Source organism: Bacillus sp. ISL-45, assembly GCF_018613195.1.
In the GTDB taxonomy this organism is placed as follows: domain Bacteria; phylum Bacillota; class Bacilli; order Bacillales; family Cytobacillaceae; genus Mesobacillus.
On sequence record NZ_JAGGQQ010000012.1, the window covers coordinates 1 to 56258 of the forward strand.

Annotated in this window: 57 protein-coding genes, 15 tRNA genes, 1 rRNA gene, 1 pseudogene and 1 riboswitch (1 of these 75 running past the window's edge); of the genes and pseudogenes, 50 read left to right on the top strand and 24 right to left on the bottom strand. The window is 43.3% G+C overall.

Annotation, left to right across the window (positions count from 1 at the left end; all coding sequences use genetic code 11):
* The first annotated feature begins 154 nt into the window (after positions 1-154).
* The 16 genes from rrf to J7E35_RS16690 all read left to right on the top strand — a co-directional run bounded on the left by rrf (position 155) and on the right by J7E35_RS16690 (position 2030).
* Positions 155-270 (top strand): 5S ribosomal RNA (rrf, locus tag J7E35_RS16615).
* Between the two features lie 67 nt (positions 271-337).
* A tRNA-Asn gene (locus tag J7E35_RS16620) sits at positions 338-412 on the top strand.
* A gap of 4 nt (positions 413-416) precedes the next feature.
* Positions 417-508, top strand: a tRNA-Ser gene (locus J7E35_RS16625).
* Positions 509-524: 16 nt separating this feature from the next.
* A tRNA-Glu gene (locus tag J7E35_RS16630) sits at positions 525-599 on the top strand.
* Between the two features lie 58 nt (positions 600-657).
* Positions 658-733 (top strand) — tRNA-Val (locus J7E35_RS16635).
* A 182-nt stretch (positions 734-915) separates the two neighbouring features.
* Positions 916-989, top strand: a tRNA-Met gene (locus J7E35_RS16640).
* 3 nt (positions 990-992) lie between these two features.
* Positions 993-1068 (top strand) — tRNA-Asp (locus tag J7E35_RS16645).
* A 28-nt stretch (positions 1069-1096) separates the two neighbouring features.
* Positions 1097-1172: transfer RNA gene (locus tag J7E35_RS16650), tRNA-Phe, on the top strand.
* Between the two features lie 71 nt (positions 1173-1243).
* Positions 1244-1328: transfer RNA gene (locus J7E35_RS16655), tRNA-Tyr, on the top strand.
* An 8-nt stretch (positions 1329-1336) separates the two neighbouring features.
* Positions 1337-1410, top strand: a tRNA-Trp gene (locus tag J7E35_RS16660).
* Between the two features lie 11 nt (positions 1411-1421).
* Positions 1422-1497: transfer RNA gene (locus J7E35_RS16665), tRNA-His, on the top strand.
* A gap of 40 nt (positions 1498-1537) precedes the next feature.
* Positions 1538-1612, top strand: a tRNA-Gln gene (locus J7E35_RS16670).
* Between the two features lie 6 nt (positions 1613-1618).
* Positions 1619-1693 (top strand) — tRNA-Gly (locus J7E35_RS16675).
* Between the two features lie 9 nt (positions 1694-1702).
* Positions 1703-1777: transfer RNA gene (locus tag J7E35_RS16680), tRNA-Cys, on the top strand.
* 42 nt (positions 1778-1819) lie between these two features.
* Positions 1820-1904: transfer RNA gene (locus J7E35_RS16685), tRNA-Leu, on the top strand.
* Positions 1905-1956: 52 nt separating this feature from the next.
* Positions 1957-2030, top strand: a tRNA-Gly gene (locus tag J7E35_RS16690).
* A 387-nt stretch (positions 2031-2417) separates the two neighbouring features.
* Here the strand turns inward: J7E35_RS16690 and J7E35_RS16695 are convergent.
* Entirely contained in the window at positions 2418-3086 is a 669-nt protein-coding gene (locus tag J7E35_RS16695) for a B3/B4 domain-containing protein (protein ID WP_214781593.1), read from the bottom strand.
* A 105-nt stretch (positions 3087-3191) separates the two neighbouring features.
* Between J7E35_RS16695 and queG the strand changes: the two genes are divergently transcribed.
* From queG to yhbH, 7 genes are all read left to right on the top strand, one after another.
* Positions 3192-4349 (top strand): tRNA epoxyqueuosine(34) reductase QueG, encoded by a 1158-nt coding sequence (queG, locus tag J7E35_RS16700; protein ID WP_214781595.1) that lies wholly within the window; start codon positions 3192-3194, stop codon positions 4347-4349.
* Between the two features lie 89 nt (positions 4350-4438).
* The gene (locus J7E35_RS16705; protein ID WP_214781597.1) at positions 4439-5332 is read left to right on the top strand and encodes an amidase domain-containing protein; all 894 of its coding nucleotides are present in this window, start codon (positions 4439-4441) and stop codon (positions 5330-5332) included.
* A 90-nt stretch (positions 5333-5422) separates the two neighbouring features.
* Positions 5423-5902 (top strand): tRNA (uridine(34)/cytosine(34)/5-carboxymethylaminomethyluridine(34)-2'-O)-methyltransferase TrmL, encoded by a 480-nt coding sequence (gene trmL / locus J7E35_RS16710; protein WP_214781599.1) that lies wholly within the window; start codon positions 5423-5425, stop codon positions 5900-5902.
* 131 nt (positions 5903-6033) lie between these two features.
* A complete protein-coding gene (nfsA, locus tag J7E35_RS16715; protein ID WP_214781612.1) occupies positions 6034-6783 on the top strand; it encodes an oxygen-insensitive NADPH nitroreductase in 750 nt (249 codons plus the stop codon).
* Positions 6784-7120: 337 nt separating this feature from the next.
* Complete coding sequence (locus tag J7E35_RS16720) at positions 7121-9016, top strand: PrkA family serine protein kinase (RefSeq protein ID WP_214736151.1); 1896 nt, start codon at positions 7121-7123, stop codon at positions 9014-9016.
* An 82-nt stretch (positions 9017-9098) separates the two neighbouring features.
* Positions 9099-9281 (top strand): hypothetical protein, encoded by a 183-nt coding sequence (locus tag J7E35_RS16725; protein ID WP_214781614.1) that lies wholly within the window; start codon positions 9099-9101, stop codon positions 9279-9281.
* Between the two features lie 299 nt (positions 9282-9580).
* Positions 9581-10750, top strand: a complete 1170-nt coding sequence (gene yhbH / locus J7E35_RS16730; RefSeq protein WP_214781616.1) for a sporulation protein YhbH — start codon at positions 9581-9583, stop codon at positions 10748-10750.
* 87 nt (positions 10751-10837) lie between these two features.
* On the opposite strand, the gene J7E35_RS16735 is transcribed toward yhbH, so the two are convergent.
* On the bottom strand, positions 10838-11638 hold the full coding sequence (locus J7E35_RS16735; protein ID WP_214781618.1) for a C39 family peptidase: 801 nt from the start codon (positions 11636-11638) through the stop codon (positions 10838-10840).
* Between the two features lie 348 nt (positions 11639-11986).
* Between J7E35_RS16735 and J7E35_RS16740 the strand changes: the two genes are divergently transcribed.
* From J7E35_RS16740 to J7E35_RS16770, 7 genes are all read left to right on the top strand, one after another.
* A complete protein-coding gene (locus J7E35_RS16740) occupies positions 11987-13501 on the top strand; it encodes a glycine betaine uptake BCCT transporter (protein WP_214781620.1) in 1515 nt (504 codons plus the stop codon).
* A 128-nt stretch (positions 13502-13629) separates the two neighbouring features.
* Entirely contained in the window at positions 13630-15129 is a 1500-nt protein-coding gene (locus J7E35_RS16745) for an MMPL family transporter (RefSeq protein ID WP_251041052.1), read from the top strand.
* Positions 15122-16519, top strand: a complete 1398-nt coding sequence (locus J7E35_RS16750) for an efflux RND transporter permease subunit (protein ID WP_251041055.1) — start codon at positions 15122-15124, stop codon at positions 16517-16519. Before J7E35_RS16745 ends, J7E35_RS16750 begins: the two co-directional genes overlap by 8 nt.
* Positions 16520-16529: 10 nt before the next feature.
* Positions 16530-17093 (top strand): TetR/AcrR family transcriptional regulator, encoded by a 564-nt coding sequence (locus tag J7E35_RS16755; RefSeq protein WP_214781624.1) that lies wholly within the window; start codon positions 16530-16532, stop codon positions 17091-17093.
* A gap of 208 nt (positions 17094-17301) precedes the next feature.
* Positions 17302-18240 (top strand): DNA-binding transcriptional repressor DeoR, encoded by a 939-nt coding sequence (locus J7E35_RS16760; protein WP_214781626.1) that lies wholly within the window; start codon positions 17302-17304, stop codon positions 18238-18240.
* A 268-nt stretch (positions 18241-18508) separates the two neighbouring features.
* Positions 18509-19723, top strand: coding sequence for a NupC/NupG family nucleoside CNT transporter (locus tag J7E35_RS16765; RefSeq protein ID WP_214781628.1), 1215 nt, complete (start codon positions 18509-18511; stop codon positions 19721-19723).
* Positions 19724-19810: 87 nt separating this feature from the next.
* A complete protein-coding gene (locus tag J7E35_RS16770; protein ID WP_214781630.1) occupies positions 19811-20566 on the top strand; it encodes an NRDE family protein in 756 nt (251 codons plus the stop codon).
* A gap of 41 nt (positions 20567-20607) precedes the next feature.
* Here the strand turns inward: J7E35_RS16770 and J7E35_RS16775 are convergent, their stop codons facing one another.
* Together J7E35_RS16775 and J7E35_RS16780 are read right to left on the bottom strand one after the other, a co-directional pair.
* Positions 20608-21573 (bottom strand): NAD(P)H-dependent flavin oxidoreductase, encoded by a 966-nt coding sequence (locus tag J7E35_RS16775; RefSeq protein WP_214781632.1) that lies wholly within the window; start codon positions 21571-21573, stop codon positions 20608-20610.
* Between the two features lie 356 nt (positions 21574-21929).
* Entirely contained in the window at positions 21930-22760 is an 831-nt protein-coding gene (locus J7E35_RS16780; protein ID WP_214781634.1) for an aldo/keto reductase, read from the bottom strand.
* A 147-nt stretch (positions 22761-22907) separates the two neighbouring features.
* On the opposite strand from J7E35_RS16780, the gene J7E35_RS16785 reads away from it, so the two are divergent.
* Complete coding sequence (locus J7E35_RS16785) at positions 22908-23120, top strand: hypothetical protein (protein ID WP_214781636.1); 213 nt, start codon at positions 22908-22910, stop codon at positions 23118-23120.
* Between the two features lie 223 nt (positions 23121-23343).
* Positions 23344-23571 carry a thioredoxin family protein gene (locus tag J7E35_RS16790; protein WP_214781638.1) on the top strand — a complete coding sequence of 76 codons (228 nt, stop codon included), beginning with the start codon at positions 23344-23346 and terminating at the stop codon, positions 23569-23571.
* 203 nt (positions 23572-23774) lie between these two features.
* Here J7E35_RS16790 and J7E35_RS16795 read toward each other — a convergent pair whose 3' ends face one another.
* Entirely contained in the window at positions 23775-24347 is a 573-nt protein-coding gene (locus J7E35_RS16795) for a hypothetical protein (RefSeq protein ID WP_214781640.1), read from the bottom strand.
* Positions 24348-24647: 300 nt separating this feature from the next.
* Here J7E35_RS16795 and J7E35_RS16800 point away from each other — a divergent pair, with 300 nt between their 5' ends.
* A complete protein-coding gene (locus J7E35_RS16800) occupies positions 24648-25493 on the top strand; it encodes a DegV family protein (protein ID WP_214781642.1) in 846 nt (281 codons plus the stop codon).
* Positions 25494-25590: 97 nt separating this feature from the next.
* The gene (locus J7E35_RS16805; RefSeq protein ID WP_251041057.1) at positions 25591-26499 is read left to right on the top strand and encodes a Gfo/Idh/MocA family protein; all 909 of its coding nucleotides are present in this window, start codon (positions 25591-25593) and stop codon (positions 26497-26499) included.
* A gap of 44 nt (positions 26500-26543) precedes the next feature.
* Here the strand turns inward: J7E35_RS16805 and J7E35_RS16810 are convergent, their stop codons facing one another.
* The 9 genes from J7E35_RS16810 to J7E35_RS16845 all read right to left on the bottom strand — a co-directional run bounded on the left by J7E35_RS16810 (position 26544) and on the right by J7E35_RS16845 (position 35129).
* A complete protein-coding gene (locus J7E35_RS16810) occupies positions 26544-27830 on the bottom strand; it encodes a rhodanese-like domain-containing protein (RefSeq protein WP_214781644.1) in 1287 nt (428 codons plus the stop codon).
* Positions 27808-28431 (bottom strand): molecular chaperone TorD family protein, encoded by a 624-nt coding sequence (locus J7E35_RS16815; RefSeq protein ID WP_251041063.1) that lies wholly within the window; start codon positions 28429-28431, stop codon positions 27808-27810. The genes J7E35_RS16810 and J7E35_RS16815 overlap by 23 nt, the downstream gene beginning before the upstream one ends.
* Before the next feature lie 60 nt (positions 28432-28491).
* Complete coding sequence (gene nrfD, locus J7E35_RS16820) at positions 28492-29355, bottom strand: NrfD/PsrC family molybdoenzyme membrane anchor subunit (RefSeq protein WP_214781647.1); 864 nt, start codon at positions 29353-29355, stop codon at positions 28492-28494.
* Positions 29333-29641 carry an NrfD/PsrC family molybdoenzyme membrane anchor subunit gene (nrfD, locus tag J7E35_RS16825; protein WP_214781649.1) on the bottom strand — a complete coding sequence of 103 codons (309 nt, stop codon included), beginning with the start codon at positions 29639-29641 and terminating at the stop codon, positions 29333-29335. The genes nrfD (J7E35_RS16820) and nrfD (J7E35_RS16825) overlap by 23 nt, the downstream gene beginning before the upstream one ends.
* 5 nt (positions 29642-29646) lie before the next feature.
* Positions 29647-30195, bottom strand: coding sequence for a 4Fe-4S dicluster domain-containing protein (locus tag J7E35_RS16830; RefSeq protein ID WP_214781651.1), 549 nt, complete (start codon positions 30193-30195; stop codon positions 29647-29649).
* A gap of 1 nt (position 30196) precedes the next feature.
* The gene (locus J7E35_RS16835) at positions 30197-31822 is read right to left on the bottom strand and encodes a molybdopterin-containing oxidoreductase family protein (protein ID WP_285290803.1); all 1626 of its coding nucleotides are present in this window, start codon (positions 31820-31822) and stop codon (positions 30197-30199) included.
* Positions 31819-32406: a molybdopterin-dependent oxidoreductase gene (locus J7E35_RS23545; RefSeq protein WP_285290804.1), complete on the bottom strand. Its 588-nt coding sequence runs from the start codon at positions 32404-32406 to the stop codon at positions 31819-31821. Before J7E35_RS23545 ends, J7E35_RS16835 begins: the two co-directional genes overlap by 4 nt.
* A gap of 29 nt (positions 32407-32435) precedes the next feature.
* The gene (locus tag J7E35_RS16840) at positions 32436-33488 is read right to left on the bottom strand and encodes a rhodanese-like domain-containing protein (RefSeq protein WP_214781653.1); all 1053 of its coding nucleotides are present in this window, start codon (positions 33486-33488) and stop codon (positions 32436-32438) included.
* A 348-nt stretch (positions 33489-33836) separates the two neighbouring features.
* Entirely contained in the window at positions 33837-35129 is a 1293-nt protein-coding gene (locus tag J7E35_RS16845; RefSeq protein ID WP_214781655.1) for an NCS2 family permease, read from the bottom strand.
* A 292-nt stretch (positions 35130-35421) separates the two neighbouring features.
* Positions 35422-35523, bottom strand: a riboswitch (purine riboswitch).
* Between the two features lie 457 nt (positions 35524-35980).
* On the opposite strand from J7E35_RS16845, the gene J7E35_RS16850 reads away from it, so the two are divergent.
* The 6 genes from J7E35_RS16850 (at position 35981) to J7E35_RS16875 (ending at position 39764) form a co-directional block, all read left to right on the top strand.
* Complete coding sequence (locus J7E35_RS16850; protein WP_192473513.1) at positions 35981-36301, top strand: hypothetical protein; 321 nt, start codon at positions 35981-35983, stop codon at positions 36299-36301.
* Positions 36302-36460: 159 nt separating this feature from the next.
* A complete protein-coding gene (locus J7E35_RS16855) occupies positions 36461-37138 on the top strand; it encodes a nucleotide-binding protein (protein WP_214781657.1) in 678 nt (225 codons plus the stop codon).
* A 14-nt stretch (positions 37139-37152) separates the two neighbouring features.
* Positions 37153-37383, top strand: coding sequence for a 4Fe-4S binding protein (locus J7E35_RS16860; protein ID WP_353050052.1), 231 nt, complete (start codon positions 37153-37155; stop codon positions 37381-37383).
* A 16-nt stretch (positions 37384-37399) separates the two neighbouring features.
* Positions 37400-38464, top strand: a complete 1065-nt coding sequence (locus J7E35_RS16865) for a 3-methyl-2-oxobutanoate dehydrogenase subunit VorB (RefSeq protein ID WP_214781661.1) — start codon at positions 37400-37402, stop codon at positions 38462-38464.
* Entirely contained in the window at positions 38461-39219 is a 759-nt protein-coding gene (locus tag J7E35_RS16870; protein WP_251009786.1) for a thiamine pyrophosphate-dependent enzyme, read from the top strand. The genes J7E35_RS16865 and J7E35_RS16870 overlap by 4 nt, the downstream gene beginning before the upstream one ends.
* A complete protein-coding gene (locus tag J7E35_RS16875; RefSeq protein ID WP_214781663.1) occupies positions 39216-39764 on the top strand; it encodes a 2-oxoacid:ferredoxin oxidoreductase subunit gamma family protein in 549 nt (182 codons plus the stop codon). Before J7E35_RS16870 ends, J7E35_RS16875 begins: the two co-directional genes overlap by 4 nt.
* Before the next feature lie 211 nt (positions 39765-39975).
* Here J7E35_RS16875 and J7E35_RS16880 read toward each other — a convergent pair whose 3' ends face one another.
* On the bottom strand, positions 39976-40503 hold the full coding sequence (locus J7E35_RS16880) for a D-glycero-alpha-D-manno-heptose-1,7-bisphosphate 7-phosphatase (RefSeq protein WP_214781665.1): 528 nt from the start codon (positions 40501-40503) through the stop codon (positions 39976-39978).
* Positions 40500-41144, bottom strand: a complete 645-nt coding sequence (locus tag J7E35_RS16885) for a DNA-3-methyladenine glycosylase (RefSeq protein WP_251009787.1) — start codon at positions 41142-41144, stop codon at positions 40500-40502. Before J7E35_RS16885 ends, J7E35_RS16880 begins: the two co-directional genes overlap by 4 nt.
* Before the next feature lie 355 nt (positions 41145-41499).
* Between J7E35_RS16885 and ytvI the strand changes: the two genes are divergently transcribed.
* Positions 41500-42531, top strand: coding sequence for a sporulation integral membrane protein YtvI (ytvI, locus tag J7E35_RS16890; RefSeq protein ID WP_214781667.1), 1032 nt, complete (start codon positions 41500-41502; stop codon positions 42529-42531).
* Between the two features lie 78 nt (positions 42532-42609).
* Entirely contained in the window at positions 42610-42789 is a 180-nt protein-coding gene (locus J7E35_RS16895; RefSeq protein WP_214781669.1) for an H-type small acid-soluble spore protein, read from the top strand.
* A 15-nt stretch (positions 42790-42804) separates the two neighbouring features.
* Here the strand turns inward: J7E35_RS16895 and J7E35_RS16900 are convergent, their stop codons facing one another.
* Positions 42805-44079, bottom strand: a complete 1275-nt coding sequence (locus J7E35_RS16900) for a sensor histidine kinase (RefSeq protein WP_214781670.1) — start codon at positions 44077-44079, stop codon at positions 42805-42807.
* 419 nt (positions 44080-44498) lie between these two features.
* Here J7E35_RS16900 and J7E35_RS23750 point away from each other — a divergent pair.
* Positions 44499-44723, top strand: a pseudogene (locus tag J7E35_RS23750) (glutaredoxin family protein); the annotation flags it as partial.
* A 238-nt stretch (positions 44724-44961) separates the two neighbouring features.
* Entirely contained in the window at positions 44962-46314 is a 1353-nt protein-coding gene (locus J7E35_RS16910) for an L-cystine transporter (protein ID WP_251009793.1), read from the top strand.
* A gap of 139 nt (positions 46315-46453) precedes the next feature.
* Here the strand turns inward: J7E35_RS16910 and J7E35_RS16915 are convergent, their stop codons facing one another.
* From J7E35_RS16915 to J7E35_RS16925, 3 genes are all read right to left on the bottom strand, one after another.
* The gene (locus J7E35_RS16915) at positions 46454-47029 is read right to left on the bottom strand and encodes a YitT family protein (protein ID WP_214781674.1); all 576 of its coding nucleotides are present in this window, start codon (positions 47027-47029) and stop codon (positions 46454-46456) included.
* A gap of 171 nt (positions 47030-47200) precedes the next feature.
* Positions 47201-48502, bottom strand: coding sequence for an NCS2 family permease (locus tag J7E35_RS16920; RefSeq protein WP_214781676.1), 1302 nt, complete (start codon positions 48500-48502; stop codon positions 47201-47203).
* A gap of 374 nt (positions 48503-48876) precedes the next feature.
* On the bottom strand, positions 48877-50697 hold the full coding sequence (locus tag J7E35_RS16925; RefSeq protein WP_214781678.1) for a dihydroorotate dehydrogenase: 1821 nt from the start codon (positions 50695-50697) through the stop codon (positions 48877-48879).
* Between the two features lie 149 nt (positions 50698-50846).
* On the opposite strand from J7E35_RS16925, the gene J7E35_RS16930 reads away from it, so the two are divergent.
* From J7E35_RS16930 to J7E35_RS16950, 5 genes are all read left to right on the top strand, one after another.
* Positions 50847-51029, top strand: a complete 183-nt coding sequence (locus J7E35_RS16930; RefSeq protein WP_214735779.1) for an H-type small acid-soluble spore protein — start codon at positions 50847-50849, stop codon at positions 51027-51029.
* Positions 51030-51184: 155 nt separating this feature from the next.
* Positions 51185-51568, top strand: a complete 384-nt coding sequence (locus tag J7E35_RS16935) for a DUF302 domain-containing protein (RefSeq protein ID WP_214781680.1) — start codon at positions 51185-51187, stop codon at positions 51566-51568.
* A gap of 80 nt (positions 51569-51648) precedes the next feature.
* Complete coding sequence (locus J7E35_RS16940) at positions 51649-51816, top strand: hypothetical protein (protein WP_214781682.1); 168 nt, start codon at positions 51649-51651, stop codon at positions 51814-51816.
* A gap of 40 nt (positions 51817-51856) precedes the next feature.
* Positions 51857-52684, top strand: a complete 828-nt coding sequence (locus J7E35_RS16945; protein WP_483297227.1) for an aldo/keto reductase — start codon at positions 51857-51859, stop codon at positions 52682-52684.
* A gap of 459 nt (positions 52685-53143) precedes the next feature.
* Entirely contained in the window at positions 53144-53401 is a 258-nt protein-coding gene (locus J7E35_RS16950; RefSeq protein WP_251009788.1) for a GlsB/YeaQ/YmgE family stress response membrane protein, read from the top strand.
* Between the two features lie 167 nt (positions 53402-53568).
* Here J7E35_RS16950 and J7E35_RS16955 read toward each other — a convergent pair whose 3' ends face one another.
* Together J7E35_RS16955 and J7E35_RS16960 are read right to left on the bottom strand one after the other, a co-directional pair.
* On the bottom strand, positions 53569-53775 hold the full coding sequence (locus J7E35_RS16955; RefSeq protein WP_214781684.1) for a hypothetical protein: 207 nt from the start codon (positions 53773-53775) through the stop codon (positions 53569-53571).
* 138 nt (positions 53776-53913) lie between these two features.
* Complete coding sequence (locus tag J7E35_RS16960) at positions 53914-54834, bottom strand: RluA family pseudouridine synthase (protein ID WP_214781686.1); 921 nt, start codon at positions 54832-54834, stop codon at positions 53914-53916.
* Between the two features lie 187 nt (positions 54835-55021).
* Here J7E35_RS16960 and J7E35_RS16965 point away from each other — a divergent pair, with 187 nt between their 5' ends.
* Positions 55022-55420, top strand: coding sequence for a YhcU family protein (locus J7E35_RS16965; RefSeq protein ID WP_214781688.1), 399 nt, complete (start codon positions 55022-55024; stop codon positions 55418-55420).
* 65 nt (positions 55421-55485) lie between these two features.
* On the opposite strand, the gene J7E35_RS16970 is transcribed toward J7E35_RS16965, so the two are convergent.
* Together J7E35_RS16970 and J7E35_RS16975 are read right to left on the bottom strand one after the other, a co-directional pair.
* Positions 55486-55956 (bottom strand): thioredoxin family protein, encoded by a 471-nt coding sequence (locus J7E35_RS16970; protein ID WP_214781690.1) that lies wholly within the window; start codon positions 55954-55956, stop codon positions 55486-55488.
* Between the two features lies 1 nt (position 55957).
* Positions 55958-56258, bottom strand: partial view of a disulfide oxidoreductase gene (locus tag J7E35_RS16975; RefSeq protein WP_214781692.1) — the 3' portion only. Its footprint extends 137 nt past the window's final position; the window shows 301 of its 438 coding nt (coding positions 138-438); its start codon lies off the right edge, out of view; it ends in the stop codon at positions 55958-55960.

Below are 56258 nucleotides of genomic sequence, written 5' to 3' on the forward strand. Positions count from 1 at the left end.
AACCAAAATAGATTACTCGTTTCTCTTGAATTCTTCTTACACATTATCTAGTTTTGAGGGAATAAAAGCTTTTCATTAAGTGAAAAACTTTCTTAAATTTTCTCTTGCAAAATGCATAAAAGACAGTATAATAGATATTGTCTTTAAAAAAATGTCTGGTGGCGATGGCGAGAAGGTCACACCCGTTCCCATACCGAACACGGAAGTTAAGCTTCTCAGCGCCGATGGTAGTTGGGGGTTTCCCCCTGTGAGAGTAGGACGCCGCCAGGCAGGATGCATTTTCATCCAATCTTCAAAGATGTGGATCGCGTATCCAAGTCGGAGAAATAATCATTATTCCGCAGTAGCTCAGTGGTAGAGCACTCGGCTGTTAACCGAGCGGTCGTAGGTTCGAATCCTACCTGCGGAGCCAATTTGGAGAGCTGTCCGAGAGGTCGAAGGAGCACGATTGGAAATCGTGTAGACGGTCAACGCTGTCTCAAGGGTTCGAATCCCTTGCTCTCCGCCATAGAAACTTTATATCTGGCCCCTTGGTCAAGCGGTTAAGACACCGCCCTTTCACGGCGGTAACACGGGTTCGAATCCCGTAGGGGTCACCAGAATTTTTTCGCCTAAGCGAAAAAATTATCCTTTGAAAAGTATCAGCGAACATATTACGGAGGATTAGCTCAGCTGGGAGAGCATCTGCCTTACAAGCAGAGGGTCGGCGGTTCGATCCCGTCATCCTCCACCATGATTTTTTACGAAGTAAAAATAATCTTCAATTATTACCGTCGCGGGGTGGAGCAACAAGCGTTACTTCACTGTATGAACTGCGAGTTGTACCGATCGAGCAGCAGCTTGAATAGGCTTCCTGAGATCGGGACAGTCATTGCTCTCAAGGAGCATGAACAAAATGATATTCTTTATTACCGTCGCGGGGTGGAGCAGTCCGGTAGCTCGTCGGGCTCATAACCCGAAGGTCGCAGGTTCAAATCCTGCCCCCGCAATCTGGTCCCGTGGTGTAGCGGTTAACATGCCTGCCTGTCACGCAGGAGATCGCCGGTTCGATCCCGGTCGGGACCGCCATTTTTATTAAAAGTGGCAAAGTTATAGTGGCTCAGTAGCTCAGTCGGTAGAGCAAAGGACTGAAAATCCTTGTGTCGGCGGTTCGATTCCGTCCTGAGCCACCATATATACAATACCTGGCTATTCAGGGAATTTGATAAAATGGGTTTTTTAACATCAAAAAAGATGTTATAGTGGAGGGGTAGCGAAGTGGCTAAACGCGGCGGACTGTAAATCCGCTCCCTCAGGGTTCGGCGGTTCGAATCCGTCCCCCTCCACCACTTAATATAGGGGTATAGTTTAAAGGTAGAACGAAGGTCTCCAAAACCTTTGGTGTGGGTTCGATTCCTACTACCCCTGCCAATTTTATAATGGCGATTGTGGCGAAGTGGTTAACGCACCTGATTGTGGTTCAGGCATTCGTGGGTTCGATTCCCATCAGTCGCCCCATTATAATTCACAAATGTAATAATAAGAGCATACAATATATTGGGCTATAGCCAAGCGGTAAGGCATCGCACTTTGACTGCGACATGCGTTGGTTCGAATCCAGCTAGCCCAGCCATTTTTTGCGGAAGTAGTTCAGTGGTAGAATACAACCTTGCCAAGGTTGGGGTCGCGGGTTCGAATCCCGTCTTCCGCTCCAAAAATATATGGCGGCATAGCCAAGTGGTAAGGCAAAGGTCTGCAAAACCTTTATTCACCGGTTCAAATCCGGTTGCCGCCTCCACTAACTCATTAGTGGCAGCAAGAAAGCAAGACATTTTAATATGCCGGTGTGGCGGAATTGGCAGACGCGCACGACTCAAAATCGTGTTCCTTCTGGAGTGTCGGTTCGACCCCGACCACCGGTACCACTTTTATTATAAACAGGATTTCCTGTTTTCTTTATTTCATAAAGATATGTATGCGGGTGTAGTTTAGTGGTAAAACCTCAGCCTTCCAAGCTGATGATGAGGGTTCGATTCCCTTCACCCGCTCCATACATACGTGACTAACGCAGTATGTCGTTTCCAGAAAACGATATACTGCGTTTTTTCTTTTCTTTGTCTTTGTTAAAAACTGAAAGTTGGTTTCACAGTGTTTGAAAAATAAACGGAAAATATCCGCTTAAATTGGAAATGACCCTTATTTTCTTAAAAATAAGAGGAACTTTTCCGTTTATTTCATCCAAATCGTTGTATTTTGTCTTATTTATAGCAGTTAACCGGAATACCTCCGCTTATTCCGCTTCATAAGCTTTCGCCATATACAATAGCCGGAATTTCTCCGCTTAAGAATGCTCATACCTACTTGAAAATTACAAGAAATGATAGCAAAGCCTTTTCTTTTCATTTCTTTAAATCTTCCGCGAGAAGAAAAAGGATGCCTTAGCATCCCGAAATTTTATATGTGCCAGCTCCGCCATGGATTTGGGTAAACATGTTCATAAGTGACTCGGTCATTTTTTGCTTCCCTTCAGGTGAAGATGATGGCCTTAGATAAACAATCTGCAGTGCATTAGTAGTTTTTTCTGTTACGGCAGTCCTTTCTGAATCGACAAATGGGCTGCCGAATGGTCCTTGTTCATCAGCAGAGATAATTAGGTTTGCCAGGTTATTGGCTCTGCCATTTAAACCAGTGTACTCTTCGTTTTCTTCTCCAATTTTAATGGTTACATCCCCCACTAGCTTATCACTGTCATAAACGCCAATTGGGATTTGATATTCAAGCGAGAAGAAATTATTTAAATCTATCGCACTATGTATGGGTTGAAGGTAATTCTGCTTTGCGATCCGGCGGTAGAGAGCTTCTGCTGAGTGTCTGTACCGGTTTGGGTCCTTCCCTGTAGTTTTGAATATTGACCGCCACTCTTTTATGCCTTCAAGATCCGTTACGTTTTTTTCCAGAAGGTCGAAGTAAATTGACTCCTGGAAAAGCTGCAATCTGCCTTTTAACATTTGCGGAGACTCGCCTACCTGTATTTCTTTATACTCGATAATCCCGACTGAGAATCCGGGAATAAGATCACATAATGCACTGGAAACTTGAATTTCCATTGATTCCACCTCCAAATTGGCTTTAAAATAGTTTATCATAAAAGTAATTTGCTTTTAAATTTAGGAATTCAATATAGATAACAAAATTGAAAGGAGGAAACATCAATGGATACAGCTAGCCTGAAAAAAGATATTATTGAATACAGCAAAACGATTGGCATCGATAAAATTGGTTTTGCAGCTCCTTCAGCTTTTGAAGAGATGAAGGTCAGGTTATACAGGCAGCAGGAATTACAATATCAATCCGGGTTCGAGGAAAAGGATATTGAGAAGAGAACTGAGCCTTCCCTGATTTTTGACCGTCCTAAGACAATCATCTCGATTGCACTAGCTTATCCTTCAAAGATGAAGACGAAAGTTGTCAGCAAGAAGGGAGAGCGGCGTGGAGTCTTCTGCCGTGCATCCTGGGGGACGGATTACCACGTGGTCCTAAGGGACAGGCTGAAAAAACTGGAGGAATACATTGTATCGAGGGTACCTGATGCGAGGTTTAAGTCGATGGTCGATACGGGCGAACTTGTGGACAGGGCTGTTGCCGAACGGGCGGGGATAGGCTGGAGTGGAAAGAACTGTTCCATCATCACACCAGAGTTTGGATCATATGTTTATTTGGGTGAGATGATCACAAATCTTCCATTTGAACCCGATACGCCGATGGAGGATCGTTGTGGCAGCTGCAATAAATGTGTGGAAATCTGTCCGACAGGAGCTCTCGTGCAGGGCGGCCAGTTAGATGCGCAAAAATGCATTGCCTTCGTGACTCAGACTAAGGGCTTTTTGGCAGACGAGTTCCGTGAAAAGCTTGGTAACCGCTTATATGGCTGTGATACTTGCCAGACAGTTTGTCCCGAGAATAAAGGGAAGGATTTTCACTTTCATCAAGAAATGGAACCTGATCCTGAGATTGCGAAGCCGCTCCTGAAACCTCTACTGACCATGAGCAACCGTGATTTTAAAGAAAAGTTCGGGCATGTATCCGGTTCGTGGAGGGGCAAGAAGCCTATTCAGCGCAATGCGATCATTGCTCTTGCGCATTATAAGGATGATACTGCAATACCAGAGCTGATTATGGTGTTGAAGGATGACCCTAGGCCTGTGCTCAGGGGAACAGCAGCATGGGCCCTTGGCAAAATCGGCGGCCGTGATGCTTTGGACGCATTGAAACATGCTTCTGTTGTAGAGAAGGATGAGGAAGTATTAAATGAGATCAGCAAGGGAATGGAATTTTTCAAGGGCAACTCAGAGTCGAATATAACTTTGTGAGAAGGATGGATTTTTAGAAAATCCATCTTTTTTTATGCGTGAAATCCTGGAACACTTCATAAATATGAATGGTGAAGGGAGAGATGAACATGCGTGAGCAACTGCAGGAACTGTTGGAACAGCGTGTCCTTCAATGTGTTTCCATGCCGAGAAATCAATTGCACGAGTGCCCCAGTATAGAGCAGAAAAAGCAGAGTTTTGCCAGCAGATCTGCTGAAATTGTAAAAGCAAAGGCAAATGGCAGGGTTGAAGAGAAATTTGAAAATAAGGAGAATGCCTCGATTTTATATGAGGTTCATTTTCAGTATTTGATTAAGCAGCGGGGTCTATTTTACATGGAGGAGGAAGTGGAGAAGAGGCAGGCGGAATTTTACAAGGGTGTTCTGGTAAAGGATGAAAAGCTAAATGAGATCAGGGAGTCTAACGGCAGCGATGAAGCGTTGCCTGCTTTTGCGCAGCAGGAGGGAGACCAGGAGAGGAAGGGCTTCAGATACGACAGGCTGAAGGCCGTCCAGTATGCAGAAAGATGGTGGAATGACTACAACCCTGCATATAAGAAGTTCGAGGTTGATTGTACCAACTATATCTCACAATGCCTGCATCAGGGCGGAGGACCGATGCGCGGGTATCCAAACCGCAGCAATGGCTGGTGGATGCAGAATGATAATTGGAGCTTCAGCTGGTCGGTAGCCAATGCGATGCGCTGGTACATCCCAGGGTCCAAGCTGGGCTTAAGGGGGAGAGAAGTAAACAGTGCTGAAAAACTAAAGCTTGGTGATGTCATCTGCTATGATTTTGAGGGAGATGGACGTTTCGACCATACTACAATTGTTACGGGACACGATGCGGATGGCATGCCGCTAGTCAATGCTCATACGTATAACAGCAGGATGCGATATTGGGCTTATGAGGATTCGACCGCTTATACCCCGAATATTAAATACAAGTTTTTTACGATTACGGATGATTACGACGATATTTGATGGCTTAATGACAATAGTACGGCGCCATTTCTTTTGCTGAGAAGGAGTGAAGTGGTATAATAGCTTTAGTTTTTAACAGAGGTGAAAGTCATGGCATTGCATGTAGTATTATACCAGCCGCTCATACCAGCAAACACTGGCAATATTGCTCGCACATGTGCTGGTACCGATACCGAGCTTCACTTAATCAGGCCGTTGGGATTTTCAACGGATGACAAGATGTTGAAGAGGGCGGGTTTGGATTACTGGGAGCATGTGAAGATTCACTATTATGATTCGCTTGAGGATTTTTATCAACAGAACGAGGGCGGAGAATTCTTTTATGTGACCAAATTTGGCAAAAAGGCGCATTCCGATTTTGATTATAGTGCAGCCGAAAAGGATTTCTTTTTTATTTTTGGCAGAGAGACGACAGGACTTCCTAAAGATGTGATCGAAAACAATATGGAGACATGCCTGAGGCTGCCTATGAATGAAAATATCCGTTCATTAAATCTGTCTAACACAGCCGCTATTTTGATTTATGAAGCGCTTAGGCAGCAGGATTATCGAGACTTGCGTAAATACTAGGAGGCCTGACCAGGTCTCCTTTTTGGCATGCCTAAGTGCCAGCTGGGATTTTGAAGACGACTGGTACTTTGCAGTGAATTAAAATGTTACTTATCCAGGCTATATATATTCCAGAAGGAGTTGTTATTTAAATGAACCAGGTAATCGAGACTCTCTTACAGCATCGTTCGATCAGGCGTTTTACGGATACACCGCTGGATCGAGAACAAATTGAAGCAATCGTGAAAAGTGCTCAGGCAGCATCAACTTCGAGCTTTATACAGGCGTATTCAATAATCGGTATAACAGATCAGGATAAAAAGACCAAGCTTGCAGAGTTGGCTGGTAATCAGGCTTATGTGGCGAATAGTGGCCATTTTTTTGTATTTTGTGCAGATCTTCATCGACATAAGGTCATATCAGAGATGGAAGAGTCAGATCTTGATGATTCGATTGAGAGTACAGAGAAATTCATGGTTGCCTTGATCGATGCGGCTCTGGCAGCCCAGAATGCCGCCATTGCGGCCGAATCCATGGGACTGGGGATTTGCTATATAGGAGGAATACGGAACGATCTCGAGGCAGTAAAGGAGGTTCTGAAGACACCAGAACATGTTATCCCGCTGTTTGGCATGGCAGTAGGATATCCTGACCAGGACACGGACGTAAAGCCGCGTCTGCCTCTCGAGCATGTGTATATGGAAAATGAGTACCAACAGGACAGGGGTGTGTTTGAAAAGCAGCTCCGCGACTATAATACCACTACTTCAGAATACTACCGGGAAAGAACCGGAGGAAAACGTGAGGACACCTGGACGGAACAGATGGCAAAAATGCTTGGGCGAAAATCAAGGATGTACATGAAGGAGTTTGTGGAAAAACAGAATTTGAATAAAAAATAATCATAGAAAAGTAAAAAAGCTGCCAATCGGCAGCTTTTTATTTTTTGTTGACTCCCGGCTTATCATCGTAACCGCCTGTGAAAATAGCAGCTAGAAATGCAATACTTACGCCTATAATTAGGATTAGTTTCATGTATGTAAGCCTCCCTTTTTATCGTTTTGTTCATATAGAAATCATTATATCCTATTATGCTGCAACTGTGAAGGATGGGCTTATTTTTTCCTTTAGGAGGTAAAAAAGGACAATCCTCCTTGCAGAACGTTTACGCATGTTCAAATTGTTTGCTGCATAGAATTTATTAATCGTCTCTTGATAACGCTAGATGGGGAGGTCCATATGGATATTTTAAAAAAGATTGAGATGTATCGCCAGGGTGAAGAGAAGCTTAAATGGGAAGGGACGTTCAGGGAGTATCTTGAAATTGTTAAGGAACAGCCGTGGGTAGCTCAATCGGCACATTCGCGTGTATATAATATGATCAAGGATGCAGGAATTGAAAAAGAGAAAGGCAAGAAGCGCTATTCCTTCTTCAATTCACAGTTATTCGGCCTTGAAGAGGCGCTGGAAAGGCTTGTCGAGGAGTATTTTCATCCGGCTGCGAAAAGGCTTGATGTCAGAAAGAGGATTTTACTGTTGATGGGACCTGTAAGTGGAGGTAAATCAACACTCGTCACCATGCTGAAAAGGGGGCTTGAGGCGTATTCGCATACAGACAGGGGAGCAATATATGCAATCAAAGGCTGCCCTATGCATGAAGACCCGCTGCATATGATTCCGCATCATTTGCGCAAGGATTTTTATGATGAGTATGGCATCAGAATTGAAGGCAATCTCTCACCGCTTAATATGATGAGGCTTGAACAAGAGTATGGCGGCAGGATTGAAGATGTCATCGTAGAGCGAATCTTCTTCTCCGAGGATAAGCGGACGGGAATCGGCACATTCAGTCCATCTGATCCCAAATCCCAGGATATTGCGGATTTGACTGGCAGCATTGACTTCTCGACCATCGCGGAATATGGATCTGAGTCCGATCCGCGAGCCTACCGTTTTGATGGGGAATTAAATAAGGCGAACCGCGGGATGATGGAGTTCCAGGAAATGCTTAAGTGTGATGAGAAATTCCTCTGGCACTTGCTGAGCCTGACGCAGGAAGGCAATTTTAAAGCGGGAAGATTCGCATTGATTAGCGCGGATGAATTGATTGTCGCGCATACGAATGAAACGGAATACCGTTCTTTCATTTCCAACAAGAAGAATGAAGCCTTGCATTCACGTATCATTGTGATGCCGATTCCATATAACTTAAAAGTGACCGAAGAAGAGAAGATCTATGACAAGATGATCAGAGAAAGTGATGTAAATGATGTCCATATCGCGCCGCATACTCTGAGGGTGGCTGCGATGTTCACGATTCTTACGCGCCTTAAGGATCCAAAAAAGGGCGACATCGACCTGATCAAGAAGATGAGGCTTTATGATGGAGAAAGTGTCGAAGGGTACAACAGAGCTGATGTTGAGGAATTGAAAAAAGAGCATCAGGATGAGGGAATGAGCGGAATTGACCCTCGTTATGTCATCAACCGTATTTCTTCTACAATCATCAGGAAAGAAGTCAAAACAATTAATGCTTTAGACGTCCTGAGATCACTTAAGGAAGGTCTTGACCAGCATCCATCGATTACGGCTGAAACAAGGGAGCGCTACCTGAACTATATATCTCTTGCCCGGAAGGAGTATGACGATATCGCCAAGAAAGAAGTACAAAAGGCATTCGTTTACTCTTATGAAGAGTCAGCTAAAACCCTTATGGATAATTACCTTGATAATGTTGAAGCTTATTGTAATAAGGCGAAGATGCGTGATCAGCTGACTGGTGAGGAAATCAATCCTGATGAGAAGCTGATGCGCTCTATCGAAGAACAGATCGGCATTTCCGAAAACGCCAAGAAAGCCTTCCGCGAAGAGATTTTAATCAGGATTTCTGCCTACGCGAGAAAAGGCAAGAGGTTTGATTACAATTCGCATGACCGCTTGCGTGAAGCAATCCAGAAAAAGCTGTTTGCTGATTTGAAGGATGTCGTCAAGATTACGACTTCAACAAAGACTCCTGATGAGACGCAGCTGAAGAAAATCAATAATGTCGTCGCAAGATTGATCGATGAGCATGGATACAACTCTACCTCAGCGAATGAATTGCTGCGGTATGTCGGAAGCCTGTTGAATAGATAGATTGTGAGGGCCTGCAGATTGCGGGTCCTTTTAGTTTATAAAATCCTGATAGCGGGAATAGTACAGGCAAGAGGTGATCAACATGAGTAAAAAAGAATTGCCAAAAGACTATGTCCCTAAAAATAGTTCCATGGCTCGAAATGAGGAAGAAATCGAAAATCTTGGAAAGCAAATGGAACACCGCCGTACAGGCGAAGTATTGAAAGAAGAGTATGATAAAGTACCGGATCCAATCCAATTTGATAAAGAGAATGAAAAGGAATAACCTTTGCTGACCATGCAGAGGTTATTTTTTTGTGCACTTCTTTTAAGGGTTATATCCCTTATGGCAATGCGTGATTCGGCATCTTAAATCCTGAAGTTAAGCCGTTGCTTCTTTAAAATGGGCTTGTCCACCCGTAGGAGAAAAGGTTAATTGTCAAAATTATTTGTAAATTATTTTGTCTTCTTGCATAAGATAGAGTAATTACAATTCTCATAAGGGAAAAGTCCATCGGGATATTGTATGAAGGTATGCTGAATTGTGTTACTGTCAAAATGAAAATTTCAAAGGAGGGGTTGAAAATGACCGATGAAAGCAGTCACCAGTTTGTGATTTCCCAGGAAGATTGGTCCCTCCACCGCAAAGGACATGATGACCAACAGCGCCATCAGGAAAAGGTGCAGGAAGCAATTAAGAGCAATTTGCCTGATTTGATTACTGAAGAGAATATTATCATGTCCAACGGCAGGGATGTCGTAAAGATTCCTATAAGGTCACTGGATGAGTACAAAATCCGTTATAACTATGATAAAAATAAGCATGTCGGCCAGGGGGATGGAGACAGTAAAGTAGGTGATGTCGTCGCGCGTGATGGCTCCGGGCAGCAGCAAGGTCCGGGGAAAGGGCAAGGCGCAGGAGACCAGGCCGGTGAAGACTATTACGAAGCAGAAGTATCAATGATGGAAATAGAAGAAGCGTTATTTAAAGAGCTGGAGCTTCCGAACCTCAAAAAGAAGGAAGAACAGGAGCATCTTGTTGAAAATATTGAATTCAACGATATCAGGAAGACTGGATTGATGGGTAACATTGACAAAAAGCGGACCATGATGTCAGCTTACAAACGGAATGCCATGACAGGCAAACCATCCTTCCACCCAATCTACAAGGAAGATCTTAAATTCAAGACGTGGAATGAGGTCATGAAGCCCGATTCAAAGGCTGTTGTTCTTGCCATGATGGATACGAGCGGCAGTATGGGACTGTGGGAAAAATATATGGCGAGGAGCTTCTTCTTCTGGATGACGCGCTTCCTTCGCTCCAAGTATGAAACAGTCGAAATCGAATTTATTGCTCATCATACAGAAGCAAAGGTAGTCTCCGAGGAAGATTTTTTCTCAAAAGGAGAAAGCGGAGGTACCATTTGTTCATCCGCTTACCGGAAAGCACTGGAACTTATTGATCTGAAATACAATCCAAGCAAGTTTAACATCTACCCATTCCATTTTTCAGATGGTGATAACCTGACCTCCGACAATGCCCGCTGTGTAAAATTAGTAGAAGAGCTGATGAAGGTCTCCAATATGTTTGGTTATGGAGAAGTCAATCAGTATAATCGCCACTCGACCCTAATGTCCGCGTATAAAAACATTAAAGACGATAACTTCCGTTACTATATCCTCAAGCAGAAAGCTGATGTATTCCATGCGATGAAAAGTTTTTTCAAACAGGAAGAAAACAAGATGTATGCTTAATAAAAAGTCGGCAGGATAGAGCTCCTGCCGATTTTTCTATTTTTTCATCGTCTCACGCTGGATAGAAACTCCTATATTAACAATCTATTATTTTTCAATTCCGATCGCCTGGCTGCCCATCTGGACCCAGGCATTCTCGAATGGTGTCCGTGGGACGGCCTTATAACCCTCGCTGGCAAGGGGGTCGTTTATGTAAATGTACTCCTCGTCATAGCCGACAATCAAAACACTGTGTTCTTTGTAAGTAATCTTCACATTTCCGGTATTTGTCTCCCAAACAGTAAATTCCGATTCGGGAAGCGGCGCAAAGCTTGAATTCGTAATGACCCACACTGGCGATCCAGTGTCAATCAGTTCATAAACTGAATTTACGGATTGGCCAGTAATGTCCTTGACTTTTCCAGGCAGGTAATTCTCTGCAAGTTTTGCTACAGGACGGTGGTAAACGCCATATCCCGACTTGCTGAAGGTATAGATATCGCCTACGAAGCCATCATAAGGATTGCTGCGAACATAACTTGTGTCGCGGAAAGGTATTTTATGTATCTGTTCAGCCAGGTTCATTTTATCGGCTGCGATTCCTTCATACTGCAAAAGCATCGTTAAGCTGGTTACTTCACAGCCTCGTTGTAATTCGGGGAGCTGACTGATGTGCGGAACCCCTTCAATCATTTCTTTCTCCTCTGTACTGAAGAAATCCCCAAAAATTTTTTTATCTTCAATGGTCTTTGTTATGGAATGAGCTTCAGTTCGGGTGATTTTTGGTGCAACTGCAGCTTGTGTTTCTGCCGTTGGATTTTTAATCGATCGTAAATTTTCCGCTCCCAGGTAGGTCGCCAGGAAAATGCCTCCAATGGATAGTGTTCTAATAAGCAACTTTTTATTCAAAATATCGTCTCCTAACATTTCTCCTTCAGGCTGGGCATCTCTTACAATTTTAACCAAAGTTCGACAATGATTCAATAGACTAATAGAATAATATTGGAAATCGACTGGTAATAAGGTAACGATTATGCAGTGTTGATATTACAGTCGAAAAACTTGAGTCTTTGGGAAGAATATTGAGGAATTTAGTAGTTGAACATGAAAGTGAGTTCCAGTAAAAAAAGGATTTTAGACATTCATTTTTTTTGACAAATTCGGTAATACTATCTCTGTTATGAGTACAATCTTTTAAAAAAACACTAATTTGTGTTAGGGTATTAAGGTGCAAAGTTTAACGAAGGGAGTTTTTTGATGAAAAAGGATTCATCTGTTTTTTTCATATCGACAGGAATTTTGTTACTAATGGTTCTTTTCGGTGTGTTTGTTCCAGATAAACTTGAATCAGTTACAGCCAATATCCAGGGATTCATTACTGATTCTTTTGGCTGGTATTATTTAATTCTTGTATCTGCAATTGTAATTGTTTGTCTGTATTTCTTGATCAGTCCTCTGGGAAAGATCAGGCTTGGCCGGCAGGATGACCGTCCAGAGTTTACTACCCTGACTTGGTATGCGATGCTTTTTAGCGCCGGTATGGGGATTGGGCTGGTATTCTGGGGCACTGCTGAACCAATAAGCCATTATATGGTCTCAACACCAACCGGAGTGGAGGCTGGATCTGACCAGGCTATCCGTGATTCAATGAGGTTCACGTTTTTCCACTGGGGTATCCATGCCTGGGCCATTTATGGAATTGTTGCATTAGTTCTTGCTTATTTCAATTTCCGGCATGGAAAGCCAGGGTTGATTAGTGCTACTCTCAGCCCGATTTTAGGCGACAAGACGAATGGAGCAGCAGGAAAAGTAATTGACGTGATTTCGGTTGTCGCGACTGTAGTCGGTGTGGCAACAACTTTGGGATTTGGAGCTGTACAAATTAACGGTGGGCTTTCTTACCTATTTGGAATACCTACTGGTTTCGTAACTCAATTGTTTATTGTTCTGATCGTAACAGTATTGTTCATGATCTCTGCCTGGACAGGACTTGGAAAAGGTATCAAGATTTTAAGTAATGTAAACATGATACTTGCTGCGGTATTGCTCGCGGCTATGCTGTTTTTGGGACCTACCCAATTTATCCTGAACCTTTTTACCAACACAATTGGTACATACCTTCAAAGTTTGCCGGCAATGAGTTTCAGGATTGCTCCTTTAAATGAAGAAGTCCGTTCGTGGATCAACGGCTGGACCATTTTCTATTGGGCATGGTGGATTGCCTGGGCACCATTTGTAGGGATTTTTATAGCTCGAGTTTCTAAAGGCCGTACGATCAGAGAGTTTGTATTTGGTGTACTGCTAGTACCTTCTTTAATTGGCTTCCTATGGTTTTCTGCTTTTGGAGGTTCAGCAATCATGCTTGAGCACGAAGGGGTTGCGAATATTTCTGAACTCGCGACCGAAGAAGCGCTCTTTGGCGTGTTTGCCAATTATCCATTAAGTTCATTATTGTCCATCCTGGCAATGATTCTTATCGGTACATTCTTTATCACTTCAGCAGACTCTGGCACATTTGTTTTAGGGATGATGACCACCAATGGATCGCTGACACCAGGAAACAGGATTAAATTCACATGGGGAATCATGTTGGCGGCAATTTCTTTAGTATTGCTGTACTCTGGCGGGCTGCAGGCATTGCAAAATACAATGATCGTAGCCGCATTGCCATTCTCCATCATTATGGCATTAATGGGATTAAGTCTAATTAAAGCCTTGAATCAAGAAGCGAAAGAACTGGGAATTGGAAAAATTCCTAAACGCAAGCTTTAATAATTATGTGGGGGGTCATTCCAATATGGGATGGCTCCTTTTTAAATTTATTCTTTACATAATGGGGGAGGCAGATTATACTTTATGTTAGTAATTACTTACAATCATTATTTCAGGGAGGAAGGAATATGCTGAATATACTTGGTTCATTGATGTCAAAACACCCAGTTAAAATAATGTTATTAACGATAATGTCTGCTGTGCTTTTAGCTGCAGGGGCAAGTAATGTTCAAATGGCTACTGGGAATGAGACACTGGTAAGCACTGAATCAGTGGTTTATAAAAGTAACCAACAGCTTGAGGAAGAGTTCGGAGGAGAATCCATCATCATCGTATATGAAGCAACAGATGATCATAACGTGCTTACTGTCGAAAGGCTGGAGCATTTGAAAAGGCTTGAGACGCTCCTTAATACACATGAAGAAGTTTATAGTGTCATGAGTCCTGTTGTATTGGTGGAAGAAATGTCGTCCAAGCAAGCTATTAAATATAAAGAGGGTATAGCGGGAATATCAGATGGACTGAATGAAATGGGAGGGAAATTAGTAGAGGTTGGGGAACAGATGCAAGCCAATACTTCCGGAGATAGTCAGCTGCCAAATATTGAAGGGCAAATGGCGGAACTTAGTCAGGGAGTAAGCAAAATGATTGATGGCCAGAAGAAGCTAAAGGAAGGAACAACCAACCTCGTTGATGGTTATTCCCAGTTTGGAACTTATACAAAGGAAGCTGGATTGAAACTAGGAGCATTAGCCTCAAAATACGATACAAACGATCCCCATGAGAAACAGCAGGCAGAACAGATAAATGAAATGAGCACCCAGCTGATCCAGCTTTCTGAAAAAATGCTGCAGGGAGCCGAGAAATCAGCAGTTTTGCCGAATGTTTCAGATCAGGCAATCAAGGGGCTAAAAGGGATGGAAAGTGGATTATTAAAAAAGCAAGGACAGTTAGAAAGCTTGCAAAAAGAAAAGACAGAGCAATCTGAGGAATTGGGGGAGCTCAGCAAAGGTCTGATTGAAATGGGCACAAACCTGGTTGAAATCAGCGGGAATTTAACCAGTATGAATGATTACTCTGATACATTGCATCCTGGATTGCCAGGTAAGCAGGAAACACTTGAATACATGATTTATGATGATCAAGGCAAAAGGCGAGATATTTTTAATGAAGTCGTCATAGATGACCATACTATGATCATGATCGTGAAATTTAATGGACATGTTTCCGACGATGCAAAAAGTGAAGTCTCAAAAACGGTAAAATCATATCTAAATGAAAATAAAATAGAATCAACAGCCACTATGGTTTCGGGCAAACCAGTTTTGGATGATGCAATCCGCTCATCGATGAAGGAAAGTATGCAGAAAATGATGATGCTATCTATTTTGTTCATGGTCATCATCTTATTTTTCACCTTTAATGTAAGTTGGCGCTTACTTCCCTTAGGCATCATTTTAATAGCAGTCATTGGTACGGTAGGCTTGATGGGGTGGATTCAGATTCCAATTACAATGGTCTCTATGGCTGTGTTCCCGATTCTCATAGGTCTTGGCATTGATTATGCGATTCAGTTCCAAAACAGGTATTCAGAGGAAATGGCAGAAGGGGAGAATGACCATGAATAACCAACCAAAGAAGGCCCTACATCAAACATTAATGAAAATGGTGCCTGCAGTTTTGACAGCCTTAATTGCTACAGGGCTAGGCTTTATTGCTTTATACACATCTCCTGTACCAATGATCCAGGACTTTGGCAAGATGCTGACAGTAGGAATGATCATCAGTTTTATAGCAGGAGTTTTTATATTGATTCCGATTTTATTCTCTAGAGATCATTCCTTCAAAAAAGAAAGGAATAAAAAGAAACAAGTAAAATTAAAAAATACGAAGGGAGACAGGCTCTTTAATGGGTTTACAAATAAACTGATTTCACTGAAGTGGTTCATTGTTTTAATTGCCTTCATAACAGCTGGTTTTGGTATTTGGGCTGATTTGCAAGCTGGGGTCGAAACGGATGTTGAAAAGTTCATGCCGCAGGATACACAGGAGTTAAAGGATATTCATAAGTTAAGAGAGATTCTCGGCAGTACCGATCAAATTTCGGTTGTTTATGAAGCTGACGATGTGTCATCCGCTGAGATATTGGAGTGGGTAGATGGGATCACCGGAACAGTTAAAAGTGAATTTCCAGAAACCGTTATTGATACACGTTCAGTCACAACTGCACTTCGACAGATGAATGAAGGGAAATTTCCTGGGAATCAAGAGATAGAGAAATATTTGGCTGAGATGCCAGAAGCCCAGAAAAAGCTGTTAATTAATGAAGAGAGAACAAAAGGTGTCATCACCCTGAGTATAGAGCACCTAGAGGCAGAGGAGCTTAAGGGGTTCATTGATGACTTAAACGATTATTTTAAGGCGGAAGAATCAAAAGGAGTTGATACAACGGTTACCGGAAAAGCAGTGCTGGATGTTGAGATGGTTTCCGCATTGACTACTGGCAGGTATAAAATGACATTGCTCGGGATGGGGCTTGTATTCTTTGGCTTGCTGTTAGTATACCGCCATCCTGTCAAAGCATTTATACCATTGCTGCCAATCGCCCTGATAGTCGGATGGTCAGGCGGAGCCATGTATTTACTTGATATCAAATATACCCCGTTGACTGCCACACTGGGAGCATTGATCATCGGAATTGGCACAGAGTTCACCATCCTGATCATGGAGCGTTTTTATGAAGAACGGAAAAAAGGCAGAAACAGCATGGAAGCCATCATGGTCACGAATCGGAAAACAGGGAAGGCCATCCTCGCATCTGCCTTTACCACAATCGGCGGGTTCAGCGCGCTGCTGATTTCCGATTTTGTCATCTTGAGCAACTTCGGCATGATGACATTAATAAATATATCCCTGGCACTGTTCAGTACAATTGTAGTTATGCCTGCCATCTTGATTATTCTAGATCGTTTTGTGAAAATAAGACATGTAGGGGAGAATGAATTACCAGAAAACTAGGGGTGGCAGTATGAGGGACAAAACGGAACAAATCTTGAATGCAGCAATGAAGGTTTTTGTGAAAAAAGGACTGCAGGCTACAACACAAGAGATTGCAAAGGAAGCAGAAGTGGCTGAAGTAACATTGTTCCGGAAATTCACCAATAAGCAAAACCTGTTTGTAACAGTCATCAAGAATATTCTGGAAAGACAATTTGATTCGCATATTAACAGAATGGCACAAACTGAGGATACTGAAGCTTTTTTGATAAAAATTATTGAAAATAGATTAGGTACTTTGTCCAGAAATGCACCTCTGGTCAAAATGCTTATATCAGAAAGCTTGATGGGGAATTTGGATGAAGAAGTCGATTTGCCTAATATGATTTTTTCGAGTCTTGAGAAGGGTCTGGCACTGCATTTCGAGAATAAGGGCCAAGTAGTTGATGCAGGTCTTGTTGCAAGGCACCTTGGGGGAATTTTCGTCAGCCAGGTTGTCTTCAAGAATGATCGTCCTTTTCATTTATTAAACGAAGAAGAAAAGATTTCACTGGCTAGGAAATACGCTCAATCAGTGATAGCAATTATTAAATAATCTTTCTGGAAGGGATTGGGTTAGCGCCAATCCTTTTCCTCTTTCTCCGTTCTAAATGAGCTTCTAAGTGTTCTAACGAAGATGAACATATGTAAACCTTTGGTTATTTATGAACATTTTGTTCTTTTTTAAAATGTAAATGTTTTCATTCGGTTTTTTTGCTAGAATAAGGGTATTGAGTTTAAGTCATTTCCAAGGGTGATCACGAATGGAAAAAGAAAAATTATTAAAAATAATTGAGGCAGCAAAGCTTTATTATTTACTTGATTATAACCAGAATGATATTGCCAGGGAGTTGGGAGTTTCTAGGCCTACAGTATCAAGGTTCCTGCAGATCGCAAAGCAGGAGGGTATCGTCGATATCAGAATCATGGACCCTACTGAGGATGTAGAAAATTTGTCAGCACAGCTTGAACAAAAGTTTGGGTTAAAAAAGGCAATCGTCACTCATATTCCACAATATGAAGACAGTGTGATCAAAACATATCTCGGGGAGAAAGCTGCAGCTTTTTTGAATGAAGTGGTTGATCATGATGATATTATCGGTGTCACCTGGGGAACGACGCTTTATCATGTTGCCTTGGAATTGAAGCAGAAACCGTGCAAGAATGTAAAGGTCGTCCAGTTGAAGGGAGGAGTCAGTCACTCCGAAACAAATACGTATGCGAATGAAATATTGTATTTATTCGGCAAGGCCTTCAACAGCGCACCGCATCATCTCCCGCTTCCGGCCATCGTAGACCATGTCGTGGTCAAACAGGCAATGGAGGCTGACAGGCATATAAAAAAGATCCTGGAAATGGGGAAACAATCGAACATAGCGGTCTATACAATTGGTCCGATCAAGTCTGAATCTTTATTGTTCCAGTTAGGATACTTTACCGAAGAAGATTTGCAAGTCATTTATTCAAAAGCTGTCGGGGATATTTGTTCACGATTTTTTGATAAAGATGGAAAGGTTTGCAACGAGAACCTTGATGCGAGAACTTTAGGCATTGAACTTGAAGAGTTAAAGAAGAAGAAGTATTCAATATTAGTTGCAGGCGGAGCTCATAAAATCGAGGGTATTTATGGGGCTTTAAAAGGGAAGTATACAAATGTGCTTGTAACGGACCAATTTACTGCCAAATTTTTATTGGATAAGTAAGAGTTAAGGGAATAGGGAAGCCATAAGGTAAAAACAAATACCCGGTAGGTTCGGCGCCTTGCGGGTATTTTTGTCGAAAAGATGAAAAGGGATAAATTTCATTTTACATTTGTTCAAAAATTTATTTACAAAAGTTCTTAACTTCTGATATATTTGCTATAGAAAGTAATGAATAAACAAATGTAAACGTTTTATTGAAATTTTTTTCATAGCATTTGTAAACGTTAACAACATTTCCGCAAATATCACAACAAGAGGTGGGTCAACAATGAATATCTTATGGGGTTTGATGGGGATTGCAGTCGTTTTGGGAATAGCATTTATTTTCTCGAATAACAAAAAATCAATCAATTTTAGGACAATCCTTGGCGGGTTGGCAATCCAATTCATTTTCGCGTTCTTAGTATTGAAATGGGAAACAGGTAAACTCTTATTGAAAAAGCTTTCACTTGGTGTCAATGAAATCGTCAACTATACGGACGCTGGTGTGCAATTCCTGTTCGGAGGATTGTTCCAGGCCGAAAATATTGGCTTCGTATTCGCATTTCAAGTATTAACAGTTGTTATTTTCTTCTCATCATTGATTTCAGTTCTTTACTACCTGGGAGTCATGCAAGTAATCATCAAGATCCTGGGTGGAGCGCTTTCTAAATTGCTGGGAACGAGCAAGGCTGAATCACTATCAGCTGCAGCTAACATTTTCGTAGGCCAGACAGAAGCACCACTTGTTGTTAAGCCTTACATCGCGAAAATGACTCAGTCAGAGCTTTTTGCTATCATGGTTGGGGGCCTGGCTTCTGTTGCAGGTTCCGTATTGATTGGTTATTCCTTATTGGGTGTTCCGTTAGAATACTTGCTTGCAGCAAGCTTCATGGCTGCTCCGGCAGGTTTGATCATGGCTAAAATCATGATTCCGGAAACAGAAAAATCTGAGACATCTGATGAACTGAAGATGGAAAAAGATACAGATTCAGTTAACGTGATTGATGCTGCTGCTAAGGGAGCAAGCACGGGTCTACAATTAGCCTTGAATATCGGTGCAATGTTGCTTGCTTTCATCGCATTGATTGCCTTGATCAATGGAATACTAGGATTCTTCGGAGGATTCTTCGGAGCAGAAAACTTAACGCTTGAAGCAATTCTAGGCTTTGTATTCGCACCACTTGCTTTCGCAATCGGCGTACCTTGGGATGAGGCTGTCAAAGCCGGCGGGTTCATTGGCCAAAAGTTAATCTTGAATGAATTTGTAGCTTACTCTTCATTTGCACCTCAAATTGATCAATTATCTGCAAAAACAGTTGCAATCATCAGCTTTGCTCTATGTGGATTCGCAAACGTATCTTCAATGGGAATCTTGCTTGGCGGTCTTGGAAGCCTTGCTCCAAATCGTCGCGGAGACATCGCTCGCATGGGTGTACGAGCTGTTATAGCAGGTATGCTTGCATCATTATTGAGTGCCGCAATGGCAGGTATGCTTTTATAAAAATGAGGAAAAGAGGGGGACATGGTCCTTCTCTTTTTTTGCTTTAGGTTATAATAGAGTAAATTGAAAGGAAAGCTGTGATGATGAATGTGTTTGGTTTTATTTGCCTATAAAGCACATCCAGAGTATAAGCTGATTGTTGCTGCCAATAGAGATGAAGCATATGCCCGGGAAACTGCGCCGGCTTATTTTTGGGATGATGCGACCGAAGTGCTCGCCGGCCGGGATCTTGAAAAAATGGGAACCTGGATGGGGGTTACGACATCAGGCAGGTTTGCAGCTCTCACTAATTATCGAGACCCAAGTGAAACCACCGTCGGGAAAAGAACAAGAGGTGAACTTGTTGCTGATTTTCTGAAAGGGACAATCAATACCCAATCTTATTTACAGGAGTTGGCCAATCGCCGTCAAGAATATCCTGGTTATAATTTTCTGGCAGGGGATTTGGATGAGCTCTATTACTTTTCCAATCGTGGAGGCCCGCTGCAAAAAGTGGAAGCTGGCGTCCATGGGGTCAGCAACCACTTGCTTAATACGGACTGGCCAAAGGTGAAATGGGGGAAGGCGGGACTTGCCAGCATTATTTCAGAAGGGCATCCTGACTTGGTTGACCGGTTATTTGCCCATTTGGAAAATGCCGATCCCGCTCCGGACCATCTGTTGCCATCTACCGGGGTTTCCCTGGAGTGGGAGCGCTTGTTATCACCCATCTTCATTAAAAGTGAAGGGTACGGGACGAGAAGTTCGACTGTCATTTTAATGAATGAAAAAGAAATCCAGTTTTATGAACGGGTGCATACAAAAGATCAGCGGTCGGACCAGGAGTTTTTAATAAGGCTGTGAAGAAAACCAGACAACCGTGGGTTAGGTTGTCTGGTTTTTATTTAAGCCAAGTTTTGAGCTGCTGCGTTGTATTCCATTCTTAAGTTTTCAATGATTGTCCGGACTGGTAATATGTCTTTAATTTCACTTACCCTGGCGCCAGCGAATACCAGGCCATTTTCTACATCGCCGGAAACGGAGGTGAGCAGGGAGTCCAGTGTGCAAAAACGGTAGGAGCAATTTTTCAGGCAATCACGGCATTTTTTGATCCTGAGTTTATCTGAGGTGGTGATGAGCTTGGTGAAATGATTGGCAATGGCGCGCCCGTGCAGTCCAACTGTTGTTTTCACAAGCAGTGTGTCTTTTTCGGTGGCTGAAACGTATTTTTCCTTGAAACTTTGCGGAGCGTCACATTCATCACTGGCCACAAACCTTGTGCCTATTTGGACGCCAGAAGCTCCAAGGGAAAAAGCCTTCGCGATATCAGCACCAGTCAGGATTCCTCCAGCAGCGATTACCGGGATGGACACAGACTCAACAATATCAGGAAGTATCTCAAAAAGAGGCTTGTCAGTTCCAAGATGTCCTCCTGCCTCATATCCTTCAACTACCACAGCAGCAGCACCCAGGCGTTCCGAGATTTTAGCTAACTTTGCAGAGGATACAATTGAAATGACCGGAATGCCCGCTTGCTTGCCCCAAGAATACATATCTCTTGATATTCCTGCTCCAGAAATAATGAAATCAACTTTTTCATCCAACGCGGCTTTCATTTTCTCAGCAAAATCGTTCATGGCAAACAAAACGTTTACACCAATGTACCCATTGCCCTGAGTCAGCTCCCTGGCTTTTCTGATATGCTGTACCATTTCTTCTACCGGAATCCCTGTTCCAGATATGATGCCAATACCTCCAGCGTTTGCAACCGCCGAGGCCAATCCGCTTAGCGAGATACCTACCCCCATTCCACCCTGCATAATCGGAACACTTGGAGCCATATGGCCAATTTTAAGCTTTGGGAAATCCATGCTAAAAACCCCTTTCTGAATTTATTCTTTTGCAGTTTAACATGGACAATTATAAAAAGATGTGATTTTTAGCACCTGATACTATATTTAGGTATAAATATTTGGTGTTAGTTTTTTGAGCAAAAAAAGACGCAGAATCATCTGCGCCTAATGAGTTATCTTAATTAAAGGACCTTTTCTCAAACTTTGTTGCTATTGATCCCAAAATAAGATTGATTGACCTATTTTTTTTTCGTAAAGTAGACTCTTTTGTGAGAAAAGAGCACGCAAACTTAATACCGATCCTAAAAATGGCTTTATATTACGTTCAACTCGGCTTAAGGATTTTAACAACAATCTTTACGAAAACAGCCTGATTAAAAATTGAAATTATCCGGATCCGGGCCGACACGCTCATTCTTATTTAAGCTATTCAGGCGGTCCATATCTTCGGCTGAAAGCTCAAAATCAAAGATATCTGCATTTTCGATAATACGATGTTCCTTGACCGATTTCGGTATTGTGACCACTTCGTTTTGTAAATCCCAGCGCAGGATCAATTGGGCTGGTGATTTCTTATGCTTTTCGGCGATTTCAACAATTGTTGGTTCTGATAAAAGCTCTCCCTGCTTCAAAGGAGACCAAGCTTCCATCTGGATACCCTCGGCTTTACAGAACTCATGCAGCTCCGTCTGCGCTAAGTGTGGATGGTATTCAACCTGGTTGACCATTGGTTTGATTTCAGAATCAGCCATCAAATCTTTTAGGTGGTGAACGTGGAAATTGCTCACGCCGATTGCTCGGACTTTTCCATCTTTATAAAGCTTTTCGAGTGCCTTCCATGTTTCTTTGTATTTGCCGGCAACTGGCCAGTGGATCAGATAAAGGTCGAGGTAATCGAGCCCAAGCTTTTCCATGCTTGTCTCAAATGCCTGGAGCGTGGATTCATAACCCTGGTCAGAATTCCAGACCTTCGTCGTGATAAACAGTTCCTCACGTGGAACACCAGCTTCCTTGACAGCCTGTCCAACGCCTTCCTCATTCCTGTATACTGCTGCAGTGTCGATGCTCTTGTAACCATTTCTAAGCGCCGCTTTAACAGACTCTACAACTTCAGATCCTTCCTGGACCTTGAACACACCAAGGCCAAACCATGGCATCTTCACACCATTATGTAATGTTGTTGTATCTTGGAGATTTTGTGGCATATCATGCGCCTCCTTTTTAATTCAATTGCATTGTTATTTTCTCATATTTTTTTATTGGTAAAAAGTTATTGGCTTCCCGAGGAAATAGTTTTTTAAAAGACAGCTGTTGTCATGCATTTAATGTGTTGTCTTAAAAACAAAGGAATCATGACAGGTTTGGCTCAATCACCAGAAAAGCTGTCAGAAAAACGAAGGAATCATGACAACTTTAGTCCATTCCACCAGAGAAGCTGTCAGAAAAACGATGGAATCATGACAGCTTTAGACCAATCACCAGAGAAGCTGTCAGAAAAACAAAGGAATCATGACAGCTTTAGACCATTCACCAGAAAAGCTGTCAGAAAAACGAAGGAATCGTGACAGGTTTGGCTCATTCACCAAAAGAGCTGTCAGAAAAACAAAGGAATCATGACAGCTTTGAGTCCACTACCTTCAAACTTGTCTAAAGTAAGCAGGAATTCCAGCTATGTCGGTAGTCCTAATCAATTGTGAGTAAAAAAGCCATACGAAAAATGACTTTTATTTTCAAAATGGGGGTACATTCAAGATATAAGGGTGCAAAATGTGAAAGGAGAATGAGGAAATGATCATCAAAGTGTTAGGTCCTGGATGCGATAAGTGCAAAAGTCTTGTGGATAGTATCAATGTTGCTGTAAATGAAGCTGGGGTTGCTGCTGTAGTTGAAAGGGTGGAAGACAATAAGGAAATCGAAAAGTATAAGGTGAAAGGTATTCCGGCTTTGGTCATTGATGAAAAAGTTGTTTCTGCGGGAAAGCAGTTATCAGCACAGGAAGTGAAGGGTTTATTTTAAAGGCTCTTTTCCCAAACTTTGTTGCTATTGGCTCTAAAATAGGATTGAATGACCTATTTTTATTCTAAAAGTAGGCTCTTTTGTGAGAAAAGTTCATGCAAACTTAATACAGGCCTGCAAAATGGCTTATATTACGTTAAAATCGGCTTTAGGATTTTAACAACAATCTTTACGAAAACAGCCATTTTAATACAGATCAGGCCTTATCTTATGGCCTGGTCTGAATTTTTTTCAAGAAAAGCTTTAGTTGCCCATAATGATATCAATAAAATTAGTTCGAATCCGTTCGTGGCCGCATCACTCTCAATTGGAATCTTCACAGCACTGCCTATACCCATCAAAATGACACCGGCAGCCATCCATTTCCACTTCTGCTTTTTCCAAAGGGCAATCCCTGCAAACAGTAACGCAATGGTAACACCAATAATCATAATTGGGGGGCCATGTGCTCCGGTGGATTCATAGCTTAGTACTCCATAATTCCTGGCGGGCTCAAGATTAAGTCCGATGGTATTTTGGACAAGATCTGCAATAATCATGGCCAGAGTAAAGATACCTGCCAGGATAAGTCCTGTGCGTCCCTTAAGCCAGCGGATCCCTGTCTCCCTGATAGCTTCCCAGGAAAATAAAATCAACAATGGGGTAAAGAATGCGTGAAACCAATAGCGCATAACATTCAAGCCTTCTAAAAAGGGGCCTTTTCCAATTATGTTCCCCATTGCAAGCACGAGGTTGTCATACACCAGGCCGAATGTTACGAGCAAAAGAACATTCATCAGTGAAAAAAATCCATACTTTATGGACAATTTTAATCCCCATAGGAATAAAAACAAGTATACGAGGGAATATAAACCGTAGATATAAGGGTCCATGAGTCACTTTCCTCCCGTCAGGTTTGTTATCATTGTTCCCTCAAATCTGGATGAAAAACATGTGTCCATGTTATTAACTTTTTCATTGTTTTTAACAAATAAATCGTATTCTTAAAAATTACTAATAGTCTTATAAGGCTTCTTCATATATCATGGGAAATGTAAGCATATTCATCGATATTTTTGACAAGAACAGGAGAAATCATGACTACATTAAATGACATTGCATGGGTAACCGACAGTACATCAGGACTTACTGAAGAATTCATAAAAAATAACCATATATACGTTGTGCCTTTAAGTATTATTTTTGGTGAGGAATCTTATTTGGAAGGGGTAGATATCACTGCCGAGGATTTCTATCCAAAGCTGGCGGCCTCAAAGGTCCTCCCGAAAACATCGCAGCCTGCGATCGGGGAATTTGTGGAACTGTACCAGAAGCTAAAGGAGCAGTATAAGCATGCGATTGCGATTCACGCTTCGAGTGCTCTGACAGGAACTTTCCAATCGTCTGTCGCAGCTTCAAGCATGGTAGATTTCAAAGTCGATGTCATTGACTCTAAAATAGGTTCCTACCCATTAGGGCGCATGGTTGAAAAAGGCGTTGAACTTCAAAAGCAAGGAAAGTCGTATTCGGAGATTGTTTCCTATTTAAGAACGCTTCCTGACAAGGCCAATTTATATATGGCACCAGGAAGCCTTGAGCAGCTTCACAAAGGTGGCCGTCTATCTACGACACAGGTGATTATCGGCAGTTTGATAAAATTAAAGCTGATTGTCAGGTTCGATGATGGCAAGGTAGTCCTTTTTGATAAAATCAGGACGGAAAAAAAGGTTAAAGAACGACTGTTTCAAATTCTTGAAGAAGCTTCAGGCAACATTAAGGAAGCCAGTGTCATTCATGGGAATGTGAAGGAATTGGCTGAGACTTGGCGTGCAGAACTTCAACAACGTTTCCCGGAAATATCATTTACAACAACCACTTTCAGTCCAGTGGCTGGTACCCATACAGGGCAGGGAACAATCGGGCTTGCCTGGATTAATGAATAGTAAGTAAAAAGGAATCAGCCTGCGCGAAGGCTGATTTCTTTTTTATGGCCAGGTTCCTGTGTACACTGGAAATAACAAACCTACAGGGGGAATACATATGTTGAAGGTTGGCGTCATTGGTTTAGGGGATATCGCGCAAAAAGCCTATCTGCCTGTTTTTGCGGAGAAGGGAGATATTGAGTTCCATCTATTCACGCGTGATCGTGACAAACTGAATAGCCTCGCTGCAAAGTTCAGATTTCCCCATATTCATTTTAGTCTGAATGAGCTGATAGAAGGTGGGATTAAAGGTGCTTTTGTACATAGTGCAACCGAATCACATTATGACATTGTAAAACAACTGCTCCAGGCCGGTATCCATGTGTATGTGGACAAGCCAATTTCCTATCAATATGAAAAAGCCAGGGAATTAACAGAGCTAGCTGAGGAAAAAGGTTTGATATTGATGACTGGCTTTAACAGAAGATATGCTCCGGTATATAAACAGCTGGCAGAGTTGAAGGAACCGAATATGGTGATCATGCAGAAAAACAGAAAGGGTCTGCCTGGAGAAATCCGCCATTTCATTCTGGATGACTTCATCCATGTTGTTGATACACTGAGATCCTTATTCCCATACCCTATCAAGCAAGTCAACGTGACTGGAAAGAAAAATGGTGCGTTTTTGCATCTTGTTGTTATTCAGCTGCATGCGGAAGAGGGAATCGCAATCGGGATCATGAATCGGGACAGCGGAGTTGTTGAGGAAAAAGTGGAGATATTTCAATCAAATGAGAAACGGACAGCCTTGAATGTGTCTGATTTATACGTTCAGGAAACCAGGACTGAAACAAAGCTTGGGGGTAGTGACTGGGACCCGACGCTACACAAGCGCGGCTTCGAGCAGATTGTTTTTGATTTCCTGCAGGCAGTCGGCGGAAATGCATTACCTTTAATTTCATCGAAGGATTCCCTGGAAACGCATCGGATCTGCGAGGAAATTGTGAAAGAATTAGAGGCAATTTAACGCTAAAGACCCCGGGGTATGAATTTCACCGGGGTCTTGCCTTTTTAAAAGGACGCTTTACTGTCTGCAGAAATCTGTATGGCGTTATTCAAATAGAAGGTATTGGCATATCCCAGATCAGCAATTTTATTTACAACACCAGCTGCCCTGGCGCCAGATGCACAGTGAACGACGATGACAGCATTCTTATCTTTTGGAAGCTGGCTTACGATAGCGGCGGGGTCGGCCAGAATCACACTGTCAGGGATATTCAGAGATCCCTTGAGAACACCGGCCCTGGTTTCATCCTTCGAACGGACGTCAAGGATGAAGGCCCCGGCACTGATTTTGTTCATGAATTCCTCTGGGTTGATTCCTCGGTTAACCTGGCCTTCGGCTACATCGAAGCTTCCGCCAGAATTGGCAGTGCCGAATGTTGGCAAGGATTGGGCAGACCAGTCAGGAAGTCCACCAGAATAGACTTTGACATTCGAATAGCCATTTTTCAGAAGTTCTTCCGCGACAGCATGGCTTTTATGGCAGCCGAATCCGCCGCAATAGACGATCACTTCAGTTGTTTTATCTGCAGGTGCTGTTCCCTGGTACTTTTGCGCGAACAGTGTATCATCTGCAAAGACCGCATTGGGGATATGTGACTCAAAATACACCTTATACGGTCTGGCGTCAAGGATGACGAAAGGCGGCTTATCATCCCTTGATACATTGGCATCCATGATCAGCCCCTTAATATACGGAGCGGTAACAGCCAGGTAATTGCCTGCTTTTTTCCATTCTGGCAGTCCTTCCTGGTAAACTTTAATATTTTTATAGCCTAGCTTCATTGCTTTTTCAGCTGAACTGCTGCTCAATTCACAGGTGACTCCACCGCAGTAAAATATAAGAAGCTTGTTTTTATCCTCTGGAAGCAGGGAAGCGAACTGGTCGAACTGTGAATCGGGAATATTGATTGCTCCATTGATATGTCCTTCATGGAAAACGGCTTCAGGACTGGAATCGACGATGACAAAGTCCCATTCCGATGGATATTGCTCGTAAGCTTTCCTCGTGGTACTTACCTCTCCAGCGGAAGTTTTTAATCTCATCATATATTCAGTTCCAACGTAAGATAGGTTCTCTTTCAGTGGCACGGCTTTTTTCTCGGGTTCAGCTTCATCGCCAGCCTTATAGATTGAAAGGTCTGCCTTCTGGTTAAAATCTGCAGCTGCATTCGAGAACGTTTTGGCTGAATCTCCGCCAGTACCGCAACCGGCAAGGGCTATTCCAACGGTAAATATCAAACCTGCCAGCATAGTTTTCTTAACCATGAAACTATTCACTCCTTTCTTTACCAAGCTGTTCACTCCTGTAGCCAAGTGCAGGGGAGTGGACAAGCTGGTTCACTATTTGTGTAATAGATATATAGAACAAGCTTGTATCCGACTTTTTCAATTCAAGGATGAAATCGTCAAGCCAATCGAAATGGTCAGAGATAAATGATTGAATCTGGTCCGATGTCCCATGTTCGAGCAAGAAAGCGAGAAACTCAAGCAGCAGGGTCAAATGGTCCGGCATTGCCCGATATTCTTCAGGAAACTCAAGCTTGAATTGCCGGAACAGGTATTGGATATGCAGTGCAGGGTCTCCGTAGAAAAATCCTGTCTGTCTTGCAAATGAAACAGCTGCAGTGGGATCATCGGTCCATTGTTTGTAGAGTGATTCAATCGGCGGTGCGAAAGGCTCGGAAGGACCGAGAAAACAATGAATATAGGTCTGCTTCATATTTTCAAAGGAAGAAAAAGCATTTTCATAGGTTTCTTCCATTTTTACAAATGGTCTCAGCTCTTCAAAAGCTATTCCACTTTTCAAAGCCTGATAGAGTTCAGTGGTCGGCGGCTTATAAAATTCAGCCAGCAGCAAAAGTGCATTGGACAGTCGCCGCTTTTCTTCTGTCATGGTGAACAAGTGATCAGCCCCTTTCCGTTTGTCCAGCTCCAGCGCTGGAGCTTTTCTATTCTACGAGGTTATATCCCCATGCCTTTTCAGCTCTGTTGCTGGTTTGTGGTTGATGATCCGCTCCAATAATTCACGCTGCAGATACAGCAATGCCATGATGCCGACTCCGCCCACTATAAGGGCCCATTCAGACCAAGTTATACTGAAAAGATTGAAGGCGGTTCCTTCAGCTGGATTTTTGACGACTTTCAATGGAATAATCTGGCCGGCTATTACCATATTGAAACGCATGAAGAAAATTCCTGTCAGGGACAGCAGACCGGCAAGCCCGAGTTTTATGGATGAAACCTTTTGGGCTGACACGATCAGCACAAAAGGTATGACAATGGCCAGCGATATTTCCAGTACCCAATAGTTAAAACTTAAAGGTCCTGTCAGCAAAGCGAGCAGTGATTCATATTTTCCCGGCACCTGTCCGTAGAGCCCGACGAAGGTCTTGCCGATGTAGATGATGACCATGACTCCCATCATTGACAAGCTAAGTGTCCTGAGGAACTTAACTGTTTCAAGGTTCTCACTCTTTTTCTGTCTTTCATGGAGATAGGCGATGATTGAAGCCATAGCGATTCCTGAAAAAACGGAAGTCAAAATGAAATAAAGCGGTGATATCGGGCCGTTCCAGTACGGACGTGCAATGATGAACCCAAACAGAAACCCGATACAAACCAGAGCGACTAAGGCAGAACCAGCGGTCATGATGGCAAAAGGCCTGATCAAAGACCGATTGCCGCGAACGACAAACACTGTCAAGGAAACCAGCAGCATTAAATAAATTCCGTATAAGGGTGCCATCCACCAGATTGGCGATGTAAAGTTCGGTGTCCGGAAATAATGGATGAAGTTAAGCGGATTGCCTAACTCCACCAATAAAATCGCAAAACCACTGACCAGGAAAAAAAATGGCAAACATCAGCGATGATTTGCCGATTGGGATAATAGCTTTCATGTGAAATACATAGCCTAATGCTGCAACCAGCAGCAGTCCCGTACTGATCCCGACAAAGTATTCATATCCGGCTATCAGAATTCCCCATGGAATCTTATTTGTGGTTCCCATGGCATGTTCACCATGGATAAAAATATTGGCTGCTCCTGCCAGGCCGAAGAGAATGAAGGATGCTGACAGAATACTCCATTTATTGATTTTCACGAGATTCACCTCCGGTTATTTTTTACATAGAAGATACTTGGCTTCGTGCCTTTAGCTTCAAGCAATTGATAGACATCATGTTTTGCCAGCTCCTGATTCAGCTGGCTGTTTGGATCCTCCAGGTCTCCGAACAGCCTGACCTCGTTCATGCAGGTCGCCGAGCAGGCAGGCTGTTCGCCTTTTTCAAGCATCTCAGGACACCATCTGCATTTTTCAGGCACGCGATTTTCATTCAGCTGTCTTGCTTCATAAGGGCAGGCAGCCATGCAATATTTGCAGCCGATACATTTGTCAGCGTCAATTTCGACGATTCCATCCTCTCGTTTGTAAGTTGCCTGGGTTGGGCAGACAGAAACACATGGAGCGTTGTCGCAATGCTGGCACTGTACTGGTATAATTTCCATTTTTACATTCGGGTAAGTTCCAGTCTCCAAAAATTCAAGTCGGCTATAGGAAACATCCATACTGAGCTGATTATGCGATGCACAGGCAATGTTGCACGCGTTGCAGCCCGTACAGCGTTCCGGAAATACCAAAAGGCCGTATTTTGCCATCCTAGTTGCCCTCCTTTGACACGGTCACGACAACCTCTTGGGCCATTGTCGAGCCTGATAGAGGGTCTACCATGATTGGGATAAAATCATTAAAATTCACGCCGACTCCGTTCGCCGTCCTGTTCTTAGGTGAGAATCCGCCATAAGTGGAAGGGAGCCAGGCTGCTTCCGGGTGAAGAAGCTCCGTTACTTTTACCTGCACCTTTTTCTTGGCGATTTTGGATTGGAGTGTCACAGTATCTCCGGTCTTGATGCCAAGCTTCCTGGCTCTTGAAGCGTTGAGCCACATATAGGTTCCCTGATACTTCTCGGTAAGCTTCATCAGCTGCTCGATATTTGTTGTCATGGCATGGGAATGCCATGGCTGCTTTCCGTGAATCAAGCGGAATTCATGGTCTTTGTTTGGATCCGGCTCAACAAGCGGAGGGACCCAGACGGGAATTCCAAGTTTTCCGTCAATCTTGAACAGGTCCGCAGAAAATTGGATCTTACCGGTTAGCGTAGGCAGTGCTGGTTTGCCTTTTTTTATCGGAAATCCAGGCTTGACGGTTGCCGGGAATTCCAATGTCCCTGCTTTTTTCAGCTGGTCGAATGTGATGCCGAGCGGAGCAATTGCTGCTTCTACTTCTTCTTCAATTGTAAAAGGATACAAATCCTTATGTCCCATTGCATCGGCAATCCCCTTCAGCATATCAAGCGTGTTTCTCGTGTCATACATCGGCTTGACAACAGGCTGGCGAAGGGCAAGCTGGGGACTGTCGTGCGAAATATGGCCGGATACAGCCTGAGGATGCTCCAATCTTTCCAGATAATAATGCTCAGGCAGGATGTAATCAGCCGCATAGTAGCTTGTTTCATTCCAGTCGATGTTAATGGAAACCACCAGCTCTGCATCCTTGATTTTTTTTTGCTCCTCTGGGTCCGGTGCAGTCCTGAGAGGGTTATAGTTACAAATGAATACGGCTTTTGCAAGCCCTTGTTGTACAAGCTGTGGCGTAATATGAGCGATTCCCCTGGATGGTTCCACTGTTCGGTACTTTCCGGTCACTCCAGCTCCGTCGATACGAGGGCCTTTTTCAGGCATATTTTCGATTGCTGGCAAGTAGAGATGCCCAAGCTGAAGGCTGGCAGATGGCATTAAACCGCCTTTTTCGTAGAGGTTGCCGACAAGTGCATTGAGGATGATCCCCATTTGAGCCGTTTGTGTGCTGTTTACATAATGGGAATGAAGCCCGTGCCAGCCTGGTTCAATAAAGGCCTGCGGTGCATTTTTAGCAAAGTCTCTGGCAATTTCCCTTATTTTATCGGCTCTGATCCCCGTAATCGGTTCAGCCCATTCCGGTGTATATTCCTTGTTCATCCGTTTGAATTCGCTGAAGCCATCCACGAATTTTTGGACAAAGCTCTTATTGTATAGATTTTCTGAGATTAATATATTGGCCATTGCCAGCCTGAAAGCAAGATCCGTTCCAGGCCGGATCGGAATCCATTCATCTGCGATTTTCGCAATCTCTGAATACCTTGGATCGATGACGATCAATTTGGCACCCTTTTCCTTTGCATGGGTGATGTGGTTCATGCCATTCGGGATGATTCCGCCGGCGAAGTTTCTTCCTTCAAATATCATGTATTTAGCATTTTTATGTCACCGTTAAGGGAGGTACCGGTCATTTGCAGCCATGCATTTGTTTTAGCGTTGAAGCAAGTGGAATACTGTGTCGTGAAGTTAGGCGAGCCGATGGTGTCAAATAAGCGGTCGACATATGATTTCCGATGGGTGCCGTGCTCAAGCCATAACACAGAGTTACCGGTATACTGTTTAACGATGCTGTCGAGCTTTTCGCCGATTTCCTTGAATGCCTGGTTCCAGCTAATTGGTTCGAATTTTCCTTCACCAACCCGCTTCATTGGGCCAGTCACCCTGTCCTTAGAGTAAAGATAAGCTGCCATTCCATGTCCGCGGGCGCAGATCCTGCCGCTTGACTTCAAGTGGATAGGGTGTCCTTCGACCTTCCAGACCCGTTCGTTCTTAACATGGGCAATGATTCCGCAGTAACTTGTGCAGCCATGGCAGAAGGTTGGGATCTTCTTCACGCTTTCTTCGGTTGCAGCTTTCTTGAACTCGCTGAAGCTGAAATAAGCAGGTAAGGATCCTGCAGCGACTACGGTTGCAGAAGCTTTTAAAAAGGTACGGCGCGATAAATTTGTCATCTCTTCATACTCCTTTCTCTCACAAGCTGTTAACCGCAGCTGGCGGCACCAGTTTCTGTCTCGAGTTTTGTATTCAGCTGTTTTACTGGATAATTCTTAGCCTTATTGTTGGAAATCGGCATAATACCATTGATCTCTGCATTGGATGTCCATACTCTCATGCCATCTTTCATGGCATAGGCTTCATATCCAAGCATGTTGAGAATCCTTGCTGCTTTACTGGACATAGTGCCATCATGGTCAATGAGGACGATCTTATTTTCTGTAGACAATTTCTTTAACTGTTCAAGTTCTGCCAGTGATTCAAAGGCTATATTGATGGCCCCAGGTAAATGGCCTGCTGAATACTCCTTGGCTGGCCTCAGGTCAACCAGCATGAATCCAGTCGACGTATTCTTAATGGATTCCTGGATATCCGAGGGTTTCATGATCGGTGGAATGCCTGCTTTCAGATAGTCATCAGCACTTCCTAAAATAGCTGCGGTTTCATCAGTGTATTGTTTGCTTGCTGAAGCTGGGAGATCATAGTTCCCGGCTATTGTTTCTGTTGTTTCCACTGGGAAATCAAATGGTTTCTGCGGAAGCGGTGTCCCCAAATTCGCGTCGCTAGTCCAGCCTCCCATTCCATTTACCATTGAGATTGCATCATAGCCAAGCATATTCCATAGTGCTGCTGTCTGGCTTGCAGTATGGCCGCTGTAACAAATGACAAGGATCTTTTTGTCCTTTGGCAGATTAGCGATTTGGTTTGGATTAGCTGTCATATTATAAGGAATATTAACAGAACCTTCGATATGTCCGGCAGCAAATGCAGCGGTATCGCGGACATCGACAATGAAGTAAGACGGGTCGTAATTCAAAATCATTTTTTCGAAAATTTCATCTGCAGCCATAGACTCTGCAGGTTTTTTCAGATAAGCATCAGCAGCTTGCTGTACGACTGAAAAAACATTCAACTGCTCACTTTGCCCATTTACTTTTGGCTGGGGTGCAGTTGAACCTTCCTGAATACCGCAGCCACCAGTGAAAGCCAGCACTGCGCCGGCAAACATGATTAATGCTTTTTTTCCAAATAGCTTCAAAGCTCTCACCTCTCTGCTGGCGGATATACCGCCAAAATATTGATTTGGAATAGAAAAAAACTGAAAGAATGTACACCTCCATCCATGTTAGTGCCAATACTCCTATGGGTTTTTAGTGTTGCAAAAAAAAATTAAGTGCTTAAGTATTTTTACCATCTGGGGTAAGTCTATTGCTGTGGAAATTCAGTTACTATTTACGAGAATGAAAGAAGAAGTGAGGGGAATCACCTATGATTATTTTGAATTTTTTGCACATTTCACACTTAAAACACAATAGTGAATTTTGCGTGGAGGATATTACAAAGAAATAAAAAAAGTCCGCAACAGAAACTGCGGACTAGAAGCTTTTTAAATATAAATAAAATACCCTATAAACAAGAAACCAAGTACATACATAATCGGATGGACTTCTCTCAGCTTACCCATGCCAGCCATCATCAATGGGTAAAGAATGAAGCCGAGGGCAATCCCTGTTGCAACGCTGGAGGTGAGCGGCATCATGATGATAGTCACGAAAGACGGGATAATCACAGCAAGGTTATTCCAGTTGATTTTACTGATTTCAGTTGCCATCAATGCACCGACGATGATGAGTGCCGGAGCCGTAACTTCCGGTGTGATAACAGACAGGATCGGAGAGAAGAGCATTGCCACGCCGAAGCACGCCGCAATGATCACGGAAGTGAAACCTGTCCGTCCGCCGACTGCGATGCCTGCCGATGACTCAACGAACGACGCTGTTGTGGATGTCCCCAGTACTGCACCGGCAACTGCAGAACCTGCGTCTGCAAGAAGTGCACGACCTGCATTGGGAATTTTATTATCCTTCATCAGACCAGCCTGGCTGGCGACCGCAATAAGTGCTCCAGCAGTATCAAAGAAAGCAACAAACAAGAACGTGAAAATGACGGCAAGAACATCAGGAGAGAAAATATCTCCCAGATGGTTGAAGACGACACCAAAGGTGGGTGAAATGTCAGGTACCGACCCGACGATTGCTTCTGGCTTCTCAATCAAGCCAGTGAATATGCCAATGATCGTAGCAATCACCATTCCGTAAAAGATGCCGCCGCTGATGCCTCGCACCATCATGATCACGCTGACGATGAAGCCGAACAGGGCAAGCAGGACAGGCCCAGATGTCAGGTCGCCGATTGAGACAAAGGTCGCTTCGCTGCCAACGACGATCCCCGCATTTTTCAAACCGATGAAGGCGACGAAGAAGCCGATGCCCGCAGCGATTGCATGCTTGAGATCCTGGGGGATAACATTGATGATTTTTTCGCGAATCTTTAAAAGGCTGAGGATGACGAACAGGACACCTGCGATGAAGACACCAGTAAGCGCGACTTCCCATTGGACGCCCATGCCAATGCTGACGGTGAAAGTGAAAAATGAATTCAAGCCCATGCTTGGCGCGATTCCAATCGGGAAATTAGCCAGCAGGCCGATCAGCAGTGAGCCGATAATCGCTGAGAGTGCTGTAGCTGTAAAAACAGCTCCTTTATCCATGCCTGCCTGGCTAAGGATTAAAGGATTGACCACAAGAATGTAGGCCATCGACAAGAACGTCGTAATTCCGGCCAGTGTTTCTTGCCTATAATTTGTATTTCGTTCTGCGAACTGGAAAAAGTTTTTCATTTATGCTGTCCTCCTGATTGTTTAGTTAAGAAAATGGCTCTGTTAAAGCCCAATATTGTTTTTTACTCCTGTTGATTGCAGTGGAAGGCGCGAAGACTCCTGCGGGCTTAGCTGGTCAGGTGAGACCCCGCAGGAGCAAAGCGACGAGGAGGCTCAGCGCCAGCCCCGCGGAAAGCGAAGCGCCTGGAACGAAAATCAACAGCCTTGTAAAACAGAGCCTAGAAAACAAAAAAACTCCGGCAGTTCATGCTGCCGGAGTACCACAAAGGACAAATAGTTGCTAGAAAAAATAGCAAATATCAAAGCCCCTTGTAGTCACGCCTTTTACGGTAGCATGGTAGAAACGTCCGAGCCATATTCTCGAACATATACAAGGAAAGATTATAGATTTAAATAATACTAGAGATAGTATCATGCGATTCATGGCAAGGTCAATTGCAATTCCTAAAGTTTATCTATTTGTTTTTTTCTGATTATTAGGGTACTGGAAGTTAGTTGGTATATATGTTTGCGATTTTCCAAGTCGCGGAATTATGGCGGAAATTTGCGGAATTCACCACGCTAGAATACACAGGAAACTGGAAGCAGTAATGTTAACTGGCAATGGCAAAGACTGCGATCGGCCAGTAGGATCATCACACCTTAGGATTTGGCTGAAATCGCCGCGTTAAACTAAAAAAATCCTGAAATGGATAAATCCGTGTATGGGTATAGAGAATCCCTTTGTTAAGGAGTTTTTGACAAATTTTTGACGAGAATATGTGAATAATAAATGAACTAAATGGCAAAACACCCCTGTTTGGATGTTAACTTACTATAATGATAGTGTAATCCAAATGGAGGTGCCAATAATGAACGTAACAACGATTATTGAATTGGAAAATCGTGAAGTTGAGAAGATGGCTGGCGCAAAATTAGTTTTTATACAGGAACAGATTGATGCGAATATCGTGGAAACATGCGTTGATTGTTTTAAATATGAAGGTTCTGAAGATTGTCTGGACACAGATGACGCAATGCAAAAAGTTTTTAATGCGCTGAAAGCAGATGGACTGATCCCTGAAGCAGTGGAAGATTTTTCGTATGAAATGCCTTCTTGCGAGAGATTGAGAAAAGATGTTTATGAAGAACAGGACATGCCGCAGAAAGTGATCCTTAGCTTCGCTATATAATACTTGAAAAGGAGTTCTTTCTTGGAACTCCTTTTTTAAGTTGATTTCAAACACTTTTTTACTAAAAACGTGACTTTTATCAAAGAGAAGCTTAGCGGAAATTTATATAATGAAGATGGCATAAAATGAAAACGCTTTCAATAAGGGAGGTGGGGACCGGTGAAGAAAGGTGCGGATATCACCATCATTACCGGCCATTTTGGCAGCGGTAAAACAGAGATATCAATTAACCTTGCTCTGGAGGCAAGGAAAACAATGGCCAGGACGGCAGTTGCTGATCTGGACATTGTTAATCCATATTACCGTGCGAGGGACGCTCGAGCTATTTTTGACCAACATGGAATTGAACTTATCGCCCCAGCTGAAAGGCTTGCAGCTGCTGATTTGCCGATTGTTCCTGGCGATATGGGCAGGGTGATATACGACACTGCATATAAGCTGATCGTCGATGCTGGGGGAGACAAAGATGGGGCGACGGCATTAGGGCAATTTTACAACGATTGGAATGAAATGGAGCCTGAAGTGCTGTTTATTTTAAATGCAAACCGTCCATATGTCAGTACTCTTGAGGGGGCGGTTGAGACCTTGCGTAAAATCGAAAGTGCCTCCCGGCTGAAGATCACAGGAATCATCAATAACTCAAATGTAGGATCTGAGACGACACTTCAGGATGTGGAAAGAGGATTGACATTAAGTAAGAAGCTATCCGATACACTGGGAATTCCTTTGCTGTACACGATATTACCGCAGCATTTAACAGCTGAAAGTGCTGGAATTGAAACGGAGTCCCAAGTAAAAGTGATATCGAGGTATTTAAAATTGCCATGGGAAATGTAAAGGAGGCAAAAGCGGTGGAGCAGAGAGTTGTTTTTAATGAAGAGACTTGTAAATCATGCAAGCTTTGCGTGGATGCTTGTCCGACAAATGTGATTTATCTTGCTGATTACTTGAATGAAAAAGGCTACCGGCCAGCGGTTGTGACAGACCAGGAAAATTGCATCAGCTGCGGCAAGTGCGCGCAAATGTGTCCGGATTCGGTAATCACTGTCTATAAGCCAGAAAAGGTAAGGAAATCTGTATAGCAAAGGAGATTTGACAATGGGGAAAGTACTTATGAAGGGTAACGAGGTTATCGCGGAAGCTGCTGTCCATGCGGGCTGCAAGTATTTTTTCGGCTATCCGATCACGCCGCAGAGTGAGCTCGTTGCCTATATGGCCAGAAGGCTGCCCGAGGTTGGCGGGTTATTTTTACAGGCGGAAAGTGAAGTAGCAGCAATCAATATGGTGTATGGAGCGGCCGGAACCGGTGTGCGTGTAATGACATCGTCATCAAGTCCCGGATTCAGTTTGAAGCAGGAAGGAATCTCATACCTGGTTGGGGCAGAACTGCCGGCACTGATTGTGAATGTCGTACGCGGAGGGCCGGGACTTGGCAATATCCAGCCGGCGCAGTCGGACTATTTCCAGGTGACAAAAGGGGGAGGACATGGTGATTACCATACACCTGTCCTTGCTCCGTCAACGCTGCAGGAAATCATTGACCTTACAGAAGCGGCATTTGATATTGCCGACCGCTATCGGACGCCAGTCATCCTGCTTGGGGACGGCATGCTCGGACAGATGATGGAACCGGTTGAGTTCAAGGAGCTGAATGCAAGGGAGCCGGAACAAAAGGAATGGGCTACGACCGGTACCCGCGGAGATGGCAAACCTAGAATTATTTCCTCGCTTGAATTGAATGCCGATGCGCTTGAAAAGCGGAATGAACTTTTACAGAAAAAGTTTGCCATGATTAAAAAAAATGAAGTCAGTTACGAAACGTTTGAGATTGAAGATGCCGATTATATCGTAACTGCTTACGGAACAGCAGCAAGGATTGCCATGAATGCAATTAATAAAGCGCGGAAAGACGGCTTGAAAATCGGGATGATTCGGCCGATTACGCTCTGGCCATTCCCAGAGCAGCCATTCATTGAAACCCGTGACAGGGTGAAGGGTTATCTATCTGTAGAAATGAGCGCAGGGCAGATGATTGAGGACGTCAGACTTGCCATCGAGGGCCGGGCTCCGGTTTCATTTTTTGGCCGTACTGGCGGGGTAGTCCCTACGCAGGAAGAAATTTACGATCAAATCATACAGCTGGCAGGGGGTGTCGAGGTATGACAATGAAAACCGTGTTCGAGAAAACAACTGGATTGACTGGTAACCAGACCCATTATTGTCCCGGCTGTACGCACGGAATCATCCACAGGATGGTAGGCGAAGTGCTTGAAGAAATGGGGATTCTGGAGGATACAGTAGGAGTCGCTTCGGTCGGATGCTCTGTGCTGTCCTATGAATATTTCAATTGTGATATGACCCAGGCAGCCCATGGGCGGGCCCCGGCTGTCGCAACAGGAATCAAGCGAGTACTTCCTGACCGATTTGTTTTTACCTACCAGGGAGATGGAGACCTTGCTTCGATTGGGATTGCCGAGGCTGTCCATGCCGCAGCAAGAGGTGAAAACATTACCGTCATTTTTGTTAATAATGCGATTTATGGCATGACAGGCGGGCAAATGGCACCTACTACATTGGTTGGCCAGAAAACGGCGACGACTCCATTCGGGCGCGATGGAAGCATCCAGGGATTGCCGATCCGAGTGAGCGAAATGCTGTCAACACTGGATGGAACAGCCTATATTGAACGGGTATCTACGCATGATGTGCCAAATATCATCAAAGCAAAGAAAGCGATTCGCAAAGCATTTGAAACACAGAAACAGGGAATGGGTTTTTCTATGGTCGAGGTCCTCTCCAGCTGTCCGACGAACTGGGGCCTGGATCCAAATGAATCGCTAAATTGGATCAAGGAGAACATGGTGCCTGCCTATCCTCTAGGTGTGTATAAGGATGTACCGAAGGGAGCTGACAGATGATGGAAGAAATTTTGATAGCCGGCTTTGGCGGCCAGGGAGTCATGTCAATGGGCCAGTTGATTGCCTATGCCGGGATGAATGAAGGAAAGTTTGTATCATGGCTGCCTTCTTACGGTCCTGAGCAGCGGGGCGGCACAGCCAACTGTGCTGTGGTGGTCAGCGAGGAACAGGTAGGCTCACCACTAGTTTCAAGACCGACAACAGCGATTGTGCTGAATAACCCTTCATATGAAAAATTTGAACCTATGGTCAGGGCCGGGGGATTATTAGTTGTGAATTCATCATTGATTTCAAAACTATCAGCCAGGACCGATATAAGAGTTTTAAATATCAATGCAACCGACAAGGGGAACGAGCTCGGCAATCCAAAGGTCGCCAACATGATCCTGCTTGGAGCTTTCATTGCGGAAACGGGTATACTGTCCGATGACTCCATATTGGGTGCTTTGAAAAAGGTGCTTTCCCCGGAAAAACATTCTCTATTGGATATCAATCGCCGGGCATTACAGCTGGGGCGATCATTGACTAACAGTATGGTTACGTAGAAAAGCACATCGCCACTTGCCGTGATCCCAAGAAGGAGCAACATCTGCCCGAAATGGGGGGAAACGGAGAATTTCGGTAACAAGCTGGAGCAACTTCTGCCCGAAATGGAGGAGAACGGAAGATTTGGGTCACACAATGTTAATGTCTGCCTTCAAGGTCCGAAAACGCTGCAGTTCATACGCAGCGTTTTCGTTTTAACAATTGTAAGCCCTATTCCAAAAGATCTAAAATTAACGGAACGGCTGCCTGTAGCGAAGGTGCCTTCTCATCTGCAGCTGTTTCTTCGGTCCCAATGAAGACCGTTTTGCATCCTGCCTTTTTGCCGGCTTCAATATCGCGCTCGTGATCCCCGACCATTACACTTCCTGTCAATTCGATATCATGCCTGTTTGCAAGGTCAATAAGCATTCCGGCATTTGGTTTGCGGCATTCGCAGCCTGACTTTGGTTTATGCGGGCAGTAGGCCACCTCCTTGATGTGCCCGCCATGTTCCTTGATCATCTTTACCATATGGTCATGGATTTCTTGGAGGCGCTTTTCCTTCAGGAAACCAAGGCCTACGCCGCCTTGATTGGTGACAACAAAAATCTCATAGCCGGCTTTGCTTAATTCTGCGACAGCTTCAGCTGCCCCTTCAAGCAAGTAAAGGTCTTCCGGCCGGTTGACGAACTTTACCCGGTGGGACAGTACTTCATTAAGAACCCCGTCCCTGTCCAGAAATATGGCTTTTTTCTTCATTTCGATCCCCCTTTGTTCACGATGATTTTTTCAGCATTCTGATGCCGGGAAACATAGCGGTTGCCGGTGATCCAGAAACGCCATGGGTAGTCTTTCGCTTCCCCGGAATTATCGATGCCGATTCTTTTGCCTGATGAAATGCTGTCTGGCACAATTCCTTGTGTGAGGAAAAGTGGTTTCTTCGTTAAGGGATGCCCATAATCCGACATCTTTATGCCCAACGCTTTTGTCAGCTTCCCGGGACCATTGGTAAGATTGGTGGATTCCGGCATGCCTCGCCGCCTGACCATTAGATCCAGGCCTTCCAGGGGTTCCACTGCCCGAATCAGCACAGCTTCTGGATTCCCTTCTTCTCCACTGACAACATTGAAAAGTGTATGGGTATGCATGACATAAGTATAAGCAAGACCTGCCTGGTGGAACATGACCTCCGTCCTTTTTGTCCTGCGGTTATTGTAGCTGTGTGCCGCCTGATCCATCGGTCCAATATAGGCTTCCGTCTCCACTATTATTCCTGCAGCTGTTCCTTCTTCAGATTCTTTCACTAAAGTGCATCCAAGCAGCGAAACAGCCAATTCAAGGGTGGGCTGTTGAAAAAATTCATTGTCAAGTGCCTGGAATTTCACCATATGATCTGTCATAGAACCTCCTATTAACTGTTTTTAACCTCTATACCCTGCAGATGAAAAAGTCATCCATTATTTTTGCCCAAGGCTGTTTTCGTAAAAATTGTTGTTAAAATTTTAAAACCGATTTTAACGTAATAGAACATCACTTTGCTGGTCGGTATTGAGTTTGCATGCTCTTTTCTCACAAAAGAGTCAACTTGGCGAAGAAAATAGGTAATCAATCCTATTTGTAATCAATAGTAACAAAGTTTGAGAATAGAGCTTTGCCCAAAAGACCTAATGAAAAAAATAGCGGAGAGCCTAAAGATGGTATATAGTATTTTTAAAGCTCTGTTGTTTTAATTTCCTTAGAGGGAGTATCAATATTATGTGGAAAAAATGGCTATCGATTGCAGTGATTGCTGTAATTATTTTTTTCCTTGTACCTTATAGCCTTCCGCTCATTTTTGCTATGTTAACAGCAGTCATGCTCGAAGGAATGGTTCAATGGATTATCAAAAGATTTACATTTAAGCGTCTTCAGGCTGTGATTGGTGTATTTATCGGTTATGTGGTCTTCCTCGGAGTGATAGGTTATAACCTCGTCTCGATGATTGCCCATCAGGCGGTATCCTTATCTGAGCGAACTCCTACATTCGTCAGGGATATTTACAGAACGGCAATACTTCCAATGATGGGCAAGTGGGAATTTTATTCGAAAAACTTCCCGGATGAAGTCACTGGCCAGATCGAGACGACGATTGAAACAAATATTAATACACTTGATTCTTTTTTGCAGCAATTCATTGCCGGAACAATCAATTTGCTGACGGCCATACCAGGCTTCATGATTGAATTTCTGGTTTATCTAATTGCGTTATTCTTGTTCAGTCTTGAACTTCCTAATCTTAAAATGAAGCTGGAGTCTCATTTGAGGGAAGAGACCCGGCAGAAGGTTTTCCTTGTAGGAAGCCAGTTAAACAAGGCGGGTATTGGCTTTTTAAAAGCCCAGGTGATCCTAAGTGCCGTCACCTTTATCATGGCCATGGCTGGGCTTAGCATTCTTGGGGTTAAATATACAGGACTGCTGTCATTATTGATTGTCATCGTCGATATCCTGCCGATCCTTGGAACAGGGTCTGTTCTTGTGCCCTGGGCTGTCATTGCCATTTTGCAGGATAATCATTTTTTGGGAATCGGATTAATCATACTGTTCCTGGTCATCACTGTTGTCCGCAGGGTGATCGAGCCAAAGATTTACTCAACAAACCTTGGCATATCGCCGCTTGCCTCCCTGGTCAGCATGTATATCGGACTTAAGCTGCTCGGGCTTGCCGGGATTTTTATCGGTCCAATCTTCGTGATTATCTATGATACTTTAAGAAAAGCAAATGTTATCCGGCTCAATTTCAAGATTTAATATTTAGGCCACTTTTTTGGATAGCAGAACATGATTAAGCATAAATTATGTTTGTTACCAAGAAGGAGGAACTCAGGAATGAATGTAGGCCGAGCAAAAGAAATCGTTGAGTCAGCAGATATGATCCATGTGACGTATGATGGGACGCCAGTCATTATCCAGCATGTTGATGAGAAAAGCAAAATGGCGAGGATTTATTCTAAATCAGAACCGGAAGTTGAAAGGGACGTACCAGTTTTGAATTTAATAGAGGAATGAAAAAACGGGAGAATTTTACGTCTCCCGTTTTTCTATATCATAAAGCGGCAAGGTGATCTTAAATTTAGTGCCCTTGTTCAGTTTGCTTTTTACCCCCACTGTGCCGCCCATTTCCTGAATGATTTTATTGACGACCATCATCCCGAGACCTGTGCCTTTTTCAGCCTTGGTTGAAAAATAAGGCTCGCCGATTTTTGCTAATTGCTGTGGAGACATGCCGCATCCCGTATCTTCGATGGTTATGGATACATGGTTATTTGCCATTTCACGGCAGCTGATCACAAGGTCGCCGCCATTTGGCATAGCTTCAATGCCATTCTTGATTATATTGAGGATACATTGATGGAATTTGGCAGCTTCACCTGAGACATCCATTCCTGCCATCAAATCCTTTTTTATATTTACAGAAAAGTGATTGGCATAAGGCAGGATTAATTCAAGAGCTTTTTCGATTTCTTCTTTCACACAGATGGATGATGCCATATTCGATTGTGGTTTTGCGAAATTCAGGTAATCCTTGATAATTGTTTCTGCACGGTCGAGTTCATCAATTGCTGTATTCAAGTAATAAAGCCTCTTTTTCTCATCTATGCTTGGATCTTTCAACATTTGTAAAAAACCACGTGTGACTGTAAGCGGATTACGGACCTCATGACTGACACTGGCAGCTAATTGTGACACGACTTCTATCTTATCAGATTTGATTACTGCTTTATGTAAAAGCTGGTTTTGCATCATGATTTCAATAAAATAAGTGACGGTAAATATCCCTCCGGATAGGGTCAGGCCGTAAAAGAACATGAATTGAAGATCGGACGGATGTTTAAACACTGTCGCCTTCATCAGGAAAATGAGGACCGTATAGGTTAGAGCGACCGTCACAACAGTATATAATTTCCTGGTAAGCGGGAAAGCCCTGAACTTGCTGGATAGATATACGGTTAAAATGGTGATTGTGAGCATGTTGAAAAAATTGATCCATACCCCGTTGCCTCCAAAAGGGATCCTTGCCAGTACAACGGTTATGAAAAGCATGACGCTTACGGCCGGACCGCCATACAAGCCCCCGATGACGACAGGGATCAATCGGAGGTCGAAGATGAAATCAGTACTGCCAATCACCGTAAAATACATACAAAACAGGATTTGAATTCCACCCAGTATTACGATGAGGATCTTGGCGTATTTCCTATATAAATTAGGGAATTTGTTGACGATAATGTATTGGAACACAAATGTAGTAAACAGGATGAAGATCAGATTCAATACAAGAACTGTTAATTGATCCATAGTCTAAATCTCCAGTCGACAAGGAGCCACCTGCTCCAATCAAATGATAATTTAACGAAAAAGATAAATTATTCAAATATATTACTTTTACTTTAACACAAAATGAATTATAGTTGCTTTTTTTTTACCTTAAAGTGGATGTCTAGTGGCAACTGAAAGAGTTCACTGTTGCCATACTATTTTTCAAGTGTTGGGCGGTATAATCTAAAGTTTTCCCATGAAAATTCAAGGTTTATGTACAAAATAGTGTCAAGGCATTAATACATTCTTCGGCTAAAACCAGACAGCTAAAAGCGGATAATTGGCTACGCCTCATGGCTTGGCGTTATACTAATTTTACAAAATACTTAAGGAGGTAAAAAATGACCAAAAGCTCATTAACTGTATTCACTCGGCCAATGTGAACAGACTGCCGGGACGCGAAGGAGTTTCTTTCGCAGAATCATATACCTTATGAAGAAATCAATGTCCAGGGTGACCCTGAACAGGAGAAGAAACTTAAAGAGCAGACGGGTACTGCGATTGTACCAGCTTTTATTTTTACAAGCACGAAGCTCTTTTTTATGAAGGATAAAAAGGTTTTGATCGGATTTGAAAATAACAGGAGCGAAATAGAAAAACTGGTTGAAAATTTGAAGCAGTAGAAAGACAGGGGAGGGTTCCGATGATGCATCGGAACCCTCTTTTTCTATCGAGACAAAATTTCTCTGACATGGAACTATTCAGACCAACATAAATTATAATATATAAACCTATGAGAAGGAGGATCACAATTTAAATCCGAGTTGACTTATAAGAATACATGAATTATATTATTCGAGAAAGATAAATTAGGGGGGAAAGACAGTGACCACTGGACTTGTTATTTTAAATATTGCAGTTATGCTAGGCATTATTGCTTTTCTATTTTACATGCAAAAGAAACATGTCTCTTTTTCTAAAAGAGTATTTATTGCGCTCGGAATCGGGATCATCTTCGGTTTCGCACTGCAATTCATTTACGGAGCGGGTTCCGAAATTATTACAAAAAGTACTGACTGGTTCTCGATTATCGGAAGCGGTTATGTAAAGTTCCTGCAAATGATTGTTATGCCGCTAGTATTCATATCCATTTTGGCAGCTTTCACAAAGCTGAAGCTGACGAATAACATCGGTAAAATCAGTACATTGATTCTGGGCCTGCTGGTTGGCACAACGGCTGTAGCGGCTGCTGTAGGGATTGCCACTGCCGTCGGTTTCGACCTTGAAGCGGTACAAATCACGCAGGGTGAGGCAGAACAGGCACGTGCAGAAAAGCTCGAGGAAACATATGGAGGAATCGAGGGGCGTACGATGCCGCAGCAAATTCTGGACCTCCTGCCAGCTAACCCATTCCTGGACTTCACAGGAGCAAGACCAACTTCGACGATTTCAGTTGTAATTTTCGCTGCGTTCCTAGGAATCGCTTACCTTGGTGTCAGGAGAAAGTCCCCGGATCAGGCAGAGCTTTTTGCGAAGATCGTTGATGCTTTCTACGCGGTCATCATGAGGGTGGTCACGCTGATCCTGCGCCTGACTCCATATGGAGTTCTTGCCATCATGACAAAGACGGTTGCCTTAAGTGATTTTGACGCAATTTTAAAACTAGGTAAATTCGTAGCAGCTTCTTATGTTGCGCTTGCAATCATGTTCATCATCCATTTGTTATTACTGACGATTGCTGGTTTAAATCCAGTCACGTATGTTAAAAAAGCATTTCCTGTTCTCGCGTTTGCTTTCACTTCAAGAACGAGTGCCGGGGCATTGCCGTTAAATATCAAAACTCAGCGCTCTCTAGGAGTACCTGAAGGGATTGCGAACTTTGCCGGTTCCTTCGGCTTATCGATCGGGCAAAACGGATGCGCCGGGATTTATCCTGCGATGCTGGCAGTCATGATTGCACCGTCGGTTGGTGTTGACCCATTGACGCCTTCATTCATCGCAACCGTGATCGCGATCGTAGCCATCAGCTCATTCGGAGTTGCCGGAGTCGGTGGTGGCGCGACATTTGCGGCGCTACTAGTTCTTTCAGCGTTGAACCTGCCGGTTGCTCTTGCTGGGTTGCTGATTTCCATCGAACCATTGATTGATATGGGGCGTACCGCTGTAAATGTGAGCGGCTCGATGACTTCGGGTATCCTCACAAGCAGAATCACTAAAGAAATTGATTCATCTACCTATACAGATATGAATCAAAAAATTGAAGCAGAAGCTTGAGGAGAAAAAGTCAGCGCCTTGGTCAGCCTCGACAAGCGCTAGAGCTAGAAAGTAAGCAAAGTACAAAAGGTGATTATTAAGAAAGCCAGCCAAGGAAACCTTGGCTGGCTTTCTGCATTAATTTTGACTCGAAAAATAATTAATGAACAATACCCCTTTTAATCACACACAATGAGGTCATTACTCCCACACAGGTAATCGTAAGCAACGAAAAAATGAATTTTTCCATTCCAATTATCTTCAACCCTGATAAAACTACAATTCCATCTATTAGGAAAATCAAGATTCCGACATTAACCGGAAAAAATTTATGCAGCAATTGCGCTAATAAATCCGTCCCGCCAGTGCTCGTTTCGTAGCGGAGCATCAAGCCGATTCCGCATCCGACCAATACTCCTCCCAGGATTGCGCTTGAGAAGATGCCCATGTGAATACCTTTTTCAACAGGAGCGAATAGATCGATGAAAAAGCTTGATACCAATAAACCATTCAAGCTATGAAAAAAGTATTTCCGTTCCAATATCCAAGCCAATACGTATAGAGGGATACTCAGGAGGATCATCGTAAGGCCCGTGGGAAACCCATAAAAATAGTGAATGATCAACCCAATGCCAATCATGCCGCCGTCCAGGAGATGGTGTGGGACGAGAAAACCATTCACCCCAACTCCAAGCAATATGCTTCCGACAAGTACAGCAAGAACTTTTCCTGTCATCCTAAATCACCAGCCTTGTCCTTCTCCCATTATTTCTATGTAAAAAGACAAGCATTAGAACTCAGAGCAAAACGTAATATTCACATTAAATGGAACTGATCTACAAGTATTATTTTTGCAGAAAAAATAAACAGAACCTGCCATAGGCAAGTTCTGTCTGGTTTCAATATGTTAGTGAGGCAGGAATGCGAGCTGGTAAAAGAACAGCACTGCAAAAACGTAAAGCAGCGGGTGAACATCACGCCATTGTCCTTTTACAACTTTCAGTAAAGGATAGGAAATGAATCCAAGGGCGATTCCGGTTGCGATGCTTGATGTAAGCGGCATGCTCAGGATGATCAGGAAAGCAGGGAAGGCTTCATCAAGTTCATCCCAGCTTATTTGAGAGATGCTTCCCATCATCAGGCTTCCGACAATGATCAATGCCGGAGCAGTAATTGCTGACAATCCGGAAACCGCGCTTACCAGCGGCCCGAAGAAAGCAGCGGCGATGAACAGTCCTGCCACCGTTAGCGAGGTAAGACCAGTACGTCCTCCTGCAGCAACCCCTGAAGATGATTCAATGTAAGCCGTCGTCGGGCTTGTTCCGAACATGGCACCCGCAGCAGTGGCGATCGAGTCAGAAAGCAGGGCTTCTCTTGCGCGCGGCATCGTATTTCCTTTCATCAATCCAGCCTGGTGGGCTACACCGATCATTGTTCCGGTAGTATCAAAGATTGTCACCAGGATAAAAGAGAAGACGACAGCGTATAAGCTGTTCTGTATAACATCCATCAATGCTGTCCACGGATTCAAGACAATCATGCCTTCAGGAAGGGATGGCATCGACATAAAACCTTCCTTGAAATCCAATTGGCCTGTGAGGAAGGCGATCAATGCAGTAACGACCATTCCCAGGAAAAGAGCGCCGTTAACCTTTAGTACCATTAAGACAAGCGTGATGGCCAGGCCCATTAAAGCAAGCAGCGCAGATGGTGAATGCAGGTCACCTAGTCCAACAAGATTTGACGGGTGGTCGGTGATGATCCCTGTCAGGCGCAAGCCGATAAAAGCAATGAACAGGCCAATGCCTGCTGTGATACCATGCTTTAAGTTGGCCGGGATGGCTTCAATTAATTTTTCGCGGAAAGGAGTCAAAGACAAGATAACAAATATTAAACCCGCGATGAAAACAGCAGCGAACGCAGTCTCATATGAAATGTTCTGGTTATTGCCGACAACAGAATAGGCAAAGTAAGCATTCAGCCCCATACCCGGAGCGATTGCGATTGGATAATTAGCAAATAAGGCCATCCAAAGCGTACCAATCACCGCAGCGATGATTGTCGCTGTGAAAACTTGTTCAAAGGGAACACCGGCATCAGCGAGAATAATAGGATTGACCACGACGATATAAACCATAGTGAAAAAAGTCGTTAAGCCGGCCATCATTTCTGTTTTTATATTCGTGTTGTTCTCTTTTAATTTAAACATGAGTTCCTCCAAAATACGAACGATTTTTAAACACAATAAATATAATATTCGTTTTTAAGGAGTTTTACAAGGGGGAATTTAAAGAAAATCAAATAATTAAGGTTAGAGGAGTTATTTTCATAGGGTGACGATCATGAGCTTATTGTACCCTTATGCGAGAGGGTTTATTACAAAGGGTACCTATTAAGCTGAAAGATACCCTTATGCAATGGAATGCTTCACTATGAGGGTACCGATCAAGCTGAAAGATACCCTTATGCAATGGAATGCTTCCCTATAAGGGTACCGTTCTTACCCGAAGAATCAGCTTACAGTGGATGAAAAAAGACTGTCGACAAGGAACCAATTAAAGGTTTTGTCTGCAGTCTCTAAAGTCACCTTTTTTTAAAATAATCTCTCGTCAGCAACAAGCCTCCAATGTAAAGCGCTAGTGCGAAGTAAGCAGGCAGCAGGTGGATAAAATTAATATAACCAATATAGAAATGTGTGAAAAGCCCGGCTGCAAACGCTGGAATTCCTCCAAACAGGAATGTCCTCCATACCCAGGCAGAACCTTCATGGAAACCCCACAGCGAGAGCGTTAAAACCAGAAGGCCAACACTGAATAGTGCGCTGCCAAAGCCTGCACGGTCATGGGCGATGACAGGGATCAGTTTCTTGTTCAATTCATTCATTTGGTCTGGTGTCATGCAAATATATTTCAGGTCGGTATCGACAAAGACAGATGTCGCTCCAATTGTAGATATCACAATTCCGCCGAGCACAAAAGAGAAACCAAGGATGACAAGCAGAAGCTGGCCATACACTGCTTTTTTCCAGGAAGAATTGTTAGTGCGATTTTTTGAAGCAGGAGACTGATTGGCTGAGCGTGTCTTTATAAAGCCTGCGATATAAAAAGGGAGCAGGATGAGCCAGAAGAATCCGTGCAGCCAGTCAAAATAACCAAATCCCAGGAACAGCAAGATTCCAAGGAATCCGGTAATGGCCCCGATATTGAAAGCTTTTCGTGTCCAGTGGATGCCGTATTTGACGCCATGCCTGGCCAGCTGCATATAGATGTAACCGCCTGAAATCATCGTTCCGGCCAGGGTCATCCGGTCATGTGACATGAATTTATAAAGATTTGGGTTATAGGCCATCAATTCAAGCCTGGTCATTTGCATGAATGCTTCATCATAGAAGAGGATCACCTTTGTGAAACTGAAGAATAAGACCGCCGCTCCTCCTATCAGGATGAATAGTCCAAACAGCCAATACCAAATCCAGCCTGGAAGGACTTTTTGCCCGCTTCCCAGTTCGTCCATGAGCGCCTCGTTGATTCTTTTTGGCAAACCGGGTCCTGAGGCGACATAGCCTCCGGTTAGGAAGACTAGCTCTGCTCCGGCTTCAAACAGGGCGAGCGCATCGGCAGGCTGTGCAACTCCTCCGGAAGTGATAACAGGTAAATCAATTTCATTTTTTATAAGGTTCAGAGCATGTTTTATTCCAGCTGTTTGCTGAAGTGGCAAGACCTGTTTGCCGTCCCTTAGAATACGGTCTTCTTCAATCATAAATCCGTCCGTAAATTGGCTTGCTGATTTAAGCTGCAAAATATTGTCAGCTACCATCGAATGCCTGATCGCTAAAAGGACAGGTTTGTTTCCAAGAACCATTTTTATATGTGTGAGAGCATCGAAGCTTTCAATTGAATCAAACTCAATTATGAAGACATCGCCAACATCTTTTAAATGCTCAGCAATGATTAACGATTGCTCGAGCCGAATCAGGATAGGCACTGTCCGTGCATTTGTTAATTTTTCTTTCGCTGCATTAAGACCTATCGTTTCGGCATGTTCAGGCAGGATCAAGGCATCTTGTGTTTTTGAAAGATATGCTGCTGAGTTTCGCTCTCTCATAAATTCGGTAATCGGACCAACTTCAATTGAACCAAAGCCAAGATTTGGGAAAGCTTTGATCCCTGACAATCTCGGGTCTATCTTCCCGCTTAACCCAACCGGGCTATCGAAATGAAGTCCAAAAAGATTTCGCGACAATTTTTGCGAGGGAGACATATGCCCAAGAAATTCGATGAATGGCCTGCCACCGGGTAGCTGTGAAAGGAGGGACATCCCGCGATGAATGAATTCCCGTCCTGTGTTCCCTGGCAAAATAGGCAGCCATGGTTTAAATAATGGGTGATAGGACCAATCAGGCATAATGACCTCCAGATTTTATGGCTTTATCTTTATTCTATCGTACTTTATCATTTCCGGGACAGATAGCCCATTTAATTCTCATGTGCGAATAAAAAGAAATACTTCAAGCTAAAATAGGGGAGAAAAAAATGATTGCGGAGGTAACAAACATGGATTTGAATCGTGTAAAACAAATACTCTCATCATCAGCGGAAATAGATGTCACTTATAACGGTGCATCTGTGTGGATTGATCATTTAAATGAAGATGGACGCACCGCGACTGTCCACCTGCGCGGGCCGCTGGAAGAAAGGACAACTGTCGAAATTACCGAGCTTCACGAGAGATCTTAAGCACCGTCCCTCTATAAAGACTATATGGACGCAGACCGCCGGAATGCAAAATAGTGTACGGCGGTTTTTCTCTATGGCACAATACTTATAATACCAATAGTGGTTTATCTGCTATAAAAGAGAGGTATTTTTTAAAATCGAAAGGAGAGATGAAAATGTTCCATCATACAATTGAAGTGGACAAGTCAATGAATGAAGCAGTATCTGCCCTTGAGACAAGCTTGAAAGAAGAGAAATTTGGTGTCCTTTGGTCCCTGAATATGAAGGAGACACTCGCGGGTAAAGGTGTGGAACTTGACGGTGACTATATCATCCTTGAAGTATGCAATCCGCATGAAGCAAAAAGGGTACTTGAAAAGAATCCTATCGTAAGCTATTTTCTCCCTTGTAAAATTGTAGTATATAAAGAGAACGATACGACCAAGGTCGGCCTGCCAAAACCAACTGAATTGATTAAATTTGTGGAAAATGATGACCTGCAAGCTATTGCTGCAGACATTGAAAAAAGGTTGATCGGAGCAATTGATAATATTAAGTAAGGCACTTTTCTCAAACTTTGTTGCTATTGAGTTCAATAATTTCAAACTACTGAAGTCCGGGAGTCTTTCCCGGGCTTTTTATGCGTCCTGAAAAAGGAGATAAGCCCATTTTAAAAAAAGTATTGTCCGGCTGTTTAGGACAAATTTTTGCCGGGAACTTAAACACTAATTCAAAAAAATTTCGGCTGTTGAGCCGTTTATATAGATTTGGCGGCTGTCAGCTTGGCAGCCGTTTTGATTTGTCTTAAACTTTGCCGAGGGATAAAATGGACTAAAAGGAGGCTGATTATTGTGAGCATTTTTGATACTCATACATTACATAATGGTGTGAAAATACCGGCTTTTGGCCTCGGTGTTTATAAGGTCGAGGGAGGAGAACAAATCGAGGAAACAATCCAGACAGCGCTGGATCTCGGATATCGGCTGATAGATACAGCTTCTTTTTACCAGAATGAAGAAGGTGTAGGAAGAGCTATCCGCAACAGCAGTATACCGAGGGAAGATTTATTTATCACAACGAAGGTCTGGAATTCTGAACAGGGTTATGACAATACGCTTAAAGCCTTTAATGAAAGCATGGATCGGTTAGGGCTGGATTATCTAGATTTATATCTCGTCCACTGGCCTGTTAAAGGCAAATACCTGGACACATGGCGTGCTCTCGAGCAACTGTATCGGGAAGGCAGGGTGAAGGCAATTGGTGTCAGCAATTTTAAAATACACCATTTGGAGGATCTTCTAAGCCATTGCAATGAAAGGCCAGTAATCAATCAAGTCGAACTCCATCCTTTGCTGTCGCAAGCCGACCTGCGGAATTTCTGTCAGGAAAATGACATCAAAGTAGAGGCATGGTCCCCATTGTCCAGAGGAAGGTTCCTTGATGATCCTGTGCTGGGGAAGATTGCGGAACAGCACGCCAAGACTCCGGCTCAGGTTATTTTAAAATGGCACATGCAAAATCATATTATCCCGATTCCTAAATCAGTCAAACCGTCAAGGTTAAAAGAAAACGCAGATATATTTGATTTCAAGCTGGATCAAAAAGAACTGGAGGAGATCAATGGTCTCAATAAGGACCAGCGTTTTGGTGCCGATCCAGACCATATTGATTTTTAAAGGAGCTAAATGCAGGATGATGCTGGTACAAGCGAATCTATACAATGTATATTTTTGGAGATAATGGGCTGAATTCCAATCAGTCCGTTTTTTTATTTGTGAAAATGGATACATTAAAAGGAAAGAGAAAACTGCGTTCTGACAGGTGTTAGAGGGATAATTAAATCCCGGTAGGTTTTAAAATAATCATTGGGTGGTAATGTAGGTGTACAAGCAGAAAGCAACACGATTCAACATCTTAGACTGCTGCTTGTTCAACTGCAGAACAGCCTGGTTTAACACCATGATATTTGAGGTAAGATAATGTTAGAGCAAGCTGGTTAGCTCCCGGGAAGCAACTAAAATCAGCAAAGGCTAGTTTTTACTTCGCTGCAGTTTGAACTCTTTAAAAGGGTGTAAAACCCCTTAGCACTATTACTACTTGTAAAATACATCTACTTTTTAAGGAGGAATTACATTATGATGAGTTTTCTTTGGGCATTAATTATCGGTGGTATTATTGGGTGGTTAGCAGGATTGATCTTGGGAAGAGATATTCCTGGCGGCATCATCGGTAACATCATCGCTGGTTTCGTGGGTGCTTGGATTGGACAAGCAATCTTAGGAGACTGGGGACCTGTAGTTGCTGACTTTGCGATTATCCCGGCATTGATTGGTGCGATTGCATTGGTATTCATCGTCAGCCTTGTACTGAAGAGCATGCGTAAAGCTGACTAATATAAAGAAATCCTTCCGAATCCGGAAGGATTTTTTTTGTTGTATAGGAAATTATAAAAGCATTTTTGTCTGGATAACTACATGTGGGTTTGTCTTAATCCAGCTCCAGCGCCTAGCCCCTCGAGACGCTTCGTTCCTGCCAATGAAGTCAAAGAACGACTTCACTGTCAGGCCCTCCAGCGCTTGTCGGAGATGGGCAGTCGCCTCCTCTTTTCGAATTGTCTAGTGTCGCCTCCTAGAAACTCCGAAACTTCAACTCCGCCGGCAGAAGCAAAAAGCGCTTCTTTGTCGGAGTCTCCAGTTTCTGCGTTTCTAAGCAGTCGGCTATACTTTTCGAGTTCGGTCCTGCAAATGAAGTTAAAGAACGACTTCAATGTCAGGCCCTCCGAGGCACACGATGTGCTAGATCTGCCAGCGACAGGACGTGGCGTCATAGGCGGGCAGCGCTTGTCGGGGCTGAACGAGGCGCTTGCGCTTTTTGTTCTGGAAATTTATGCACTTCATAATAAAATTTAAATCTCATAAGGATCAATGTTAAAAAATATCGGCGGTTGGTCGATAAAAGGTGCGTGGCATATTATTTTTTCCTTTGTGAACGGGTGGGTGAATTCCATTTTTACTGCATGCAGAGCTTGTCTGTGAAATGTATCGCTTCCGCCGTACAGGGAGTCTCCAGCAAGCGGATGCCCAATCGCGCTGAAATGCACCCGGATCTGGTGGGTCCTGCCGGTGTCAAGAGAGCATTGAACCAAGGTAAGGTTTTTATGTTTGATTTTATCTAATACTTTGAAGTGAGTGATGGCGTGCTGGCCTGTCTCCGAGACTCTTCTTTTCGTTGGGTGATGCCGGTCCCGGCCGATTGGTTTATTGATTGTTCCTTTTTTCTGACTGATGATTCCGTCAGCCAAAGCTAAATATGTTCTTTGGATTGCGCGTTCTTCCAGCATTTTATCGAGAATGGCTGTAATGAGCGGGTTTTTCGCAAAAAGTACAGCACCGGTTGTCTCACGGTCAAGCCTGTGTATATGACGCGGCCGGGTAACTTCACCATTTGACTGCAAATGAAACGCAGCACCATTCGCCAGAGTACCACCCTGGCCGCTCTCGTTTGGATGGGTATCCATTCCTGACGGTTTATTGAATACAATCAGATGGTCATCTTCATAAAGGACATCAACGTCCAAGTATTCAGGATGGACAGTCTGCTCTTCTACAGTAAAAAGCTTCAAGCTTAAGCGGTCATTTTTTTTAAGGGGAATTGTCCAATCGGGAACATTTCCGTTAATCAGGACGTTCTTTTCCATTCTCAAAAGATGAACAGATTTTTTTGGAGCTTTCCAAAAATCCTTGAAAAGTGTTTCCAGAGTATGCTTTTCCCATTCATCGGGAATGACAAGTTCACACCATTCGCCTTTTTTATTTGTATGTATCATATTGATCTCCTGACTTTATTAAATTTTATTGAGTTGACGGTAAAAAACTTGTTTGCATTGAAGAAGAGTCTGTCAACTTTTACCGCATGCATGGGCATAATTACCACCCAGTTAATTGGAATGAATATGTTATTCTAGGTATATATATTACGAATAGATTACAAAGGGTATAAAGGTGGGTCGATCATTGAAAATTGTATTTGCGTCTACACCCGGACAAGAAGAGAAAGTGGTAGAACTGGCAAGATATTTTTACACTGATATTTTTCCATTGTACTTTACGGATGAAGACATTCATGAATTCGAAAGGCTTGAAGTTTTACATACGAGACCCGAACAGTTCGAGAGATTCAGTACACTTGGAGCAGCTTTCCATGTTATCACAAGCATGCAGACATTGATCTCTATTTTGGAGTCTGGCCATATTCCTGAAAAATATCAGTCGATGTTCCGTAAAAATGTCCAGACATTGACAGACTACGGAATTTGTTTCCCGTTTAATTACAGTCAATTTTCTGATTCCAAGCATGTTCATCTAGATTATATCAGTACTTATACGAAAGCTGCCAATAGACTGCTACTGTAAGCTGACTGGGGAGCATTAAAACTAAATCCATATGAAAACGCCTGCGAATCGCAGGCGTTTTTTCATTATTCTAATGTATTCTCATTGAACCAATTTTCGAAAGTCGCTTCTTCCTGATAGCCGACGATCCTGTTTACTTCTTTTCCATCCTTGTACTGTACAATGGTTGGAGTCGATTCGATTCCGTAATCATTCCAGCCTTGTTCAAACTCCAAAAGGTTGTATTGAACCAGATCTACATCCATATCCTTTGCCAAAGGTGCAACAATCGGAGTGGTGCGAACGCAGTGAGGGCATGTCGGACTGTGGAAATAGACGGTAACATCCTCGCCGTTTTCAATTTTTTTCTCCAGTTCTTCAGGCAGGATGATATTTTGATAGTTCGGATCATCCAGCTGTTTGACGGTTTCAGGATGAAGTGTGTCTTTCCCGTAAGGATTCCCCTCAGCCTTTTCCTCATTTTGCGCCTTATTCAGAAAAAATAATGCTGCGAATAATGCAATGATAATTAATAGAAAAACAATGACCTTTTTCAAGTTACGCTTCCTCCTTCGTTTTCTTCCAGACCAGCAGGCTTAATGAAAAAATAATGATGAATGCAGTAAGTGCCAGGAATGGGATGGTAATAAAACCAAGCCAGTTGATATATTGGCCTGTACAAGGAACCCTTCCGCAAGTAACAGCATTGTCAGCCATGAACGGCACCTTTTGCAATGAATAATGGTACAGCGATATCAACCCGCCGACAGCTGCCATAATCATCGTATAAAAGGTAATCTTATAATCTTTTTTAACAACTGCTATTCCTAGTATCAAGGCAAAAGGATACATCAGGATT

Coding starts and splice junctions, on each gene's coding strand:
- J7E35_RS16695 (WP_214781593.1), bottom strand. CDS start 3,086: ATGGAAATTCAAGTTTCCAGTGCATTATGTGATCTTATTCCCGGATTC.
- queG (WP_214781595.1), top strand. CDS start 3,192: ATGGATACAGCTAGCCTGAAAAAAGATATTATTGAATACAGCAAAACG.
- J7E35_RS16705 (WP_214781597.1), top strand. CDS start 4,439: ATGCGTGAGCAACTGCAGGAACTGTTGGAACAGCGTGTCCTTCAATGT.
- trmL (WP_214781599.1), top strand. CDS start 5,423: ATGGCATTGCATGTAGTATTATACCAGCCGCTCATACCAGCAAACACT.
- nfsA (WP_214781612.1), top strand. CDS start 6,034: ATGAACCAGGTAATCGAGACTCTCTTACAGCATCGTTCGATCAGGCGT.
- J7E35_RS16720 (WP_214736151.1), top strand. CDS start 7,121: ATGGATATTTTAAAAAAGATTGAGATGTATCGCCAGGGTGAAGAGAAG.
- J7E35_RS16725 (WP_214781614.1), top strand. CDS start 9,099: ATGAGTAAAAAAGAATTGCCAAAAGACTATGTCCCTAAAAATAGTTCC.
- yhbH (WP_214781616.1), top strand. CDS start 9,581: ATGACCGATGAAAGCAGTCACCAGTTTGTGATTTCCCAGGAAGATTGG.
- J7E35_RS16740 (WP_214781620.1), top strand. CDS start 11,987: ATGAAAAAGGATTCATCTGTTTTTTTCATATCGACAGGAATTTTGTTA.
- J7E35_RS16745 (WP_251041052.1), top strand. CDS start 13,630: ATGCTGAATATACTTGGTTCATTGATGTCAAAACACCCAGTTAAAATA.
- J7E35_RS16750 (WP_251041055.1), top strand. CDS start 15,122: ATGAATAACCAACCAAAGAAGGCCCTACATCAAACATTAATGAAAATG.
- J7E35_RS16755 (WP_214781624.1), top strand. CDS start 16,530: ATGAGGGACAAAACGGAACAAATCTTGAATGCAGCAATGAAGGTTTTT.
- J7E35_RS16760 (WP_214781626.1), top strand. CDS start 17,302: ATGGAAAAAGAAAAATTATTAAAAATAATTGAGGCAGCAAAGCTTTAT.
- J7E35_RS16765 (WP_214781628.1), top strand. CDS start 18,509: ATGAATATCTTATGGGGTTTGATGGGGATTGCAGTCGTTTTGGGAATA.
- J7E35_RS16770 (WP_214781630.1), top strand. CDS start 19,811: ATGTGTTTGGTTTTATTTGCCTATAAAGCACATCCAGAGTATAAGCTG.
- J7E35_RS16775 (WP_214781632.1), bottom strand. CDS start 21,573: ATGGATTTCCCAAAGCTTAAAATTGGCCATATGGCTCCAAGTGTTCCG.
- J7E35_RS16780 (WP_214781634.1), bottom strand. CDS start 22,760: ATGCCACAAAATCTCCAAGATACAACAACATTACATAATGGTGTGAAG.
- J7E35_RS16785 (WP_214781636.1), top strand. CDS start 22,908: ATGACAGGTTTGGCTCAATCACCAGAAAAGCTGTCAGAAAAACGAAGG.
- J7E35_RS16790 (WP_214781638.1), top strand. CDS start 23,344: ATGATCATCAAAGTGTTAGGTCCTGGATGCGATAAGTGCAAAAGTCTT.
- J7E35_RS16795 (WP_214781640.1), bottom strand. CDS start 24,347: ATGAATGTTCTTTTGCTCGTAACATTCGGCCTGGTGTATGACAACCTC.
- J7E35_RS16800 (WP_214781642.1), top strand. CDS start 24,648: ATGACTACATTAAATGACATTGCATGGGTAACCGACAGTACATCAGGA.
- J7E35_RS16805 (WP_251041057.1), top strand. CDS start 25,591: ATGTTGAAGGTTGGCGTCATTGGTTTAGGGGATATCGCGCAAAAAGCC.
- J7E35_RS16815 (WP_251041063.1), bottom strand. CDS start 28,431: ATGACAGAAGAAAAGCGGCGACTGTCCAATGCACTTTTGCTGCTGGCT.
- J7E35_RS16830 (WP_214781651.1), bottom strand. CDS start 30,195: ATGGCAAAATACGGCCTTTTGGTATTTCCGGAACGCTGTACGGGCTGC.
- J7E35_RS16835 (WP_285290803.1), bottom strand. CDS start 31,822: ATGATATTTGAAGGAAGAAACTTCGCCGGCGGAATCATCCCGAATGGC.
- J7E35_RS23545 (WP_285290804.1), bottom strand. CDS start 32,406: ATGACAAATTTATCGCGCCGTACCTTTTTAAAAGCTTCTGCAACCGTA.
- J7E35_RS16845 (WP_214781655.1), bottom strand. CDS start 35,129: ATGAAAAACTTTTTCCAGTTCGCAGAACGAAATACAAATTATAGGCAA.
- J7E35_RS16850 (WP_192473513.1), top strand. CDS start 35,981: ATGAACGTAACAACGATTATTGAATTGGAAAATCGTGAAGTTGAGAAG.
- J7E35_RS16865 (WP_214781661.1), top strand. CDS start 37,400: ATGGGGAAAGTACTTATGAAGGGTAACGAGGTTATCGCGGAAGCTGCT.
- J7E35_RS16870 (WP_251009786.1), top strand. CDS start 38,461: ATGACAATGAAAACCGTGTTCGAGAAAACAACTGGATTGACTGGTAAC.
- J7E35_RS16875 (WP_214781663.1), top strand. CDS start 39,216: ATGATGGAAGAAATTTTGATAGCCGGCTTTGGCGGCCAGGGAGTCATG.
- J7E35_RS16880 (WP_214781665.1), bottom strand. CDS start 40,503: ATGAAGAAAAAAGCCATATTTCTGGACAGGGACGGGGTTCTTAATGAA.
- J7E35_RS16885 (WP_251009787.1), bottom strand. CDS start 41,144: ATGACAGATCATATGGTGAAATTCCAGGCACTTGACAATGAATTTTTT.
- ytvI (WP_214781667.1), top strand. CDS start 41,500: ATGTGGAAAAAATGGCTATCGATTGCAGTGATTGCTGTAATTATTTTT.
- J7E35_RS16895 (WP_214781669.1), top strand. CDS start 42,610: ATGAATGTAGGCCGAGCAAAAGAAATCGTTGAGTCAGCAGATATGATC.
- J7E35_RS16900 (WP_214781670.1), bottom strand. CDS start 44,079: ATGGATCAATTAACAGTTCTTGTATTGAATCTGATCTTCATCCTGTTT.
- J7E35_RS16910 (WP_251009793.1), top strand. CDS start 44,962: ATGCTAGGCATTATTGCTTTTCTATTTTACATGCAAAAGAAACATGTC.
- J7E35_RS16915 (WP_214781674.1), bottom strand. CDS start 47,029: ATGACAGGAAAAGTTCTTGCTGTACTTGTCGGAAGCATATTGCTTGGA.
- J7E35_RS16920 (WP_214781676.1), bottom strand. CDS start 48,502: ATGTTTAAATTAAAAGAGAACAACACGAATATAAAAACAGAAATGATG.
- J7E35_RS16925 (WP_214781678.1), bottom strand. CDS start 50,697: ATGCCTGATTGGTCCTATCACCCATTATTTAAACCATGGCTGCCTATT.
- J7E35_RS16930 (WP_214735779.1), top strand. CDS start 50,847: ATGGATTTGAATCGTGTAAAACAAATACTCTCATCATCAGCGGAAATA.
- J7E35_RS16935 (WP_214781680.1), top strand. CDS start 51,185: ATGTTCCATCATACAATTGAAGTGGACAAGTCAATGAATGAAGCAGTA.
- J7E35_RS16940 (WP_214781682.1), top strand. CDS start 51,649: ATGCGTCCTGAAAAAGGAGATAAGCCCATTTTAAAAAAAGTATTGTCC.
- J7E35_RS16950 (WP_251009788.1), top strand. CDS start 53,144: ATGATGAGTTTTCTTTGGGCATTAATTATCGGTGGTATTATTGGGTGG.
- J7E35_RS16960 (WP_214781686.1), bottom strand. CDS start 54,834: ATGATACATACAAATAAAAAAGGCGAATGGTGTGAACTTGTCATTCCC.